We start from the raw sequence: 57,671 nt of genomic DNA, 5'->3' as shown, positions 1-57,671 counted from the left end.
GTCGGTGATGGTGGCTTGAAGTTCATTCATGGGTACGGCGGCTTCCAGAAACGCGCGCGCCCGAGTCAGGTGACCCGGGCGCGGCAGTCGGGCAAAGAAAGGGCGAACGGCTTACTTCTGCTTCCAGGCGCCCGAAGGGTCTTGATAATACCAGCCCGCACGGGCCCGCTCGATCCAGCCCTTGGCGAACGTGGCGCGGATCTGTGATTCCCACTCCGGATGGTTGTTGGCGTTGGCTACCTCGCGATAGAGCGCCTCGCGGTCGCGGTTCTCGTCGGCTACCGCGGCATTCACGCCGGCGCGCTGGTCCAGCGGCACCTTGGCGGCGTCACGCACGGCCACCAGGCCATCGCGGGTGAACCCGACGGCACCGCTGTTGAACAGCGGCGCGAGCGTGCTGCGGAAGCGCTCCTGCATGCGACCGTGGATCGCCTCGGTGGTGGCCGTCTGGATGCGGATGTTGGGCGTATCCGCCGCATAGGCCGCCGGGATCAGCAGGTCCAGCAGCATGGCGGACGGCTGGCCGTCCTTCTTCGCGGGCGGCGACGGTTCGTTGTCCTTCGAAGCGGGTGCCGGCGCGCTGTCGATCACCGTGCCGATGAACTGGTCGGCGGCCTTCTGTGCGGCTGCCTCGGGGAAATACACGTTGATGGTGACGCACCCCACCAGCGCGACCACCAGCATGGTCAGCAATCCATAGACGAGCTTGCGCATGTTCGACTCCTTGGGGTGTGGGGATGCAGGATGCTCAGTGGACTTCCGGTCCGTTGCCTTCGATGGCGCTCTTGAGGCGGCGTACCAGGGTGGGCCAGTCCACCTGGGTCTGATGCCCGATCACCTGCAGGCGCGGCAAGCCACTGCCTTCGACAATAGTGTAGCCGTCCGCTTCATTTTCCAGGCCGCTCATGTGGCACACGGAGGCCTGCAAGGTGCAGTTCAATCCGATGCGCTTGTAGCCAAAGGTCTTGAACAGCTTCAGCACCGCGCCCTGCAGGCCAGCGGCCATGCCACCGCCACCGACGGTGGTGAGGTTGTTCACCGCGCGCTGGCTGATGCGTCCACCGCTGCCGGCCAGCAGGCTGGCCTTGAAGGCCACGGGATTCCAGTTCACCAGCCGCAGCTCATCGATCGAGCCGTCCATGCGGCCCGTGATGCTGCCGAAGTCGAACACGCTGGTCATCGCCGCGAGATCCAGCTGCCTCAGCTGCACGTCGGCGGACAGCACCGGGCTCGGGCTGAACGGTCCCTGCAGCGACAAGCTCGTGATGTCGACGAAGCCATCGAACACATTGACCGAGAGGCCGCCGTCGAACTCGAAGCGGTCGTCGACCCAACGCAACGCGGGAATGGCGCCTGCCAACGTTCCCTGGAATTCGGGCCAGCCCATCGCCCGCGAGAATGCAGCCATGTCGACGCCGGTGAAGGTCATCGAGGTCGCCAAGCGACGCCCCTTGGCGGCCGCCGGGCGCCAATCGAAGTCGCCGACGCGGGCATGTCCGTTGAACACCGGCACTTCCAGCGGACGTTGCAAACTCAACGTCCCGTCGCGGCTCTGCCAACGCGACTGCGCCGCGCCGTTGGCGATGCGATAGAGCTGGAGATCCTGCCAGGCCAGCGTGGTTGCCGGGCGATCGCCATCCACGGCCCAGTCCAATCCGCCGCGCAGCCCCTTGACGGACAAATGACCCGTTCCATCGGCGATGTCCATGCCTTCGGTTGCGAACGAGAAGCTGCGCAGGCCATTGCTTCCGATGTCCATCGATCCATTGAGCTGGCCATCGATATGCATGTCGCGGATGCCGAGCGTGGCGAGCCAGGCTTGTCCGTAGCGCTGGTAGGCCGCCGGGAAATGCGACTGCAGGCGGTCCAGCTTCAGCCGCTGGAGGTCGCCTTTGGCGTTGAACGCCATGGCGCCGTCCAGCTGCAGCGCGTCGGCATCCGACACACGCAGGCGCGTCAGATCAATGGCGCCGTTCTGGGTCGCCGCGGACAGACTCAGCTGCACGGAATGCTCGGGCAGGCGGGCGAAGATCGGACCAAGCAGCAACTCGCCACCGCGCAGGCTGCTGTCCAGGTCGATGCGTGAGGGCGTACCCGTGCTGTCGATGTTCAGCCGTCCGTTGCCACTGACGCCCTGCCCGGCCAGCGTCCCGCTCGGCGTATCGAAGCCGGCACCGCTCAAGGCGAACTGGCCCGAGGCCTGGATGCCCTTGTCGGCCATGTCCAGGGCAATATCGGCGTCCAGCTTGCCGGCGGTGGCCCGGCCCGACCACACCGTGCTCAACACACCCTGCAGCCAGACCGCCGGAACGCCCTTGAGGCTGATCTGCGCGTGGGTCGGCTGATCCAAGGGCAACGCGGTGGTGGCCTGGGCCTGCCCCTGGCTGATGTTGATCTCCAGCGTATTGGCCGCCTCGTCGATGATCATGCCGACGCTGGCATTGCCCAGCGCCCCGCCGGGAGCGCCGGCCAGCTGCATGGTGCCGTTGAACAGCCAGCGCATGTGCGTGTCGCGCTGCAACGTACCCTGGAGGTCCACGCCGACCCGCTTCCAGCCCATGGCGGGAAGTTCGGTCTTCGCCGAGCGCAGGCTGAGCTTCAGCCCGCCCTGGCCATCCTCGCCCAGCTGGGCCTGCACGTCCTGCATCTTCAGGCCGGGCACGCTGAAGGCCTTGGCGCCCAGCGCCACGTCCGCGCGCGCGGACGGCGCCAGTCCAACCCCAAGCAGGACGGCGAGAATGAGCAGCAGGTGACTTGATGTGAAGCGCATGACGCGCCATTCTGCCAAAATCAGCTGAACGACACGGACTAGTCATGTTCAACACGCTTTCCAGCGATCCTTCGCGCGCGCGTCGTGCCCCGGAAACCGTCCGCGCCCTGGTGGCCGACGACGATGCCACCAGTCGCCTTTTCCTGGTCGAGGCCCTGCGCAGCCTTGGCCTGGATGCCCAGGCCTGTCACGACGGCGCCGCCGCCATCGCACTGGCGCACGACGAAGCGTTCGACCTGCTTCTGTTGGATTGCCGCATGCCCGGCGCCGGTGCCGAGGAAGTGCTTGCCGCGCTGCGGCAGGATCCCCAGGCGCGCTCCAGTGATTGCACGGCCGTGGCGACCAGCGCCGAGATGGACACCACCGAGCGCGAGCGCCTGCTTTCGGCCGAATTCAGCGAAGTGCTGCAGAAACCCTGCAACGTCGCCGACCTCAGGCGCATCCTGACCCTGGTGCAGGCGGGCACGACCAGCCAGCCTTTGCTGGATGACTCCCAGGCCATCGCCACCATGGGCGACGCCGAAGTGGTGAAAGCCATGCGCACCTTGCTGCGCGCCGAGCTGGTCGGCCTCTACCAGGACATGGACGTGCTTCGCGACGACCCGGGCTCGCTGGCCGAACGGCTGCATCGACTGCGTTCGTCCTGCGGCTTCTGCGGCGCCTCGGCGCTTGCCACCCAGGCCATGCTGCTGCAGCGCCACCTGAAGCTGGGCCACACCGGTTCGCTGGCTCCCCTGTCTCGCTTCCGCAAGGCCCTAATGGCGACCATCGAAGCACTCGGAACGGAAGTGGCCTGAGGGCCCGGCTTGTCAGCGCCGCGACATCGCGGCGCCGAGCACGTGCCAGGCATGCAATTCGGCGCCACCCAGATGAAAGCGGATGACGTCGCGCATCATCACGCGCAGCGCCGACAACCCTGCCGTATCCGGCATGCGGTCCCCGGCCAAGGCCAGCAGGTCGCGCCCACGCAGCGCATGCGCAGTGCCTGATCGGCAAGGCGAAGGCCCCATGTCGGCGTGATAGCGATAGAGCTGCGCATCCTCTACCGGCTCGCCCGATTCCGCCTCGTATTCCAGCTGCAGCGCATAACCCACCGCCTCCAGCAGGTCCCGCTCGAAACGGCGCAGCGTCCACGCCAACGGTTCGGCGTCCGCCAGCCGCCGCAAGGTCCGGGCATACGCTTCGTACAATTCGGGATGGGGATCCTGACGTCCGGTCAGCCTGACCACCAACTCGTTGAGGTACAGGCCCGCCAGACCCGCCTCGCCAGACAGGCGCTGCGGTGCGCCGATGCCTTCCACGCCGGTCAGGGTGGCCAGTTCGCCCCTCGCCATGAGATCGAGCGACAACGGCTGGAAGGGTTCAAGCTGCGCGCGCTGCAGTCGCGCCTTTTCGCCGCGCACGCCGCGCGCGACCACGCCGATGCGCCCATGGTCGCGCGTCAGGCACTCGAGCAGCAGCGATGTCTCGCGATAGGGCCGCGAGTGCAAAACGTACGAGGGTTGCTGCTCGATACGCATCGGGCGATCGGATCAAGGTGGAGAGAACGAAGGCCGGATGGCGTTCAATCGGTGTAACCGAACTTCTTCAGCATGGTTTCGTCGTCGACCCAGCCTTCGCGCACCTTCACCCACAGCCGCAGGAAGACTTTGCGTTCGAAAGCACGCTCCATGTGGCGCCGCGCCCCGCTGCCGATGGCCTTGAGTTGTGCGCCGCCATTGCCGATCACGATCGCCTTCTGCCCCTCGCGCTCGACCCAGATCACGGCGTGGATTTCCGCCACGCCGTCGGGTCGATCCTTGAACTGCTCGATCTCCACCGTGGTGGCGTACGGCAGTTCCTGGTCGAGACGCAGCATCAATTGTTCGCGCACCATTTCCGCCGCGAGAAAGCGCTCGCTGCGGTCGGTGATTTCATCCTCGCCGTAAACCGGGGGCTGCACGGGCAGGCGCTTGAGGATGCCCCGCTCCAGTTCCTTCAGCCCCTTTTCCTTGAGCGCACTGGCGTAATACACGTCGTCGAAACTGTGGCGCGTCATCAACTCGGCCACGAATGGCAGCATGGTCGACTTTTCCTTGGCCAGGTCGACCTTGTTGATGACCAGCAGGCGCGGGACCTTCTGCTCCACCAGCGCCTCGTAAAGCGCCTCGTCCTCATCCGTCCAGCGACCGGCCTCGATCACCTGCACGACCACATCGACCTCGCTGATCGCCGAGCGCGCCGCCCGGTTGAGGCTGCGATTCATCGCACGCTTGGCGCCACGGTGCAGCCCCGGAGTATCGACATACATGATCTGGCCGGCATCGCTGGTGGCGATACCCAGGATGCGATGGCGCGTGGTCTGCGGCCGCGGGCTCACGATCGACAGGCGAAAACCGATCAGCGCATTGAGCAGCGTCGACTTGCCCACGTTGGGGCGTCCGGCCAAGGCGACCGTGCCGCAGCGGAAGTCGTCATGGGGCAATTCGGCGGGCGCGCCGAGATCGAGGTCGTCGTTGTCGTTCATGCTGAAAGCCTGTATCGGATATGCGCTCGGCCGGCTCGAACCGGCGTGCCCGCGCGGGGGACGGTGGAAAGTGTAAGTCGTCGGCGGCGAAAGCGGCGTCATGCCTTCACGCCAGGCCGGAATCAGACCACGGCCAGTGTCAGTCCTGCAGGTCCTGCAACTGGCGCAGCACGGTCTCCGCGGCCTCCTGCTCGGCCGCCCGCCGACTGCTGCCGCGCCCCTCGGCGCGGATGGGCATGGGATCGGTGATCTCGCAGGTCACATCGAAGGTCTTGGCGTGATCCTCGCCATGGCTGTCGACCAGCTCATACTGGGGCAGCGGCCAGCCACGGCCCTGCAGCAGCTCCTGCAGGCGCGTCTTGGCATCCTTCGACGATCGCGGAATGGCGGCCACCAACGGCTCGAACAGCGACCGCACCACGGCCCGGCACTCGGCGAAGCCGGCATCGAGGTAGACCGCCGCCACCAACGCCTCGAACGCGTCGGCGAGAATGGAATCACGCCGGAAGCCGCCGCTCTTGAGCTCGCCCGAGCCCAACTTCAGTTCGTCGCCCAGCTCCAGCTCGCGCGCGATGACGGCGAGCGCCTGGCCGTTGACCAGCTGCGCGCGCAAGCGCGAGAGCTCGCCCTCGCTCGCATGGGGATGAGCCTCGTACAGCAACTCGGCGACGACCACGCCCAGCAAGGCATCGCCGAGGAACTCCAGCCGCTCGTTGTTCGGCTTGCCCGCGCTGCGGTGGGTCAGCGCCAACTGCGCCAGCGCGGGATCACGGAAACGGTAAGCGAGTCGGGTCAAATCCTGGGCCTGCGATCAGCCACCGACATTGCCCTGCAGCATCACGCTCTTTTCGAAATGCAGCAGGAAGTCGATGTTGTACAAGAAGGCAACGCGCTTGTCGTAGGAGATGTTCAGCTCCGCGCCATTGCCGCTACGTTTGAGGGTGATGTCCTTGGGCTTGATGGTGGCATTGTCCACATACTGGACATCCATCTTGAACAGCAGGTCGCGACGCAGGTCGTCCAGCGTCTTGCCTTCCACACCGCCGGAAGCCACTTGGCTCATGGCCTTGCTGACGCCCAGGAACTCAATATAGGAAGGCACCAGCTTCATCGCCATATAGCCGAAGAAAGCCGCAATGGCCAAGACAAACAAGAACCCGATCAGGGTGATGCCCGACTGCTTCGATTTCATAGTCCCCTCGCTATGCCGTTCTGCCGCGAAACTCTGGTTGATGCGCAACCGCCCTGACTGGCGCAGCGCCGCGCGGCCATTGTCGCCGCAACGGACTGCCGCCGTCACTCGGCTGCGGTCAACGCGCGTCACGCTTTTTCAATGTATGACCGTGCCCATGCGGTGGAAGGCCACGCCCGAACCGGTCCAGCTTAGCCAGATCAGGAAGGCCTTGCCCGCCAGGTTCTGCTCCGGCAGGCAGCCCCACCAGCGGCTGTCGGTGCTGTTGTAACGGTTGTCACCCATCGCCAGATAGCAGCCTTGCGGCACTACCAGCGGCACACGGGCGTTGGGCAGCGGAGGGGGAATGGCGTAGTTGGGCATGCGCGCGGCCAAGTGATTGACCATGCCACCCTGGCCATTCGGCAGGTGTTCGTTCCACACGGTGGCGCCCATTTCGAGCATGAGGCGCGATTCCGGTCGCTTGGGGTCGCCCTCGTACGGCCCGATCAAGTCGGCGGCCACCGGCTCGCCATTGACGATCAGCTGATCGCCACGCATTTCGACGCGGTCGCCGGGCATGCCGATGATGCGCTTGATCCAGTTCTGGCTGGGCACCGGTGCGTGCGGATCGGCACAGCTCTGGTCGCCACTGCGCACCAGCTTGCCGCCGTCCTCGCACAGGTAACCGGGGAAGCGGAACACCACCACGTCGCCGCGCTTGGGCTCGCCCAGACTCACGAACTTGTTGTTGAAGGCCGGCATGCGCAAGCCGTAGGCAAACTTGTTGACGAGGATGAAGTCGCCCACGTCGAGCGTCGGCATCATCGAGCCGGAGGGGATGCGAAACGGCTCGGCCACGAACGAACGCAGCAGCAGGACCACCAGCACGACCGGGAACAGCGAACGCGACCAATCCACGATCACCGGCTCACGCACCGCGCCACCGGCGGCGTCAGCCTTGGCCTTGCGCGATCCGTAGAAGAACAGGCGGTCGAGGCCCCACACCACGCCGAACAGCACGGTGAGGCCAAGCAGAATCGCCGAAAAATCGAAATCCATGCCCTACTCCAAAGGTTGGCCGGCGCGTCGGCACCGGATCCGCAGTTTTATTTATCCACCTTCAATACGGCAAGGAAGGCTTCCTGTGGAATTTCCACGCGGCCCACCTGCTTCATGCGCTTCTTGCCTTCCTTCTGCTTCTCGAGAAGCTTCTTCTTGCGGCTGACGTCACCGCCATAGCACTTCGCCAGCACGTTCTTTCGCAGCGCTTTCACCGTGGACCGGGCGACGATCTGCGCACCGATCGCTGCCTGGATCGCCACGTCGAACTGCTGGCGCGGGATCAGATCCTTCATGCGCTCGACCAAGTCACGGCCGCGACGCTCGGCATGGATGCGATGCACGATCAGGCTCAACGCATCGACGCGATCGCCATTGATCAGCACGTCCACGCGCACGAACGGGCCGGCTTCGAAACGCTCGAAGTGGTAGTCCATCGAAGCGTAGCCGCGCGACACCGACTTCAGGCGATCGAAGAAATCCAGCACCACTTCGGCCAGCGGCATCTCGTACGTGATCTGCACCTGCGTGGCGAGGTACTGGATCGAACGCTGCACGCCGCGCTTTTCTTCGCACAACGTGATGATGTTGCCGATGTAGTCGGCCGGCGTGAGGATGTTGGCCACGATGATGGGTTCGCGAATCTCCGAGATCAGGTTCGCCGCCGGCAGCTTGGCCGGGTTGTCCAGCATCAAGATCGAGCCGTCGCTTCTCACCACCTCGTAGACCACCGTCGGGGCCGTGGTGATCAGGTCGAGGTCGTACTCGCGTTCCAGGCGTTCCTGCACGATTTCCATGTGCAGCATGCCAAGGAAGCCGCAGCGGAAACCGAAGCCCATGGCCTCGGAGCTTTCCGGCTCGAAGAACAGCGCCGCATCGTTCAGGCGCAGCTTGTCGAGCGCTTCGCGCAGGGCCGGGTAATCGTCGGCAGACACCGGGAACAGGCCCGCGAACACGCGCGGCTGCATGGTCTGGAAGCCCGACAACGGCTTGTCGGCGGGCTTGCCGGCGAGCGTCAGCGTGTCGCCCACCGGCGCGCCGTGCACGTCCTTGATGGATGCGGTGATCCAGCCCACTTCGCCTGGCGACAGCTTGTCGAGCTTCTTGCGCTTGGGCGTGAACACGCCCACTTCGCTCACTTCGTGTGCACGGCCGGTCGACATCACCAGCAGCTTGTCGCCCGGCTTGATCTCGCCTTGCACCACGCGCACCAGCGACACCACGCCAAGGTAGTTGTCGAACCACGAATCGATGATCAGCGCCTGCAGGCGATCGGTATCGCCCACCTTCGGCGGCGGGATGCGCGCCACGATGGCTTCCAGCACCTCGATCACGTTCTGGCCGGTCTTGGCGCTTACCGCCACGGCGTCGTCCGCGTCGATACCGATGACCGCCTCGATCTCGCCTTTCACCTTTTCCGGGTCGGCGGTCGGCAGGTCGATCTTGTTGAGCACGGGCACCACTTCCAGGCCCATTTCCACGGCCGTGTAGCAGTTGGCCACCGACTGGGCTTCCACGCCCTGCGCCGCATCCACGACCAATAGTGCGCCTTCGCAGGCGGCCAGCGAACGGCTGACTTCATAGGAGAAGTCAACGTGACCCGGGGTGTCGATGAAGTTCAGCTGATAGGTCTTGCCGTCGCGCGCCTTGTACGGCAGCGACACGGATTGGGCTTTGATGGTGATGCCGCGCTCGCGCTCGATCGGATTGTTGTCGAGCACCTGCGCCTCCATCTCGCGCTCGGTCAAGCCGCCGCAGATCTGGATGATGCGATCGGCAAGTGTCGACTTGCCGTGATCGATGTGGGCGATGATGGAGAAGTTTCGGATCAGTTCCATGGAACACGCTGGCTGCGTTCACCGCCCGGCGCGGCGCGCGGGCAGCGTATCGCCGGGATGACGATACGAACCCGGCATTATCGCATGGAACGGTTGCAGGCCGGATAGACCACCCCGTGAGACGGCGCCGAAGGCCCGAATCGTGCCTCCGGCGCCGTTGAGACCGGCATGGCGCCAGGACGATGGCCCAAGCTCACGTCATCCCGACGCCATGCAACTCTCCCGCGGCGCTGCCATACGCCACGGGAGAACGTGTCACTCGTCCTTGCCGCCCGGCACCGTCAGGCCGATGAAACCACTCTGGTCGCCGTGGCGGACCAGCAGCAGCACCGTATCGCCCGGTTTGGCGTCCTTGGTGGCTTCGCGGAACGCAGCGGCACTGCCCACCTTCTTCTGGTTGACCATCAGGATCACGTCACCGGGCTGCAAACCGGCACGTGCCGCCACCGAACCCGTGATATTGCGGATGACCACGCCTTCGCCCTGCTTCAGGCTCATCTGCTGGCGGGTTTCGCTGTCCAGGTCCTGAACCGACAGGCCCAGTGCCGTGGCGCCGCTGCGCGCCGCCGGTTTCTCGGTATCGCCCGAAGCCAGCACCGCATTCTTGTCGCGAGGCATTTCACCGACCGTGACGCTCACATCCTGTTTCTTGCCATCGCGAAGGATGGTCAGCGTCGACTTGCTGCCCGGCGGGGTCTGCCCCACCAGCGGCGGCAAATCCACGCTCGAATTGATGCTCTGCCCGTTGTAGGCCGTAATCACGTCGCCCGGATGCAGTCCCGCCTTCTCCGCCGCACTGCCAGGCGTCACCTGCGTGACCGCCGCACCCGACGCGTTGTCGAGCTTCAGCGCCTTGACCATGTCATCGCTGACTGGCTGCACCATCACGCCGAGCTGGCCACGCGACACATAGCCCTTTTCCTTGATCTGCTTGACCACGTTCATGGCCACGTCGATCGGAATGGAAAACGCCACGCCCTGGTAGCCGCCGGTGTTGGAATAGATCTGCGAATTCACGCCGACCACCCGGCCCTGCAGGTCGAACAGCGGGCCGCCCGAGTTGCCGGGGTTGATCGGCACGTCGGTCTGGATGAACGAGGTATACGGCTGGTCCTGGCTACCGAGGTTGCGCCCCACCGCACTGACGATGCCCTGCGTCACGGTGTAGTCGAAGCCGAACGGCGAGCCGATCGCCAGCACCCACTGGCCGGGTTTCAGCGAGCGCGAGTCGCCGACGGTGACGGCCGGCAGGTTGCCCTTGGCGTCCACCTTCAGCAGCGCGATGTCGTACTGCGGATCGCTGCCCACGACCTTGGCCGTCAGGGTGCGGCGATCCTGCAGGCGAACGGTCACCGTATCGGCGCCATCCACCACGTGCGTATTGGTGAGGATGTAGCCATCGTTGGAGAGGATGAAGCCCGAGCCCAGCGACGTATGCTGCTGATCCTCCGGCGACGGCATCATAGGCATGCCGAAGAAACGCCGGAACATCTCCATCTGCGGATCGTCGTCATCGGGGGTGTCCGGCATGCCGCCGGGCATCCCGCCGCGCTGACCCGCACGGCCCTTGGCGGTCTTCTTGCCGTTGTATTTCGCCTCCACGTGCACCACGGCCGGAGCGTTCTTCTGCACGATACCCGTGAAGTCCGGCAGGCTCGACAACGCGGGGGCGGCGCTTTGGGCCTGTACGCCGCCGGCCAAAGCAAGACTGATCAGGACACCGCACGACAGCGTGCGCAGGGTGAATCGGTTCATCTCATCCTCCGTGTTTGCGCGCGCACCCGACCAGCCTGCTGGGCAGGCCGGGTGAAGCAGGTGATCTCGGGAAGGGGCAAGGCCGCGGCAGGCAACACACGGCTTCGCGTCATTGCGGGGTGGCTGGCGCCGGCGCCGACGGCTGCTGCGCCTGGTCGGGATGGATCAACAGCAGGTAACTGCCATCGCTGCTGCTCGCCGGATAACGCGCCACACGATACGGGGACAGGCTGTTGCGCGAATAGAGCAGCGTGCGGCTGTCGCCATCGAGCGTCGCGGATGCCTGCTGGCTGATGTGGTAAGGCACATCCGAATAGACATTGAGTCCGGGTGGCGCCACGGCCGGCGCTCCCGCACCGACATTCGCCAGCATCCCGCCATCCTGCTCGGCCGCCTTGGCGGGAGCCGACGCCATTTGCGGGGACAGATGATCCGGCTGACCGGCCGGCTGCGCGACCATCAGCGCCGCCACGGCCACGCCTGCCGCGATGGCGCCACCGGCCGACCAATGCAGCCAATGGCGGCGCGGCTTGCCGCTTGCCACGACGCGTTCCTGTTCGATCGCCTGCATCACACGACCCGCGAAGCCATCGCTGGCGAGCGGCGGCAGCCGGCGGCGCAAGCCATCACGTGCCACGTGATAGCGCGACCATGCCTGCTGCAGTGCCGCGTCATGGTCGATCCGCCGCAGGAGGAAGCGCAGCTCCTCCTGCGACAGCTCGCCATCCATGCCGGCAGACAGGTTTTCGCGTTGGTTGTCAGTCATGGTTTCTTGTCCTCGCGGTCGGACAGGAGCGGCCGCAGTTTTTCATCGATAGCTTCACGCGCCCGAAAAATACGTGAACGCACCGTACCTATCGGGCAACCCATGGCTTCGGCGATTTCCTCGTAGCTCAAACCGTCCACTTCACGCAGGGTAATCGCGGTCCGTAATTCCTCGGGCAGCGATTGGACAGTGGAAAATACGGTTTGTTCAATTTCCTGTCGCATGAGTTCGCGCTCGGGGGTCGCGCTTTCCTGCATGCGATCCGCGCCGGGCACGAAGACGGCGTCTTCGATCGCGATGTCGTCGGTCGGAGGACGACGGCCCATGGCCACCAGGTGATTCTTGGCCGTATTCACGGCAATTTTGTACAACCAAGTATAGAAAGCACTTTCGCCACGGAACGAACCGATGGCGCGCCAGGCACGGATGAACGCTTCCTGCGCGATGTCTTCGCTTTCGCTCTGGTTCTTCACATAGCGCGAAACCAGCCCGATGACCTTGTGCTGGTACTTGCGCACCAGCAGGTCAAAAGCCCGCTTGTCCCCTTGTTGGACGCGCTCGACCAGCGCACTGTCCAGTTCGTTTTCGCCCATTCGGGCCGTCTCCTTCGTCGATGCTGCCAAGCGCCTGGGATGCCCTGAGGATGGGAGCGAGTTGCTCAGACAAGCGCATCGCGTCCTAGTTCAGCATGTCGGCGTACGTTTACCAACCCCTGCGGGAGGTCGCCGTGGCGGACCTGAAAGGGAAAACGCACGGCCGCCCATGAGGCGTACCTGCAACCAGCCCATTTCCTATCAGGACATGGCCGCGAGGGCGGCGCCCGCCCTGGCTACCGATATGGGGATGTCGGCTATGCCTGCAAGTCAGGCAGCGGTGCCGCTGACACCGGCCAGCAGGGACTGGCGCTCCTGCAGGAGCTTCTCGAAGGAAGGTTGCGGCAACGGTCGGCAGAACAGGAAGCCCTGCAATTCGTCACACTGGTTGGCGCGGAGGAACTGCATGTGCTGCTCGGTTTCCACGCCCTCGGCCACGACGCCGCGCTTGAGGCGGTGGGCCATTTCGATCGTCGCTCGCACGATGGCCTCGTCATCCGGATCGACGCCGATGTTGCGCACGAAGCTCTGGTCGATCTTGATGCGATCGGCGGGCAACTTGCGCAGGTAGTCGAGCGAGGCGGCGCCGGTGCCAAAATCGTCGATCGCAATGCGGCAACCAAGCCGGTGGAGGCCTTGCAGGTTTTCCACCAGGTTCGGGGCTTCCTTGATGCTGATGCTTTCGGTGACCTCCATCTCCAGCAGTGAGGCCTCGAGCCCGCTCTCTTCGAGGGCGGAAGCCACCACCTCGAGCAGGTTCGGCTGCATCAGCTGCACCGCCGAAAGGTTCACGCCAAGACGCAGACCCAGGCCGTAGCGGCGCTCCCATTCCTGTGCATGACGGCAGGCGGTGCGCAGCACCCATTCGCCGATCGAGACGATCAGGCCGGTTTCCTCGGCCAGCGGAATGAAGAAGCCGGGGCCGATGAAACCCAGCTCGGGATGTTCCCAGCGCACCAGCGCTTCCATGCCCACGATGTCTTCGCTGTTGGCGTCGACCTGGGGTTGATAGAACACGCGCAGCTCGCCCTTGTGTTCCGCATGGCGCAGGCCCGACTTCAGGGCGAGGTTCTGCTGCTGCGATTGCTGTGCGCTGCCCTCGAAGATCTGGTAGTTGTTGCGGCCCAGGCTCTTGGCCGCGTACATCGCTTCGTCGGCGTGCTTGAGCAGGGTTTCCGCGTCGGGCGCATCGTCGGGAAAGAAACTCACGCCGATTGATGCGGTGACCTGCAGTTCCGTACCGTCATCGATGCGCAGCGGCGCACCCATCACCTGCACGATCTTCTCTGCGATACGCAACACGTCTTCGTTCTTGACGATGTGGCGCAGGATTACCACGAATTCGTCGCCCGCATAACGGGCCACGGTGTCCGATGCGCGCACGGAACCGCGCAGTCGCTGCGTGGTGGTGAGCAGCACCTGGTCGCCCACCGCGTGGCCGAGCGTGTCGTTGATGGTCTTGAAACGATCAAGGTCGACGAACAGCAGGGCGAAGGATTCGCCCGTGCGGTTGGCCTCGCGGATCACCGTGTCCAGGCGATCGTTGAACAACAGGCGGTTCGGCAAGCCCGTCAAGGCATCGAGCAGGCCTTCGGCGCGGCCCTGCTCGCGCGTGTGGCGAAGCTCGAGCGCATGGGCGAAGCGGGACGCTGCGCAACGCAGCACCGGCTGCACGATGGCGAGTGACGGCAGGGGCTGTCGTGTACCCACGAGCAAGGCACCCAGTACGGTGCGACGCTCGTCCTGCAACGGCCAACCGGCGAAGCCTGCCAACCCCAACTGCTCGAGCAAGGGATCCATCGGGGCCAAGCGCGCGGCATCGGCCTGATGCATCATCGCCTGGCCCGACAGCACCAGGCGCAACGAACTTTGCAGATGCGGGCCCGGCCATAGCTGCTCATCGCCGCGCCAGTACTGCACCAATTGCACCGGAGCGCCACCCTCGTCCTGACGCGCGGACCAGACGGCGACGTAATCGAAGCCCATTTCCTCATAGAGCAGGCGCGCCGCTTCGGCGATGCCCTCGTCGCCGCTGCCGGCGCCGAACATCCGCGCCAACAGACCGAGCGCCACCTCGGCACGTACGCCGGCCCGGTCACTGCGGAACAACAAGGCCACCACGTCACGACCTGCATGGCGGATCGGACGCGCGCTGGCTTCCCCCGAATCCGCACCACGCACGGAGCGCCGGTGACAGGGATGCCAGCGGCGCGAACCTTCAGCAAGCACCTGCTCGGCGCGGATATCGGAAAAGGCGAGCACATCTTGCAGGGGCCTTCCCCGCAGCTCGTGTTCACCGAGCCCGCTGTGGCTCGCCACCGAAGCGCTGCATTCGAGGATGCGGCCCCGGGAGGGATCCACGATCAACCATTCGCTTTCGACCTCGTCGAACGCGAAGCGATAGTCTCCATCGCTGGCCGCCATGGCCGCACCGGGAGCGGCGCCGGCGCGCAAGGCTTTCTGCATCCGTTGACAACGCGCAAGCAATTCGTGTTCGATCTGCGAGGCATACAGCCAATCCGCCACGCCAGCCGGCAACACGGTCGGCTTGAGCATGGCCGCGTCGTCCAGCACGGCGATGAGCGGCGCGTCGGCACAAGCCGGCAACTGGCGCAACGCGTCCAGCCCGATCGCCGCTTCGCGGCCGTCGCCGTCGAACACTACGACGATCAACGCGAGTGCACCCCGCCCTTCCAGCAGGATGCCCGCATGGGTTGCATCGCGGGCGGAATGCACGACGTAGTGGCCATCACGATCGAACGTGTCGAACAGCGCACGGCGCAGTTCGCGTTGCGCCGCAACGACGAGGATGCCGGCCGACCCCGTCATGCCAGCAGCCACCGACCGTCACGCAGTCGAGGACGCTGCGCCGGTTTGGGCTGGCAGCTCAGGCGCACCAACACATCGTTGAAACTGGAAATCACGGCTTCCGGTGGGTCCAGCAGCACCACGCGCCGCACATGGCCAGTATTCGCGCGCGCCAGCTGCCGCAACAGCGTGGCGTCCGCCATGGCCAGCGGCAAAGGCAACCGCTGCAGCAGGTAGATGCCGAAGTGATTGCTCTGCTGCATGTAACGCAGGGCGATATTCAGGCGCTGCGAACCAGGCAGGCCGACATGCTCTTCGCGCAGGTTGCCCAGGCCGACTTCAGGCGTCCACAGGTAGACGGTCTGACCGCTGCGCCGCACAAGGGAACGCATCTGTCCGATCAGGCCAAGGTCCTCGCCACCTTCGAGCGCGATGAGGTTGCCGCGCGCGCCCAGGATGCGCTCGAGAATTTCGGCGCCGGTCTGGCTGGGAGGGGGTGCGATGGCAGTACTCATTAGGCCTTAAATTACGTGGTCTGAAGGTCTTCGCCTAGGTGGGATGCAAGCCTTGTCGGATTCCGTGATGCATTTCATGCGTTAGCGCACAAGACGCGGTTTTACAGGATATTCATGCTTGCCTGGAGGGTGCGCCTGGGCCGTCTCGCATTCCTCGCTACGGGAAGGTATGGTGCAAGGCTTCCCGGTCACCCCAGTACCCTTTATGTTCGAAGGATTGCGCTTCAATCACTGGAAGACGAGCCTGGACGACAGCGGCATCGTCACCCTCTCCCTCGACCGCGCCGGCAGCAACGTCAATGCCTTTTCGCGCGAAGTGCTGGACGAGCTCGGCCAGATCGTGGAACGCCTGGCCATCGAGAAGCCGGCGGGCGTGCTGATCCATTCGGCCAAGCCGTTCGGCTTCGCCGTCGGTGCCGACATCAAGGAATTCGTCACCTACGCCCAGCATGGCACGGTGCTGGAAAACATCGAGAACGGCCAGCGCGTGTTCGAATCGCTGGCCCGCCTGCCCTGCCCGACGGTGGCTGCCGTGCACGGCGCCTGCATGGGCGGAGGCACCGAGCTGATCCTCGCCTGCCGCCAGCGCATCGCCGCAGACGACGAAAAGACCCGCATCGGCCTGCCCGAAGTGATGCTCGGCATCCATCCGGGCTGGGGTGGATCGGCCCGGCTGCCGAGGCTGATCGGCGCCACCGATGCCCTGCCCGTGATGCTCACCGGCAGGGCACTGTCGGCCAAGCGTGCCCTTGCCCTGGGCGTGGTCGATCGCCTGGCGCCGCCGGCCGAATTGCTGGCCGAAGCGCGCGCCCTGCTGCGCCGGCCGCATGCCCGGCCGTTCGCCCTGCGCGCCAAGGCATGGGCCACCAACACCTGGGTGGCGCGCCAGATCCTTGCGCCGATGGTGGTCAAGCAGACGGCGGCCAAGGTACGCAAGGAACACTATCCGGCACCATTCGCCCTGATCGACGTCTGGAAGCGCGGCGGCCCGAGCATCCAGCAGCGACTCAAGCTCGAGGCCCGGTCGGTGGCCAAGCTGGCCGAAACCACCACGGCGCAGAACCTCATCCGCATTTTTTTCCTGCAGGAACGCCTCAAGAGCCAGGGCAGCGGCATCGAACACAACATCAAGCACGTGCATGTGGTCGGTGCCGGCGTAATGGGTGGGGACATCGCCGCATGGGCCGCCTTCAAGGGCTTTGAGGTCACCTTGCAGGACCGCGAAATGAAGTACATCCAGCCCGCGCTGGATCGTGCGCGACAGCTCTACGAAAAGAAGCTCAAGACGGCGGACAAGGTCGAGGCAACCGCACGAAGGCTTCGTGCCGATGTCGAAGGCAAGGGCGTGGCGACGGCCGACCTGGCCATCGAGGCGATCTTCGAGAACGCCGAAGCCAAGAAGGCGTTGTACGCCAGCATCGAGCCGCAGTTCCAGTCCGATGAACTCCTCGCGACCAACACGTCCAGCATTCCGCTGGATGAACTGCGTGTCGACCTGAAGGCGCCGCAGCGCTTCCTGGGCCTGCACTTCTTCAATCCGGTGGCGCAGATGCCGCTGGTGGAAGTGGTGCGGCACGACCGGCTCGACGCGGACGCCGAGAAACGCGCGCTCGCATTCTGCAAGGCCATCGGCAAGCTGCCTGTCGCAGTCAAGGGCACGCCCGGATTCCTGGTCAACCGCATCCTGATGCCGTACCTGCTGGAATCCATGCGCCTGTACAGCGAAGGCGTGCCCGGCCCGGTGCTCGACAAGGAAGCCCGGAAATTCGGCATGCCGATGGGCCCGATCGAACTGGCGGACACGGTGGGCCTGGACGTTTGCGCCTCCGTCGGCAAGGAGCTCGCGCCTTTCCTTGGCCTCGAGCTGCCCCCGGGACTGGAGGACAAGCTCGCCGCCGGCAAGCGCGGCAAGAAGGACGGACAGGGCATCTATATCTGGCAGGACGGCAAGCCGCAGAAGCCCGAGGTCGACCCTGACTACAACGTTCCGGCCGACCTGCAGGACCGCATGATCCTGCCTATGGTGAACGAAGCAGTGGCCTGCCTGGCTGACGGCGTCGTCGACGATGCCGACCTGTTGGATGCCGGCGTGATCTTCGGCACCGGCTTTGCGCCGTTCCGTGGCGGCCCGATCCAATATGTGCGCAGCGAAGGCGCCACCGTGGTGAAAGGCAAGCTCGAAAGGCTCGCCCAGCGCTACGGCGAACGTTTCTCGCCGAAGCAGGGCTGGGATTTGCCGGCGCTCGCCCAGACCGGTTTCGAGATACCGGCAACGACGGAGCAGACCGAAGACATCGAAGCCTGATCGCCCCATCCACCAAGCAAAACGCCCGGCTTTCACCGGGCGTTTTTTATGCCTGACGGCGCGATTTGCCGGCGCGCGTCACCACATCAGGTCGTCAGGCACGCCGTCTTCGCCGAGGCCGCTTGCGCTGCCGGGTTCGACCAGCAACGCCAGCTGCTGTGGATCGATCGTCCTAACCTGCTCGGCGAGTTCACGCGTCACCAACAGGTATCGTCCCTGCTGCTGCACCACGCCGAGCTCTCCCGCGTTGATCGCCGCAAGCTGCTCCGCATCGACATGTACCCGCCGGATCTTGCCGCCGTACTCGAAATGCCGGACGTGGTCGACGTCCGGCTTGTTGAGCGTCTTGCCCGTCAGCAATTGCTGGATCTTCTGCTTGCGCTCGCGGCGCAGGCGCGCCTCCTCGGCGGCCGCCTGTTCCGCGCGCTTGCGCTCATTGGCTTCGGTCTGCGCACGAATGGCGTAGGCCTTGGCAAGGTCGATCTCGCCCTGCCCCGTGCCCTGCGGCTTGCCTGCCGCATGCGGCTTCGGATGCGGCGGTTTGCTGCCCTTGGACGAAGCTGCACCCTTTGGCGGATTCGGGCGCTTTTCGTCGCGGACCTGTTTGACGATGCCGCTCTTGAGCAGCTGATCGCGCAGGGATTCGGCCATGTTCTAACTCGCTAGCGTGATGCGGGTACGGTACGAATGATGTCAGTAATGCGGCGGCGGGGGTTCGCTGTGCGGATCGTGCCCCTGCGATGTGCGCAGCGACGACAACTCGCTGCGCAAGCCACGGATGACTTCTTCCAGCGCAGCGATGCGCATCGACAACTCTGCATCCGCCGAGGCAAGCGCACTCACCGTGTCATCGATGAAGGTGAGCCTCACTTCCAGCTCGGTGAGGCGTTGCTGCAGCGAGTCGTCCGACACGCTCAGCGCCTCAGGCTACGGCCGCGACCGATGCCGTAGTAGGCCAGGCCGGCTTCTTCCACCGCAACCGGATCGTACAGGTTGCGGCCGTCGAAAATGGCGGGGCTGCCGAGCATGCCGCGAATGCGCGCGAAATCAGGGCTTCGGAATGCCTTCCACTCCGTGATGATGGCCAGCACATCCGCGCCTTCCAGCGCCTGGTAGGCGTTGTCGCACAAGACCAGGTCTTCGCGATCGCCATAGATGCGATGGGTTTCCTCCCGAGCCTCGGGATCGAACGCGCGCACCTTGGCGCCGGCCGTCCAAAGCGCCTCCATCAGGTTGCGGCTGGAAGCTTCGCGCATATCGTCGGTGTTCGGTTTGAACGCCAGGCCCCACAACGCGATGGTCTTGCCCTTCAACTGGCCGTCCAGATGACGCGAGATCAGCTCGAACAGCTTGGTCTTCTGGTCATGGTTGACGGCTTCGACGGCCCCCAGCAGCCGGGCGTCATAGCCCACGCCACGCGCCGTGCGCTCGAGCGCCTGCACATCCTTGGGAAAGCACGAACCACCGTAACCCGCACCCGGGTAAATGAAGTGGTAGCCAATGCGCGGATCCGAGCCGATGCCCTGGCGCACCAATTCCACGTCGGCGCCCACGCGCTCGGCGATGTTGGCGATTTCGTTCATGAAGCTGATCTTGGTGGCCAGCATCGCGTTGGCCGCATACTTGGTGAGCTCGGCCGAGCGCTCATCCATCACCACCGTGCGGTCATGGTTGCGATTGAACGGCGCATACAGCTTGCGCAGCACGTTGACGGCGCGCTCGCTGGAGCTGCCGATGATGATGCGGTCAGGACGCAGGCAGTCCTCCACCGCATCGCCTTCCTTCAGGAATTCCGGATTGGAAACGACGTCGAACTCGACGGACGCGCCGCGCTTTTCCAGTTCTTCGGCAATGGCCGCACGAACGCGATCAGCGGTGCCAACCGGCACGGTCGACTTGTTGACCACGACCGTGTACTTGTCCAGGTGCTGGCCAATCGTGCGAGCCACGCTCAGCACATACTTCAGGTCGGCGCTGCCGTCCTCGTCCGGTGGCGTGCCCACAGCGATGAAGACGATCTGCCCGTGCTCGATGCTTGGCGCCGGGTGGGTAGTGAAATCGAGCTGGCCGCTGGCGTAGTTGCGCTTGACGATCGGCTCCAGGCCCGGCTCGAAGATGGGGATCTCGCCTTTCTTAAGGCGCTCGACCTTGCCCGCGTCGATGTCGACGCAGACGACGTGATTTCCCATTTCAGCCAGACAGGCACCGGTGACCAGACCTACATAACCGGTGCCGAAGATGGTGACCTTCATTGTCGCAACAACTCCCGAGTGCAAGGCCCGCAATTCTAGCAGCAGCGACTGTTACAGCATGCGAACGCATCAAGCGCAGCCGTACCAGGAATTCCAGTCCTCCTCGAAGGGGCAAGAAAGCACGGGGCGCGAATCGCTTCGCGCCCCGTGCCTGTCTCAGAGAGAGCTTTCGGCGATTACTTCGCGCCGCCAGCCTGCTCGCCGGCCGGCGTCGGGCCGGTCTTGACCAGGGTGACGTCGAAGATGATCGTCGCATTCGGCGGGAAGCCGTTCTGCGGCTGCGCACCGTAAGCGATGTTCGACGGGATGAAGAACTTGTAGTGGCCGCCGACCTGCATCAGCTGCATGCCTTCGCGGAAGCCCGGGATCACGCCGGCGAGCGGGATCGAAGCGGCGCCGCCGCCCTCGTGCTTGGACGAGTCGTCAAAGGTCTCGCCATTGACGAAGGTGCCGACGTAGTTGACCTGCACGGTGTCGTTCGGACCCGGGCGAGCGCCGGTGCCCTGGCTGATCACCTGGTACTGCAGGCCCGAAGCGGTCGTCTTCACGCCCGGAGCGGTCTTGTTCTTGGCGAGGAAGGCGTCGCCCTCGGTCTTGTTCTTGGCGGCGACCTGGGTGTACTCAGCCTTGGCCTTGGCCTGGAGGTTGGCCACGAAAGCATCACGCACCTGCTTGGCTTCGGCCTCGCTCATCGTCGGCTTCTGGCCGGAGAGGGCGGACTGCAGCGCGCGGGCCACGGTGGCCGGATCCACTTCGGCGCGGACCAGCGGCGGCAGCGAGCTCGCCAGATCCCAGCCGACCACATAGCTGGCCTTGGTCTTGTCGACCGCCGGCGGCGTGGCGGTGGCGGGAGCGGCGGCGGGGGCGGCGCTCTTCGCTGCCTGTGCGTGCACGCCAGCGGTCATGCCCAGGGCAACCGCGAGCGCGGCCGCCGTCAGCGTGGGACGCAGAAATTGCTTCATGTGGAACTCCCTCGTTTTGAGATATGCCGGCGGTACCGGACTAAGCCCCCCCGATGGAGGCAGGCCCCGCATTGTGCGGCCCCTGTCGAGTCTTGGCAACGCTGTGGGGGGTACGACCGTCAGTCGTGATTAAAAGTTCACGATTTGGCCGTTTCGCCGCGGTTTTTTACGATTTGTGCACATCCTGAGACTGGTTTGGCCGCCCTGCATCAGCGGGCTTTTTCAGGCATGCCCGTCACCGGAACGGCCCGGCTTGTCCAGGGTGTCCCGCAATGCGGCCTGCAGGCGCGCATGGACCTGCACCAGCCCCCGCCACAACAGCCATGCAAGCAGCAGCAGAACCAGCACCAGCACCAGCGCGACTTCGCGTGGAGGCAGGATGGTCGACGCCAGCGCAGCCACCAGCAATCCAAGCACCCACATGGTCATCAGCGGGATGAACCGCGCCAACACGGCCCTGATGCGCATGTTGTAGGCACCACCGATGCGCTCGGGGATGCTGAGCTCGGCGAGCAGCATGCCTAGCGCGGACGCCTTTCGATACGCGGCCACGATCATCGGCAGGGAAATCAGCGCGGCGATCGACCATGCAAGGCTGCGCTTCACCTGCGGCCTGTCGGCCAGGAAATCCCAGTGGAAGAAGCCACGGCGATACAGGTACGACATGATCAGGAACGCCGCCACCACCAGCATGATGTTGATGATCACGTGCCATACCAGGCGCCGGATCATCTTCGCCACGGTGGCACCCTGCCCGCTCAGGCTCAGGTTGCCCATCCAGTCGGTATAGGTGGCCAGCGCCCCCATGAAGGTCTTGGGCAAGTGGCGACTCAGTGCGCCCGCGAGTGGATCCGAGGAGCGGATGAGATAAGGCGTAAGGAACGTGGTGATCGCCGACACCGCAACCGCCACCGGATACAGGAAGCCGCTGGTGACCTTGAGGGTCAGGCCGAGCGAGGCGATCACGAAGGAGAACTCGCCGATCTGCGCCAATCCCATGCCGACCCGCAGCGACGTACGCCCGCCATTGCCCGCGACGAAAGTGCCGAAGCTGCACGTCAGCACCTTGCCCACGATCACCACCGCCGTCACCACCAGGATGGGCAGCCAATACTGCTTGAGCATGGCGGGATCGATCAGCATGCCGATCGCCACGAAGAAGATCGCGCTGAACATGTCGCGCACCGGACCCACGATCCGCTCGACACGCTCCACGCTCTGCGATTCGCCCACGATCGCGCCGATCATGAAGGCACCCAGCGCGACGCTGTATCCCATCTCCGTCACCAGGAGGCAGAAGCCGAAACACAGGCCCAGCACCGCCACCAGCAAGACATCGTCACGACTGACAGCTGCGATGTAGTCGACCACGCGCGGCACCAGCAGCAGGCCAACCACCAGCGACACCGCCATGAACAGCGTGAGGCGCCCGATGGCCCCCATCGCCTCGCTCGCTTCCAGACCGCCGGTGCTGGCGATGCCGGTAAGCAATGCCATCAATACGATGGCGAGCACGTCTTCCACGATCAGGATGCCGAACATCAGCTGGGCGAAGCGCTCACGCTTGAGGTTCAAGTCGTCGAGCGCCTTCATGATGATGGTGGTCGAGGACATCGACAGCATGGCGCCGAGGAACAGCGCGTCCATCGGACTCCAGCCGAAGAAGCGACCGATTTCGTAGCCGAGCCATAGCATCAGTACGATTTCGCAGACCGCCGCCACCAGCGCCGCGCCACCGACTTCGCGCAGCTTTTTCAGGCTGAATTCCAGGCCCAACGCGAACAGCAGCAGGATCATGCCCAGTTCGGACAAGGTGCGGATCGTCTGGTCGTCGTGGATGAAGACCACGGGAAACGTGTAAGGCCCGACCAGCACGCCAGCGATGATGTATCCGAGCACGACCGGCTGACGCAGCCGCTGGAAGATCACCGTGGTCAGGCCCGCGATCAGCATGACGGTCGCGAGATCCTGGATGAAGTGCAAATCGTGCATCGACGAAATCCGTGGGGACGTCACGCAAGACTAGCAATCGAACCCCGGATGCACAGCCCCACGCGACGATCTGGAGCGCATGCCCGGCGAAGTCGACATCGCCTTCGTCGAACAAGCGAACGGCGAATCGATGTAACTGCTTGTTGTGATTCGCACGTGAAAATTTTTTGAAAAAATCTGGTCGTGGGCGCTTGACGAAATCGCAATCTCAACCTATTCTTTCGGGCTTCCAGAGGCACACGGGGCCATAGCTCAGCTGGGAGAGCGCCTGCATGGCATGCAGGAGGTCGGCGGTTCGATCCCGCCTGGCTCCACCAAATTTAGATACGTCCCCTTCGTCTAGAGGCCTAGGACATCACCCTTTCACGGTGAGTACAGGGGTTCGAATCCCCTTGGGGACGCCACTCTAACGCCAAACCGGATGCCGGCGAAGCAGTAGAGTGGTCAAGGATGAAATCTGTTGGTGTGGTAATGGAAGCAGTAAAAATGTGGAGCGGTAGTTCAGTCGGTTAGAATACCGGCCTGTCACGCCGGGGGTCGCGGGTTCGAGTCCCGTCCGCTCCGCCAGATTACGAAGAGCCCGCCATTGGCGGGTTTTTTGTTGCCTGGAGAAAAGTTTTACCCTTTGCTCGCCCTTGTAGGACCGCACCTTGTGCGCGACCGCAGGCGTCGGTCGTTACCGCTCCGTCGGATTTTCGCGCACTGGGTGCGCTCCTACAGGAGAGCGGCCTCGTCGGGCGAGCGGTGGTCTTCCAGCCGCTCCAGCGTCCCCATCGAATGCCCCTGCTCCGCCAGGTATTCCAGCCAGCGCGAGAGGAATCCGTTCATGCGCAGCCGGTGCTGCAGCACTGTGTGCGCAGGAGGAAATGGCCCAAGCACCTGCCAAAGGTGACGGCCGGGATGACAATGCAGCGCCTCGGCCACATGCGCGTCGGTATACATGCGCAACTGCGCCGATGGCGAAGGTTGCCCCGTGTGCGCATCGACGAAGTTGTAGGTCAACTCCAGTTCGAGCGTATACGGGTGCTTCTCCTGTACCTGCAGGCGCACGTCGAGCCCATCGTCCACGCTGGACACATAGAACCCCGGCTGCAACTCCTGCGGCGCGAACAGCTTCGCCAGCCGATGGTAGTTTTCCGCGTACAGCCCCATCAGGAAGCCGAAGCGTCCCGGTAGTAGCGCGTTGCGGCTGTCCAGTACGACACTCATGGGCGATGGCTACTCCTCTCTAGAACATGGTCCGCTCGATGCCGAAGCGGTCGAAGATCTTGCTGGCGATCTCCTCGATGGAGACATGCGTGGTGTTGAGGTTGGGAATCCCTTCGCGGCGCATCAGCTTTTCGGCCTGCGCCAGCTCCCATTTGCATTGTTCCAGCTTGGCATAACGACTGCCGGCGCGACGCTGCTCGCGGATCTGCGCCAGCCTCATGGGATCGATGGTGAGGCCGAACAGGCGGTCCTTGTACGGACGCAGCCTCGACGGCAGCTCCAGCTTGTCCAGGTCGTCGTCGGTCAGGGGGTAATTGGCGGCGCTCACCCCGTAATGCAAGGCCATGTACAGGCAGGTCGGCGTCTTGCCCGAACGGGACACCCCGACCAGGATCAGGTCCGCCTGGGCATAGTCCACATCAATACCGTCGTCGTGTGACAGCGCGTAGTTGGTGGCATTGATGCGCGCCTCGTACTTGTCGAAATCGACCAGGCCATGCGAGCGGTTCACCGCGCCGGAACGCTTGGCACCCAGCTCATCCTCCAGCGGGCCGATGAACGGCGCGAACACGTCCAGCATCAGGGCACCGCTCTCGGCCACGATCTCGCAGAGGTCGCGCGAGGCCATGGTGTTCACCACGATCGGGCGCTCGCCGGTCTGGGCATAGCGCGTCTTGATGCGCAGCGCGGCCGCCTCCGCCTTATGCGCGTCGTCGACGAACGGCAGGCGATGCTTGTCGAACTGGACCCCCTCGAATTGGGCCAGGATGCTGTTGCCGATCGTTTCGGCGGTAATACCAGTGGAATCGGAGATGAAGAAAACGGTTCGCTGCATGGGTAACCCGAAGTCCCTGACTGTTCCTGGCCCTCACCTTAGCGCAACGCATAAAGCCTGTCTTTGCTTGACTCTCGCCTGACTGGTATGCAGCTGGCGTGGGTTTTGCGCGGAATGGTCTTCTTGTGCTGCGCACCATCGGCAGCGGACAATACCAGTTCTTTGTGGCCGGTTTCTGGATCGAACCGGCCAAGCCACTTCGAAACTAAAGAGCTCTTGAAGGAGACTCCCTTGAACGACCTGGTGCTTTGGCTCGACACGCTGCGCATGACCGACCTGGGCAAGGTCGGCGGCAAGAATGCGTCGCTCGGCGAGATGATCGGCAATCTCGCCAAACTCGGCGTGTCCGTGCCCGGTGGCTTCGCCACCACCGCCGATGCGTTCCAGCAGTACCTCGACAAGAGCGGCGTGGCCAAGCGCATCCAGGCCCGCCTGGCCTCGCTGGACGTCGACGACGTCGAAGCGTTGACCACCGCAGGCAAGGAAATCCGCGAATGGGTCACCGAGACGCCGCTGCCGGCCGAACTCGACCAAGCCATCCGCGACGCCTACATCAAGCTTTGCCAGGACGCGGGCGCCGACAACATCGCCGTCGCCGTGCGCTCCTCCGCCACCGCGGAAGACCTGCCGGACGCCTCCTTCGCCGGCCAGCAGGAAACCTTCCTCAACGTCGTCGGCATCGACGACGTGCTGCACAAGGTGAAGGAAGTCTTCGCCTCCCTCTACAACGACCGCGCCATCGCCTACCGCGTCCACCAGGGCTTCAAGCACGAGGACGTGTTCCTGTCCGCCGGCGTGCAGCTGATGGTGCGCTCGGATGTGGGCGCGTCCGGCGTGTTGTTCACGCTGGACACCGAGTCCGGCTTCCGTGACGTGGTGTTCGTCACCGGCTCCTACGGCCTGGGCGAAATGGTCGTGCAGGGTGCGGTGAACCCCGATGAGTTCTATGTATTCAAGCCCACCTTGAAGGCCGGCAAGCCCGCTGTCCTGCGTCGCAGCCTCGGCGCCAAGCAGCAGCGCATGGTCTATTCGGACAAGCCCGGCGAGCGCGTGCGCATCGAGGAAACCCCGGCCGAACTGCGCAACAAGTTCTGCATCAACGACGAAGACGTGCAGGAACTGGCCAAGCAGGCACTGGTGATCGAACAGCATTACGGCCGCCCGATGGACATCGAGTGGGCGAAGGACGGCAACACCGGCAAGCTCTACATCGTGCAGGCCCGCCCGGAGACAGTGAAGTCGCGCTCGCACGCCACCCAGCTCGAGCGCTTCCATCTCGGCGAAAAGGGCAAAGTGCTGGCCGAGGGTCGTGCCATCGGCCAGAAGATCGGTGCCGGCAAGGCGCGCGTGATCCGCTCGCTGGCCGACATGAACAAGGTGCAACAAGGCGATGTACTGATCGCTGACATGACCGACCCCGATTGGGAGCCAGTGATGAAGCGTGCCGCCGCCATCGTCACCAACCGCGGCGGTCGTACCTGTCACGCGGCGATCATTGCTCGCGAGCTGGGCGTGCCCGCGGTGGTCGGCACCGGCAACGCGCTCGACACCATTCCGGACGGCACGGAGGTCACCGTGTCCTGCGCTGAAGGCGACACCGGCATGATCTACGAGGGTCACCTCAAGTTCGATCGCGTGACCGCCGACCTGGGCGACATGCCCGAAGCGCCGCTCAAGATCATGATGAACGTGGCCAACCCCGAGCGCGCCTTCGACTTCGGCATGCTGCCGAACGCTGGCATCGGCCTGGCCCGTCTGGAGATGATCATCGCCAGCCATATCGGCGTGCATCCGAAGGCCCTGCTCGAATACGCCAAGCAGGACGCCGAGACGAAGAAGAAGATCGACGAGCGCATGGCCGGCTATGCCGATCCGGTGTCGTTCTACGTCGATCGCCTCGCCGAGGGCATCGCCACCATCGCCGCCTCGGTCTATCCGAAGCCGGTGATCGTGCGCTTGTCCGACTTCAAGTCGAACGAGTACGCCGGCCTCGTCGGCGGTTCCCGCTACGAACCGCACGAAGAAAACCCCATGATCGGCTACCGCGGCGCCAGCCGTTACGTCGACCCGGGCTTCGCCGAGTCGTTCGGCCTGGAGTGCAAGGCCGTCAAGCGCGTGCGCGAAGTGATGGGCTTGGACAACGTGTGGGTGATGATCCCGTTCGTGCGTACGCTGGGCGAAGGCCGCAAGGTCATCGACGTGCTGGGCAAGAACGGTCTGAAGCAGGGCGAGCACGGCCTCAAGGTCATCATGATGTGCGAGGTGCCATCCAACGCGCTACTCGCCGATGAGTTCCTGGACATCTTCGACGGCTTCTCAATCGGCTCCAACGACCTCACCCAGCTCACGCTCGGCCTCGACCGCGACTCCAGCATCGTGGCCAGCCTGTTCGACGAGCGCGACCCGGCGGTGAAGAAGCTGCTGGCACTGGCGATCAAGACGGCACGCGAAAAGGGCAAGTACGTCGGCATCTGCGGCCAGGGCCCGTCCGACCATCCGGATCTCGCCGAGTGGCTGATGGACCAGGGCATCGAATCGGTGTCGCTGAACCCCGATACCGTGGTCGACACCTGGTTGCGGCTCGCCAAGAAGAAAAAGGCCGCCTGAGTTCCATGCAGGCCATAAGAGGCGGCGCGAAAGCGCCGCCTTTTTTGTACCCCGACGTCAGCATTCGCAAGGACGCCCAACCGTGTCGAACCGGCTGTCGTCGGATCGGATCAGTCCTTCTTCCGCCACGAGGAACGTCGCTATCAGCAAGGCCAGCGAGCCCGCGCCCTGCCCGCTTCCCGCCACGAAACGCACGACGACGAGCACCTCCTGCACCTCGTCACGGATGTCCGGAAACCGATCGAACAACGCACGATAAGTGCGCACCACCTCTGTGGTCGACGCGCGCACTGCAGAAGTCCGATGACGCCAGCCGGGCATCTCCGGCATGCAGGCTCGCGAGCCGCGTCGCGTCATGGCTATTGAAGGCCTCGAACATCGTACGCACCACGGACTGCGGCGTTGCCTGGGTTGCAGGCGAAGCCGTAGCCAGAAGAAGCAACGGGGTCGGAACCATCGAGGTATCTCCCAGAATGGATGCGACCACAGCCTCCCGTTTCCTTCCCCCTCAATGCGGCTCAGGACTTGCTCTCAAACCGGAACCTTTACCCCCGGCCGGAGGTCCACCCAGACTGACGGGCGGACGGAGAACACCCATGCAGTGGCTGGCCAGGCTCCTCACACGGAACAAGGGCTTCATCGTCTTCATGCTCGGCATGTTGGTATTCCGCAGCGCCGTCGCCGACTGGAACGTGGTGCCGACCGGCTCCATGCAGCCGACCATCCGCATCGGCGATCGCATCCTGGTCGACAAGGCCGCCTACGACGTACGCCTGCCCTTCACCCACCTCTCCCTGGTGCACCTGTCCGATCCGCAGCGCGGCGATATCGTCGTGCTCGATTCTTCCGCTGCCGGCGAGCGACTGGTCAAGCGCGTCATCGGCGTGCCCGGTGACACGGTCGCGTTGCGCGGAAACCAGCTCTATGTGAACGGCCGGTACGCGAGCTATCAGCCCATCAAGGTGGACGGCATCCGCGACGACCGCGAAGACCCTGCTCTCTATGCCATCGAAGCCGTAGGCACCCTACACCATGCCGTGCGCTGGTCGCTTGCCGCGCGAGGTCACAGCAGCGACTTCGGCCCGGTAACCGTGCCCGCCGGCCAATACCTGCTGCTTGGCGACAATCGCGACAACAGCACCGACTCCCGCTACTTCGGGTTCTTTCCGCGCACGGAGATCACCGGGCGCGCGACTCGCGTCGTGGTCTCGCTGGATCCAGGCGACCGCCACCTGCCCCGGCGCGATCGATGGGGCGTCGCGCTGCAATGACTGGATCGGCCCCATTGCCACGCCGCCATCCGATGCGTACAATTGCCGGCTCGCGTGGACCACACGCACCGCTTCGGAGAGGTGGCAGAGTGGTCGAATGTACCTGACTCGAAATCAGGCGTACGTGTAAGCGTACCGTGGGTTCGAATCCCACCCTCTCCGCCAGAAAAGCAAAACGCCCCCCTCGTGGGGCGTTTTGCTTTTCTGATGGTGACGGCCGGGTGAGAACCCACCGGGTTCGACAAATTTGCCTGGAGCAAATTTGGACAGCCGCAGGCTGGCCCCGCAGCGCGCAAGCGCGTAGGGGTCGGGTCCATGGATGGACCCGACAATCCCACCCTGCACGATCACCGGCGTTTGCGTTTCTGACGGTGACGGCCGGGTGAGAACCCACCGGGTTCGACAAATTTGCCTGGAGCAAATTTGGACAGCCGCAGACCGGCCCCACAGCGCGCAAGTGCGGAGGGGCCATGGCTGGCCCCGACAATCCCATCTGCAAAATCGCGAGTCTCTACTTCATTCCACCAGACGCGAGATTCCGCCGCCGACCTCGAAGCGAGCACATGGCCAACGTCACCAATCTCTGCTTTCGCGAGGATGACAGGTGAACACTTCCACCTTATCGCTTCGCCTCCATCTACCCATTCTTTGCGCATTCCCCTCACATCCGTCATGCTCGCACCGCAACGCCACACCAGGCATCCCATGATCGAGTTTGGACACGGAACCCACGTCGGCCTGCGCCGTACGCGCAACGAAGACACCTACTACGCCGACGCTTCGCTCGGCCTGTTTCTCGTGGCGGACGGCATGGGCGGTCATCAGCACGGAGAGGTCGCTTCCGCACTGGTGCGCGACGCCGTGGCCGACCTGGTGACACGCGGTCATAGCCTGGTGGAAGCGGTCCGCGCCGCCGACGTGCGTTTGATCCAGCACAGCCGCGGCTTCCAGGATGCACGTCCGATGGGCACCACCATCGCGGCACTGCGCCTGCACGCGGACTCCTACGAAGTCGCCTGGGTCGGCGACAGCCGCGTCTACCTCTGGCAGAAGAGTCTGCGCCAGGTCAGCCACGATCATTCGCTGGTGCAGGAGTTGGTGGCGGCCGGCATGCTCGACGCCGCGCAGGCCACGCGTCATCCGCAGCGCAACGTCATCACGCAGGCTTTGGGTATCACCGCGCCGGAGCAGCTGCATATCGGCATGGCGCGCGGCCGGCTGGAGCCGGGCATGTGCTTCCTGCTGTGCACTGATGGCCTCACCGAGGAAGTCAGCGACTCGGTCATGGCGAGCATGGTGTCCCGTCATGATCTATCGGCGCAGGAGTGCGTGGAGCATCTGCTGCTCGCCGCGCTGGATGCCGGCGGCAGCGACAACATCACGGGCATTCTCGCGCGCTTCAACTGAAGCGCGGAACGTCAGCTGACCGCTGACAGCGGCTCGTCTTCGCGGCGCCAGATGCTGCTTCCACCTGCGCTCTTGTCCAGCGCATCGAGACGACGCTCGTGCGCCGCCACTTCCTCGTCGTTGGCGCGCAATACCCGCGGACGGCGGTGAAGCACCACCGGCGCCAACGTGACCGTCGTACCTTGCTCCTGCGCTCCTTCGAAACCCAGGTCGAGCACGACCTGGCCCGACGTCATCGAAAGATAGACCTCGGCAAGCAGCTGCGCATCGATCAGGCCGCCGTGCAGGTCACGAGCGGAGTTGTCCACGCCCAGTCGCTTGCAGAGCGCGTCCAGGCTGTTGCGCTGCCCGGGATAGCGTTCGCGCGCCATCATCAGCGTGTCGAGCACGCTGCAACGATCGGCGAGCTGCCCATAGGCCGCGCCCAGGCGGGCAAGCTCAGCGTTGATGAAGCCAACGTCGAACGCGGCGTTGTGGATGATCAGCTCCGCGCCATCGATGAAGGCCAGGAACTCATCCACCACGTCCGCGAAGCGCGGCTTGTCGAGCAGGAACTCGTCCTCGATGCCGGTGACCTGGCGCGCGCCTTCATCGATCGCACGATCGGGATTGAGATAGGTCTGATAGTGACGACCCGTGGGACGACGCTCGATCATCTCCACGCACGCGATTTCGATCAGGCGATGACCCTGACGCACTTCGAGACCCGTGGTCTCGGTATCCAGCACGATTTGTCTCATGCCTTGCTCCTGAACTGTTCGGCCTGTTCGCGTGCGGCGACATCGACCCGTTCGTTTTCTATGTGGCCGTTGTGTCCGCGCACCCAATGCCATCGCACCTGATGGCGCTCCACGGCGGTCGACAGGCGCTGCCAGAGATCCTGGTTCTTCACAGGCTTCTTGTCAGCCGTGCGCCAGCCGTTGGCACGCCATTTGGGCACCCACTCCTCGATGCCTTGCATGACATAGCGCGAGTCGGTGGTGAGCGACACCGTGCACGGACGCGTCAACGCCTCCAGCGCGCCGATGGCCGCCATCAACTCCATGCGATTATTGGTGGTGGCCGTCTCGCCACCTGAGAGCATGCGCTCCGTGCCTTTGGCGCGCAGCAGCGCAGCCCAGCCACCCGGCCCGGGATTGCCCAGGCACGCGCCATCGGTAAATGCTTCCACTTCAGTCATTGTCACCCATCAAAGCGAGAAATCAGGACGCCGCATTGCGACGTGCGCCCGGTGCCAGGCCCACGCTGACGGGGGCTGGCATGGTCTTGGGTTTGAGGCGTATCGGCGTTGCCACACGCCGACGCTTGCGGGCAAGCATCAGGTAGCCGCCGCCAAAGACGTGCGCGGAGTCCATGGCCACCCGCGGGCTGGGCCACAGATGGCCGACGCGTTCGACGTGCTCGATATCCAGTTCGATGCGGCGCACCCAGCGTTCGAGCAGGAGGGGCGAATGCATCGTCGGTGTGCGGCCTCGCGTGCGCCACATCATCCACGGCAACCAGGCGCTGAAAGGATGCAGGCCGGTGATCGCCAGCACGCCTCCTGGCACGAGTACACGCGATGCCTCTTCGAGTAGGTCCTGTGGCGTACCTGACACTTCGAGGGCATGCCTCAGCAGGACCAGTTCGAAGGCGTCGTCCACGAACGGCAGGGGCTCATCTCCACGGGCGCTCAGGTCTCCCGTGTAACGCCCGCCTTCCAGGTTCAGGCGCGTCCAGTTGCCCAGCAGGGGTAGCACCGGCGGCGCATCTTCCCGGCTGACGCTCACCAGCAGCCCGTGCAGCCCACTGCAGCGCTGCAGGCCCGGAGTCAGTGCAGCCGTCTCCTCTGCCAGCAGGCTGCGCAGAGGGGCGCTGGAGTAGATGTCTTGGTCGCGCTGAGACATGCCAGGGCGGTCCGGCCGGATCGATGGCGACAGTGTAGCCGCTGGCCCGCTCATTGCGTGCTCTGGTTTGCATGCCGCCCACCAACCGCGCCACACGGCTGAATAGGCTCCGGAACGGTTAACGTCTCACTAACGAGCGCATCGGCAAGGCGCTTTATAGTCGGGCACCTCGCGCAAGCCATGGATGCCTGCGCCAGTCGATACGAAGACCGCGGAGGAACAACTCCTTGCACGTCGTACCGTTACCGGCGCTCGCCGACAACTATATCTGGCTGCTGCATGACGACAGCGGCCACGCGATAGTCGTCGACCCGGGCGACGCAACTCCCGTCGAAAAGGCACTGACATCGCGCGGCGTGGAGCTGCGCGCCATCCTGCTCACGCACCACCACCGTGACCACATCGGTGGCGTCGATGCGTTGTTGTCGCGCCACGACGTTCCCGTCTATGCGCCGCACGACGAGCGCATCGATCGCGCCACCCATCGCGTCGGCGACGGTGATGTCGTGACGTTCGACGCACCCTGCGCGCGCTTCGACGTCATTGCGGTGCCTGGGCACACGACGACTCACATAGCTTACGCCGGCGAAGGTGTCCTGCTGTGTGGCGACACGCTTTTCAGCATGGGTTGCGGCCGCCTGTTCGAAGGGACGCCGGCGCAGATGCTCGCATCACTGGATCGCCTGGCTGCCCTGCCTGGCCATACGCTCGTCTGCTGCGCCCACGAATACACGATGGCCAACGGTCGCTTCGCGCAGACGGTCGAACCTTCCAATACTGCGTTGGCAACGAGGCAGCAGGAAGTGAGCGAACTGCGTGCGCGCCATCAGCCGACCGTGCCGGTCACGCTCTCGACCGAACGGGCAACCAATCCTTTCCTTCGCACGGACAGCGAAGACGTGATTGCATGGAGCCAACGCCAGGGCATCGACGGCGACCGCGTCGCGCGATTCGCTGCACTGCGCGCCAACAAGGATGTGTTCACCGGATGAGTGTCCGACGCCTTCGTCTCCTGCCCCTGGCCCTGTCCGTGCTGCTGTCGGCATGCGCAACCGCGCCGATGCCCAAGGCACCCGGGCCATCCGTGCAGGCCCCCGCGCCGCAGCCCGTGCGTGACATCGCACATCCCGTCGCAAGCGCGGCCAGGCCCAGCGAAGGCAACGCAGGCGTCTGGGACCAATTGCGCGGCAGTTTCGAGATGGCCGATTGCGATGCCGATCCGGGCATCACGACCTGGGCCCGGCGCTATACGCAGAATCCCGACCGCTTCGAAAGCCAGCTCGCTGCGGCGGCGCCTCGCCTCGCGTACGTGCAGCAGATCGCATCCCGCCACCATGTCGCCGGCGAGTTCGCCCTGCTGCCATGGGTCGAAAGCCAGTATCGCCCCGTCCTCGGCGGCAAGAATATGCCGGCCGGGATGTGGCAGATCATGCCGGCCACGGCCAGCGCGCTCGGCATTCGCGTCGACAAGAACTTCGATGGCCGTCTGGACGTCCCTGCGGCCACTGACGCCATCATGGCGCTGCTCAGCCGTTATCACGACGATCTGGGTGACTGGCGGCTGGTGGACTATGCCTTCAATGCCGGCGAATTCGGTGTGAAGCGGATGGTCGGCCAACACGGTACGCCGCCTGCCGAGCCGGTGATTCCGAAGATGCCGGTGAAGTCGGTGACGCGAGAGCACCTGGTGAAGCTGCTGGCCATCGCCTGCGTGATCCGCGAGCCCGACCGTTTCAACGTCAGCCTGCCTACGCTGCCTTCCAGCGAACGGCTGGTCGCCGTCGGCATCGACAGTTCGATGCCTATCGCCCATGCCGCGGACCACGCGGGCATGTCCTCCGATGAGCTCAAGGAACTCAACGCCGCTTTCCGCAATGGCGTGGTCGATTCGCGCGCCTCGCCGTACCTGCTGCTGCCCAGCAGTCACGTACAGCAGTTCCGCAATTCGCTGCTGGCTGCCAATGATGCCAACGCCAATATTCCCGGCACCGCGGTGATTCCGCCCTTGGGTGCCACACTTGCCGGGGCCTCGGACGCCGATGCGCCGACGTCGAAGCAGCGCTCCGCGACCAGCCAGACGCATACCGTGAAGTCGGGCGAGAGCCTCTGGAGCATTTCGCGACGCTACTCCGTCGACATCAAGCAGCTGCAGCAGTGGAACCACTTGCAGAACGCCGGCGTGAAACCCGGGCAGGTGCTGAAGATCAGTGCTCCCGGCTGAAGCTCGGTACCGCGATGACAGGCTGATAAGAACTGCCGACGGCATGCCGTTCGCGTCGCCCTCGAGAGGTGGCAACCGAAATCAAACGGTCTTCCGCACGGCAAGCACGTTCTGGCCGCAGGCATCGCTCATGCGATGCGTCGCAAACCGATCCAGCCGATAAGAATCGACGCTTCAAGGATGTGTCGACCAAGCCGCACGCGCCGTCGGCGCTACCTTGTGCTGGCGTGCGAGGTCACGCAGGGCAGCCGGATTGAACCATTGTTGCGCGCGAATCTCGCCTCGGGCATCACCTGCGAAATCGCCGGACTACAGCCTCGGCGTGACCCATCCGTGATGCGTGCTTCGACAAAAGCAAAGGGCGACCCGAAGGTCGCCCTTTGCGTAGATCGCTGATAAGCGTCGCTTACATCCGATCCGCAGCGATCTTGATGTCGGTCTTCGCCTTGAGCGCGTCGATGAACGCCTGCGTGGCGAGGATGCCATAGGCCTGTGCCATCTGGCTGCGCAATGCATCGCGCTGCTCGAAGGTGACCTTGGACAGATCGCCCTCCTGCACCTTGTCCACAGCCACGAGCGCGTAGCTGCCATCGGCCGCGGAGACACGGGCGAACTGCGGCTTGCCCTCCGCCGGGTGCGGCAGCAGGAACGCCTGCTCGAGCACCTCCGGAGCTACGCCCTGCTGCATGCGGATGGCGTTCGGCACCGTCTGCACGGTTGCACCCGCAGCGCCCGCGACGGCCTGCATGTCCTCGCCCTTCTGCAGCTTGGCGAGCAGTGCGTCAGCATTCTTCAGTGCTTCCGCCGCAATGCGCTCGTCCAGGATCTTCTGGCGCACCTGGTCCCGCACCTCGGCCAGCGGACGAGCGGCGGCCGGTACATGCTTGTCCACGCGCACGACGACCGCATGGTCCGGCCCCAGCTCGATGAGGCCCGAGTTGTTGCCCTGGACCAGCACATCGTCCGAGAACGCGGTCTGCACCAGCTTGGCGTTCGCGGCGATACCTTCACCGCCCTTGCGCGGGAACAGTGCCGTGGCCTGGATCGGCAGATTCAGCGCCTGCGAAGCCGGCTCCAACGACGAGGGATTCTGGTAGGTCTGGTCGGTGAGCTTGCCGGCAAGTTCACTGTACTGGCGATCGCGCTCGGTGCTCAGGTAGTCCTTGGCGATCTGGTCGCGCACTTCGGCGAACGGCTTGGCCTCGCCGCTGCGCACGTCGCGCAGGAAGAGTACGTGGTAGCCCTCGTCGGACAACACGGGCTTGGAGATCTGGCCCTTCTGCAGCGAGAACAGCGCCGAGTCGAAGGCGGCGTTGGTGACGCCTTTCTCCAGCCAACCCAGGTCGCCACCCGAACGCTTGGAACCCAGGTCGTCCGAGTCCTGCTCGGCGAGCTTCGCGAAGTTCTCGGCGTTCGCTTCGCCCGCAATCTTCTCGGCCTTGGCGAGCGCAGCCTTCTGCTGGTCCGGCGTCGCGTTCTTCGGCACGTTGACCAGGATGTGCGACACCAAGCGCTGCTCAGGCTGCACGAAGCGCTGCTTCTGCTCGTCGTAACGCTTCTTGAGCTCATCGTCGCTCGGCTGTGCATCGACCTTGAGGTCGGCGCCGTTCACTTCGATGTACTTCAGCGACACCTGCTCCGGATTCATGAAATCCGCCTGGTGCTCCTTGTAATAGGCCTCCAGTTGCGTATCGCTGACGGCGCTGTCCGCGAGCGCGGGACGGGGTACGGCAAACCAGCGCAGATCGCGGCGCTGGTACAGCAGGCCCAGGTAACGATCCATGTCCGCGTCGGTGACGATGGCGCTGTCGATGATCGCGCGCGGCACCAGGCCCGGTTCCAGCGAAGCGCGCTGACTGGCCTCGAACGTCGCCGGCGTCATGTTCTGCGCAGCAAGGATCGCGCGATACGTGGTGGGATCGAACTGGCCGTTGACCTGGAACTGCGGCGTGCCGGCAATGCGGTCGCGCAGCGCGAGGTCGGGCACCTTCATGCCCAGCGCATCATTGGCCTGCCGGAGCAGCTGCTCGTTAATGAGCTGGTCAAGGATCCGGCGCTTCATTTCCGGCTGCTCGAACTGCGCAGCGTCGAAGCTGTCGCCCATGCGCGCCATGGCGTCACGGCGGGCCTCGTTCATCCGGTCCTGGAAGTCACGCTGGGAAATCTCGTGCTTGCCCACCATTGCCACGTAGGTTTCCGTGTGCGAGGCGAAATAGGACTCGATGCCGAAGAACGAAATAGCGAAAACGCAAATGCCCAGAATGACGATGGAAGGCCATCCGTGAAGCTTGTTACGCAGTGCCTGAAGCATGGTTTGGTCCCGGCTAAATCGTTGTTCAGCGCAGCATGTGCGCGGTGCTTAAAAGGCAAGGGCGCCACTCGGGCGCCCTTGCGAACTATGGCGGAGCGGACGGGACTCGAACCCGCGACCTCCGGCGTGACAGGCCAGCATTCTAACCGACTGAACTACCGCTCCGCATATTTCTGGTGGGTGCTGTAGGGATCGAACCTACGACCCTCGCCTTGTAAGGGCGACGCTCTACCGCTGAGCTAAGCACCCGAAACTAAGCAAGTAGCCGCTTAGTTTAGGGCATCCTTCAGGGTCTTGCCAGCCTTGAACGCCGGAACCTTCGAGGCCTTGATCTTGATCGTCTCGTTGGTGCGCGGATTGCGACCGGTACGGGCGGCGCGCTTGCGCACGGTGAAGGTGCCAAAACCGACCACCGACACGTCGTCACCCTTCTTCAGCGCCTTCTGCACGGTCTCGAAGAAAGCTTCGAGAGCACGGCCGGCGTCAGCCTTGGTGAGTTCGGCCTTCTCGGCGATGGCATTGATCAGATCAGTTTTATTCATTGAGACACTCCCTTAAACGGTTATGCAGCCCGCGTGGTCATTCTGGGACCAGGCGACGTCTATGCGACAGGGCACCGGGACATCGCCAAGCAACCCCGCATCACTGCGCATCGTGCTCGGCGTCAGGCTGCGGTGCCGCCTTTATACCAGTGGCCCCTAGGGTCCGCAATGACAAGTAATTCCAAGGGTTCGCGCGATTCAGCATGCTTCGTCGACGCTTGCAAAGCGACTCCTGAAACGCTATGCGAAGCACCTGCCATTCCATGACACGCCCATGAAAAACGGGCGGTTGCCCGCCCGTTTTTCGGTGATCGCCATCACGGATCAATGCGGTCGCGCGTAGGACTCCTGCGACTCTTCCTGCGCCTCATCCCGCGGCTTTTCGACACTCGCACCGCCTTCGCCATCGCCCGCCTGCAGCGGTTGCAGCGGACGTTCCAGTGCGATATCCAGCACCTCGTCGATCCAACGCACCGCATGGATATCCAGCGACCCGGTGATGTTGGCCGGGATGTCGGCCAGGTCCTTCTTGTTCTCCTCGGGAATGATCACCGTGGTGATGCCGCCGCGATGCGCTGCGAGCAGCTTCTCCTTGAGGCCACCGATCGGCAGCACGCGGCCGCGCAGCGTGATCTCGCCCGTCATGGCTACTTCGGAACGCACCGGTACCTTGGTCAGGGCCGACACCAGCGCGGTGCACATGGCGATACCCGCGCTCGGCCCGTCCTTGGGCGTGGCGCCCTCCGGCACGTGGATGTGGATATCGAAGCGCTCATGGAAATCGCCGGGAATACCCAGGCGATCCGCACGGGCACGCACCACGGAGAGCGCGGCCTGGATCGATTCCTTCATCACGTCGCCGAGCTGGCCGGTATGCACCAGGCGGCCCTTGCCGGGCACGATCGAGGCTTCGATGCTCAGCAGGTCGCCGCCCACCTGGGTCCAGGCCAGGCCGGTGACCAGACCCACCTCGTTCTGCAGCTCCTTGCGGCCGAAGTCGAAGCGGCGAACGCCCAGGTAGTGCTCCAGGTTCTCCGAATCCACCAACACGCCGCTGGGCGCCTTGATCTTGGCTTTGGACGTCTTTACCGCCGAAGTCGCCTTCTTGGCCGGGGCCTTCTGGACCTTCTTGCCCTCGTTGAGCGCCAGCTCCTTCACCACCTTGCGGCAGATCTTGGAGATCTCGCGCTCAAGGTTGCGCACGCCCGACTCGCGCGTGTAGTACCGCACGATGTCGCGAATGGCCTCCGCGTCCACGCTGAGTTCCTCGGGCTTGAGGCCGTTGGCCTTCAGCTGCTTGGGCAGCAGGTACTTCTGCGCGATGCCGAGCTTCTCGTCCTCGGTGTAGCCCGGGATGCGAATGACCTCCATGCGATCCAGCAGCGGCCCCGGGATGTTCAGCGAATTGGCCGTGGCGATCCACATCACCTCGGACAGGTCGAGATCGACCTCGAGGTAATGGTCGTTGAAGGCATGGTTCTGCTCCGGATCGAGCACTTCGAGCAGAGCCGACGACGGGTCGCCACGGAAGTCCATGGACATCTTGTCGATTTCGTCCAGCACGAACAGCGGGTTCTTGCTGCCGACCTTGTTGAGGTTCTGCACGATGCGACCCGGCATGGAACCGATGTAGGTGCGACGATGGCCGCGAATCTCGGCCTCATCGCGCACGCCACCGAGGCTCATGCGGACGAACTTGCGGTTCGTCGCCCGGGCGATCGACTGGCCGAGCGAGGTCTTGCCGACGCCCGGCGGACCGACGAGGCACAGGATCGGGCCACGCATGGTGTTCACGCGCTGCTGCACGGCGAGGTACTCGAGGATGCGCTCCTTCACCTTCTCCAGGCCGAAGTGGTCGGCGTCGAGCACTTCCTGCGCCAGCTGAAGGTCCTTGCGTACCTTGCTGCGCTTCTTCCACGGCACGCCGACCAGCCAGTCGAGGTAGTTGCGCACCACCGTCGCCTCGGCCGACATCGGCGACATCTGGCGCAGCTTGCCGAACTCCTGGCGTGCCTTGGCCAGCACGGGCTTGGGCATGCCGGCGTTGTCGATCTTCTTCTGCAGCTCCTCGATCTCGTTCGTGCCGCCCTCTTCGCTCTCGCCGAGCTCCTTCTGGATGGCCTTCATCTGTTCGTTGAGGTAGTACTCGCGCTGGCTCTTCTCCATCTGCGACTTCACGCGGCCGCGGATGCGCTTTTCCACCTGCTGCAGGTCCATCTCGCCGTCGACCAGGCCGATCAACAATTCGAGGCGTTGGCCCACGTCCGCGGTTTCCAGCACCTTCTGCTTTTCAGCCATGCGCACGGACAGATGCGCGGCGATCGAGTCGGCGACGCGCGAAGGGTCGTCGATACCCGACAGCGTGGCCAGCACTTCCGGCGGCAACTTGCGGCTCTGTTTGACCAACTGCTCGAACAGCGAGATGAGCGTGCGCGACACGACGTCGAGTTCGCGCTCCTTGTTGCTGTAAACGGGCTCGATGACGCGCGAGGTGGCGGTCAACATGCCGCCATCTTCCTCGTACTTCTCGATCGCGACGCGCGACTGGCCTTCGACCAGCACCTTGACGGTGCCGTCGGGAAGCTTGAGCAGCTGGAGCACGCCTGCCAGCGTGCCGATCTCGTGCAGGTCATTGATCTTGGGATCGTCGATGTCGGGGCTCTTCTGTGCCACCAACAGGATCTGGCGCTCGCCCTCCATCGCACGCTCAAGCGCACGCATGGATTTGTCGCGCCCGACGAAGAGCGGAATGACCATATGGGGATAGACCACCACGTCACGCAGCGGCAGCACGGGCAGTGCATCCAGCGTGGCTCCGGTGGCCTGGGGATTGGGGGCGTTCTTTGCCATCAAAGAGAATCTCTCAGGGATGAATAGCGTCTTTCGCCCCGACACTGCGCCGGGGGCATCTGTACGTCAAGTGGTGGCAAACCGGCTTTCGTACAAGTGCACGACATGGCACGCAAACAAAATGGCCCCGGCATTATCCGCCGGGGCCATCGCATGCTTGCTGTCGCGTTAAGACCGCGATCAGGCGGCGTCGCCACCTTCTGCACGCGGCTGCTTGAGATTGCCGCGATAGATGAGATACGGCTCGGCCTGGCCTTCGATCACCGCGTCATCCACCACGACCTTGCTGACATGCTCCAGCGACGGCAGCTCGTACATGGTGTCCAGCAGTACCTGCTCGAGGATCGTACGCAGGCCGCGGGCGCCGGTCTTGCGCTTGAGCGCCTTGCGGGCGATCGCCTGCAGCGCCTCCGGACGGAACTCCAGCTCGACGCCTTCCATCTCGAACAGCTTCTTGAACTGCTTGGTGACGGCGTTCTTCGGCTCGGTGAGGATCTTCACCAGCGCGGCTTCGTCCAGCTCGTCGAGCGTGGCGACCACCGGCAGGCGGCCGACGAACTCGGGAATCAGGCCGTAGCGCACCAGATCGGACGGCTCGACATCGGCGAGCAGCTTGCCCAGGTTTTCCTTCCGCTCCTTGCTGCGCACTTCGGCCGAGAAGCCGATGCCCACGGTTTCGGAACGCTGCTGGATCACCTTCTCCAGGCCGGCGAACGCGCCGCCGCAGATGAACAGGATGTTCGTGGTGTCGACCTGGATGAATTCCTGGTTCGGGTGCTTGCGGCCGCCCTGCGGCGGCACCGAGGCCATCGTGCCTTCGATGAGCTTCAGCAGCGCCTGCTGCACGCCTTCGCCCGACACGTCGCGCGTGATCGACGGGTTGTCGGACTTGCGGCTGATCTTGTCGATTTCGTCGATGTAGACGATGCCCGACTGCGCCTTGTCGACGTCGTAGTTGCACTTCTGCAGCAGCTTCTGGATGATGTTTTCGACGTCCTCGCCGACATAGCCGGCTTCGGTCAGCGTGGTGGCATCGGCGATGGTGAACGGCACGTTGAGCAGGCGCGCCAGCGTCTCGGCCAGCAACGTCTTGCCCGAACCGGTCGGACCGATCAGGAGGATGTTGGACTTGCCCAGCTCGACTTCGTCGCTCTTCTGGCGCGATTCCATGCGCTTGTAGTGGTTGTACACGGCCACCGCCAGCGCCTTCTTGGCGCGGGTCTGGCCGACCACGTACTGGTCGAGCGTCTCCATGATTTCACGGGGCTTGGGAAGCTGGCTGCGCCCGGAGGCGGCCTTCTCTTCCAGCTCCTCGCGAATGATGTCGTTGCACAGCTCGACGCACTCGTCGCAAATGAACACGGACGGGCCCGCGATCAGCTTGCGCACTTCGTGCTGGCTCTTGCCGCAGAAGGAGCAGTAAAGAATCTTGCCGCTGTCGTTGGAACGGCCCTGCCGATCGTCGCTCATGCCTGGATCCTGCTAGTAAATCGATTGCGGTTTGAGAATAGCACAGGGTTCCGCGTCTGCAGCGAGACGCGGAACCACTTGCAAACCAGGGACCAAATGCCTGAAATCAGGCCGATTTCACCGTATCCACGGCACGGCGGTCGAGGACCTGGTCGATCAGGCCATATTCCTTGGCCGCCTCGGCGCTCATGAAGCGGTCGCGCTCCATGTCCCGCTCGATCTTGTCGAGCGGCTGGCCGGTGTGCTGGACGTAGATGTCATTCAGGCGACGACGCAGGTACAGGATTTCCTGGGCCTGGATCTCGATGTCCGTCGCCTGGCCGCGGGCGCCGCCCGACGGCTGGTGGATCATCACGCGCGAGTTGGGCAGCGAGTAGCGCTTGCCCTTGGCGCCAGCCATGAGCAGCAGCGAGGCCGCACTGCAGGCCTGGCCGATGCACATGGTGCTGACGTCGGGCTTGATGAACTGCATGGTGTCGTAGATCGCCAGCCCGGCGGTAACGGCGCCGCCCGGGCTGTTGATATAGAGATGAATGTCCTTGTCCGGGTTTTCCGACTCAAGGAACAGCATCTGCGCGACCAGCAGGTTGGCGACCTGATCGTTCACCTCGCCCACGAGGAAGATCACGCGCTCCTTCAGGAGGCGCGAGTAGATGTCGTACGAACGTTCGCCGCGGGCGGTCTGCTCGACGACGATCGGTACCAGGTTGAGGTTCTGGATCGGGTCCATGGCCATGCTTTATCGCTCTCCGGTTGATTCGCCTGAAGAATGCCTCAGGCACTGACCGGGCGCATCACCTCGTCGAAGCTCAGGTTCTGGACAGTGGTCGTGGCGTGATCCGCCACCCATTCCGCGACCTGGTCTTCCATCACGCGATTCTGCAGCCCGGACATCAATTGGGGGTCGCGGTTGTAAAGTTCAACGACCTTCTCCGGCTCCTCGTAGGTCGAGGCGATCGCGGCGAGCTGTTCGGCCACGCGGCTGCGGTCGATGACCAGCGACTGCTTGCGGGCGATCTCACCCATCAGCAGACCGGCGATGACGCGCTTGCGGGCGATCGGCGCAGCGGCCTCGACCAGCTGCGGCGGCACCTGCTGGCCGCGCGGCACGCTGCCCTGGGCCAGGCCGTGGGCCTCGGACTGCACCATCACGTTCGGCACGTCGAGTTCCGGGTGGGCGTCGGCCAGCTTCTCGGCCACTTCGGACTTCAGGCGGGCCATCAGCGTGGCCTTCAGCTCGCGCTCGAGGTTGGCGCGCACTTCCTTGCGGAAATGCTCCAGGTCGCCATCGGCGATACCGAACAGCTTGGCGAACTCGGCGTCCACTTCCGGCAGCTTGGGCTCCTGCACCTTGATGATCTTGAAGTGGCACTGGGCGGTCTTGCCGGCCAGGTTCTCGTTGCGGAAATCGGCCGGGAACTCGACGTCGGCGTCGAATTCGTCGTCGGCCTTGCGACCGGTCAGCACGTCGTCCAGCGCCTTGAACAGGTTGCCCGAGCCCAGCACGCTGCCCGCGCGCTCCAGGCCTTCGGCCGGGAAGCGGTAATCGCCGGCCTGCGCCGAGTATTCGAACATCACGAAGTCGCCCTCGGCCGAGGCGCGTTCGACCTCGTCGAAGCTGCGGCGCTGCAGGCGCAGGGTTTCGATCATCTTTTCGATATCGGCGTCGCCCACTTCGGCCACCGGTCGGCTGATTTCCAGCTTGGCGACGTCGACTTCGGGGAACTCCGGCATGATCTCGAAGGTGGCGGTGTAGGCGATTTCGCCGTCTTCCGGGCGACCCGTGGTGTTGATCGACGGGTTGGCCACCGGGCGCAGGTTTTCCTGGGCGACGGCATCGCGGAGCGTGCTGCCGATCAGGTCGGAAAGCACTTCGCCACGGACCTGGTCACCGAAACGCTGCTGGATCACCGCCGTCGGCACCTTGCCCGGACGGAAGCCCTTCAGTCGCACCGTGCGGCCCATCTCGGCGATGCGCGCACTGACCTGCGACTCGAAGCGATCCGCGGGAAACTTCACGGTGAGCTTGCGCTCGAGCTTGCCGACGTTTTCAACCGAAACCTGCATGACGTCTCCTGGAATACCGATTCTGAGCGCCCGTCAAAGGCGCTTGGCGACCTCTTAGGCCGCCTGCTTATGAAAAACCAAAGGGATGGTGCGAAAGGAGGGACTCGAACCCTCACGGGGTTACCCGCTGGAACCTAAATCCAGTGCGTCTACCAATTCCGCCACTTTCGCATCAGAACAACTCTGAGGAAATTACCGCAAGCACCGGATTTACAAAGGAATAGCGAAAGAAAACATCCTCGCACCCCACCCCGCCAGCCTCCGGACACTCCGCCCTAAGTCGATGATTCCCTTACACGAAAGCGGGTCATTTTACGGTTCGCGCGGGCGCCAGCACAAGCGGGTGGACGGCCGGCGTGACGCGGTCTCGCAAGGGTTGCGACCGGATCATCCGTGAAGACCAGCCAGGCCCGCGGCGCGAACCCGGCAGCCAGTGGCTGGAGCGCTCCCGTGGAAGCGGAGAAGCCCCGAGGCTCAAAGCTCGCGGAGCACGCGGAAGCCAACACGCCCGCTGCGCACGCTGGCATCGGCGCCCTGGCGGTAGGACGAGCGCACCTGGTCGGGCGAACTGCCCCAGGAGCCGCCGCGCACCACGCGCACGCTGCAGCCGGGATTGATCCATGCGCTGCCGTCGCGAGGCGCCCGCAGGTAGCTGTCGTGCCAGCAGTCCTGCACCCACTCCGATACGTTGCCGCCCATGTCGTAGAGACCAAACGGGTTCGGCGAGAAGCTCATGACGGGCGCGGGTCCCCAGTAACCGTCCCGATAGCCGGCAAAGGCATTGCTCCAGCGACGCCCGCTCGAGGAGCGGTCGCTGCCGCCGGTGAGGTTTTCCACCTTGTGTGTCGGGGTGCCGTCGCCCCACCAGTAGCGGGTGGTGGTGCCGGCACGGAGGGCGTATTCGAACTCGGCCTCGCTGGGCAATCGATAGGTCTTGCCCGTGCGCTGGCTCAACCAATCCGCATAGGCCTTGGCGTCCGCCCAGGAGATATTGACGACCGGCAGTCGGCTGTCGGCCGATTTGCCCACATAGTCGTCCTGCCAACCCGCGTTCGGGTCGTCGCGCATGGCGCCGGTGCCCTCGTCGTAGACACTGGCCCCGCCCAGTTTCACGGAATCGGGCTGGTAGCCACTGGCTTTCACGAACTCCCTGAATTGCCCCACGGTGATCGCGGTGCGCGCCATGGCGAAGCCCTTGGCGATCGTCACGTCGTGTTGCGGTGTCTCGGCATCCTGGCGTCCGTCCTCGTTGTCGGGTGCCCCCATGCGGAAACTGCCGGTGGGCACGACCACCATTGAAGGCGCCTGCCCCGGGATATCGAGGAAACGGTCGGTGAACACCTGGCCGGGCTTGTAGCTCGCATACAGGCGTGCGTTGATCAGGCGCTCGCCGAATTCAGACAGCCCCGCGAGATCCGGACTGATCGCCTTGGCCTGGTCGGCCAGTTGCTGGGCCAGCGCGAGGTTGCCCCCGTCCAGGGCCGATCGCGCCTGGCCGAGCAATCCGCTGGCGCGCGCCTGCCGCATGTTGTCCACGCGCGTGCGCACATCGCTGAGCGCCGGCGAATCGGGCGCCACCTGCGCAGCCTCGGTGAGCGCCTGGTCTGCCGACTTGAAGTCGTTCTGCGCGACTGCCGCCAAGGCGCGATCGAGCACGGCGCGCTGCACCTGCAAGACGCCCTGCGACGCGACCGCGTTTTCCGGATCGAGCTGCTGGACCTGGCGATAGAGTTCGAGCGCGTTGTCGCCCGCTGGCTTGTCGGCGTGTCCTTGCTGGAGGAGCGTCGCCGCCTTGGCAAGCAGCGGGCGCACCTGTGCCAGGGTCTTCAGCTTGGCCTGGACCTGGCTGACCTCGTCAGCGGAGTCGGGGATCTTCTTGAGCGTATCGAGCAGATCACTCACCGAATCGGCATCGCCGACCGCCAGATCCTGGTTGATCTCCGCGGCGAGGCGCGCCCTTACCTCGAACAGGCCCTGCGCGGCGCGACGGCTGTCCGCTTTGAGCTTGAGCGCCTGTTCGAACAGCGCGGCCGCACTGCCGTCGTCACCGGCGAGCTTGCCTGCATGCAGCGCCTTGTCGGCACGCGCCAGCAGCGCCTCGACCTCGGGCGTATCCGCGCTCAGCTGCTGCGGCAGGTTGGTGTTCTTGTTGCTCATCCTCGCGACGATGACTTCGGTGGGCGCGAAGGTCACCGGCGGCCCCGCATCGAGCTCGCCCACGCCTGGCGCCGGAGTGATGGCGGCCGGCGTCGCCGAAGGCGCAGGGCCTAGGTTCATGGCACGGTGCGCGGCCGTCGAGGAAGGTTCGACATGGAACACGCGGGGAAAGAAGTGATAAACCAGCGCCAGGCCAAGCACGACCACGCCGACGCCCCCACCGAGTGCGCGTTGTCGTCGTACGGTTTCCTTGCTCGGCATGGCTTGGTTCCGGGGCGGCCTGTTATCGTGCAGCGCTTAAGGCAACACTGACTAAGTATCGCCGTCGCCACCCGTCCTGTCTGTTCGCAGGCCACAGGGCCGTTGGCGAAGGCAGACTGGCGGTCTGTCGAGCCAGCGGACCGAAGGCGTGCGGACAGACAGGGCGGGCCCAATCGGTTGAATTTTCAATGATGGGTGATGTCTGGAAGGCCCGCCGGCTGCGCCGCGCGGCTTGGCAAGACGGCCAGTCTTCCCGGTGCCACGCGGCGCAGCCGGCGAGCCTTCCAGACATCATGACGACGGCGATACTTAGTCAGTGTTGCCTTAACCATAGGCACAAACCGATGTCAGGACAATGCGCGGGTGCGCGTCCTGTGTCGCCAGGAAGACGCATGCAGCCTGACTCCATCCCTACTCCCGATGCCGCCTGGATCGATACGCCCGATGCGTTGCACGCATGGCTGGCCACCGTGCCCCATGACGCCTCGCTCGGCTTCGATACGGAGTTCATGCGGCGCAATACGTTCTATCCGCAGCTGGCCCTGATCCAGCTCGGCTGGAGCGGCCGCTATGCGCTGGTTGATCCGCTCGCCTTCGAGATAGGCCAAGCGCTGCGGCCGCTGGTCGGCGACAGCGATGTGGTTACCGTGATGCACAGCGCGAGCGAAGACCTCGAGGCGCTTTCGCCCCTGCTGCCACAGGGTCCGGGTCGCCTGTTCGACACGCAGATCGCGGCGGCGTTCGTGGGCATGGGCCTGGGCATCAGCTATCGCGCGCTGGTGGCAGAGCTGGCAGGCGCCGAACTGGACAAGGGAGAAACCCGTTCCGACTGGCTGCAGCGCCCGCTGACCGAATCACAGCGCAGCTACGCCACGCTCGATGTCGTCTACCTGAAACCGGTTCACGAACAACTTGCCGAGCGCCTCGCGCAGCGCGATCGCGCAGCCTGGCATGCCGAGGATTGCGAACGACTGAAGCTGCGCTCGTGCAACCGGGGAGGCGACCCCCAGCCTCAACGCGTGTTCCGCAGCGCGGCCGAATGGCGACCTGAGCAGAGGGCCCTGCTGCGCCGCATCCTGCTGTGGCGCGATCAGACTGCACGCACGCTGGATCGCCCGCGTCCGTGGCTGCTGGAGGACGCACTGGTGATGAACCTGGTGCAGCAGCGCCCGACCAGCGCCGGCGACCTCGAGCAGCGCACGCGGGGCCAGCGGGCGCTCCGTTCACCGCAGCAGAGAGAGCTGCTCGAGACCTTGCTTCGTCCTATCGAAGCGGAAGAAGTGACCGCCACCGCGGACATTCCCGAATCGCCGCAGGGCGATGCCAAGCGCGCGCTGTCGGCCATGAAGGACTGCGTCGACAAGCGTGCCGCGAACCTCGACCTCCCTGCGGGCCTCCTGTGCCCGCGCAAGGTGTTGGAAGAATACGTGGTCACCGCGCAATGGCCCGATTTCCTGGAAGGCTGGCGACGCGACGTGCTCCACGATGAACTGACGCGCCTGCTGCCTTGAGCCCCATCGGGGGCTTGGCGAAAGCCAAAACAGCCTGCTAACATGACGCGCTCTTGTGGGGCCATAGCTCAGCTGGGAGAGCGCGTCGTTCGCAATGACGAGGTCGGGAGTTCGATCCTCCCTGGCTCCACCACTTGATTCCAGACAGCGCTTGTTGCCTCAGGCATCAGGCGCTGTTTTGTTATGGGCCCTCGCCCGCTTCGGCACGCCTGGCACGAAAGACTGCATCGCGGTCACGGCACGACTGTTCGCCGACGCCACGCGTCCAGAAAATACAGAAGGTGCTGCAACGCGTGCATGGCGCCGGCGTTCGCGTTGGCGTCCGTTACATCGCAAGCTCGATCGCCGTGCGATTCGTGCGAAGACGCAGCAAGACATCCCTGCCATCGCATCGCCCGGCGGCTTCTCTTTGCTGCTGATCGATGTCGACGAGTTCAAGAGGATCGACGACACCTCGGGACATGACGCCGGTGACCCGGTGTTGATCGGAGCGACATCCATCATGGGTCGACATGCGGCGGGTTGCCCGCCTGGATGGCTCGACGAATCCGGCACGGCATTCCACGGCCGTCGACGCGGCGCAAGCATTTGCGAACACTGACTGCCAGGCAAACGGAAAAGGCTGAGCCCTTGATGTCACCGAGCGCGGGCACACTTCCGGCACTGCAGCCCTCGCCTTTGGCACGCGAAGGTGGGCACCTCATCCATGCCGGAGATTTCGCAAGTCATGACACCGCAGGAACAACAATTACTCGAAGATTTTCTCCAGCGGCTGGTCAGCGCCGGTGGCGTGGCGAAGGATCCGCAGGCCGACGCACTGATCCGCCAGCGGCTTGCCGGCCAGCCCGATGCGCTTTATCTACTGGTGCAACGCAGCCTGTTGCAGCAGCAGGCGCTGGAAAACGCCAAGGCACAGATCGCGCAACTGCAATCGCAACTGGGATCGCAGCAGGGCGGCGGCAGCTTCCTGGGCGGCCAGTCCCCCGCCTGGGGAGCCGCGCCACCGCCGTATCCGCCTCAGGCGTCCGCTTCGGCGCCCAGTTGGCGTGAACGCCTGTTCGGCGGCGCACCGGCGCAGCCGCCTGCCGCCCCGAGCTTTCTGTCGCAAGCCGCAACGACCGCTGCAGGCGTGGCGGGTGGCATGTTCCTGTTCGAAGGCATCGAAAGCCTGATCGGCGGCCATCACGGCGGCGGCTTCCTCGGTGGCGGCCAACCGGCGGTGATCGAAAACATTACCGAGAACAACAACTACTACGACGACAACAACGATCGATCGCTGGACCACGATGGCCGCGACTTCGCATCGACGGACGATTTCAACGACAGCAGCGACGGCGGTTTCGACGACAGCGACTGGTCCTGACACACCGCCATCAGGCCATCGACGAAACCGAGCGCACCCGGTCACGCACCGGGTGCGCTTTTTTTACGGCACCGCATGCTCCGCCAGCTCACGCAGCTGCGGATGCCGCGACTGGCGCAGGTCGTTGCGCAGGGCTTCGACGAAGTAAGCGGGCGCGGCATCCATGGCGGATCGCAACAGTGCGCACGCCTGCTCGATCTGGCCACGCTCGGTCAGCACCGAGGCCCAGCTGCATTTGCCGCGGTAATCGCCCTTCTCCGCCGACAGGCGATAAAGCGCATACGCCCGCTCGGCATCCGGCGCGGTTTCCCAGCCATATTCGTAGTACTGCCCGAGAAAATGCATGGCTCGCGCATGGCCGGCGTCGACCGCCCGCTCGAACCAGTGAAATGCCGCGGCGCGATCGGCTTTCACGCCACGTCCGTTGGCCAGCACGTGAGCATAGTTGTACATGCCCCAATCCGAGCCGTGTTCGGCGGCTTCGCGGTACCACACGGCGGCCAGTTCGTAGCTGACCGGCACGCCCCAGCCGTTCTCATGGATGCGGCCCAGCATGTTCATCGACATCGCGTCGCCCTGATGCGCCGCGTGCTGGAACCAGTACAGCGCCTCGCCCGTATTTCGTTCGCAGCCGATGCCTTCGAGATACATCTGCGCCACGCCCAGCTGCGATCCCGCATCGCCGGCGAGCGCCTGCGCCAGCAAGGTCGCATGCACGCGCGACGGATTCGTCCTCAACAGGTGCAGGAATTCGTCGGCGCGAGCGGCCGCCTGCGCGCAACTCATGTCTCGGACCACGTCCGCAGCAGGTTGTGATACACGCCGGTCAGCCGAAGCACGTCCGCGTGCGATGCCTGGGCCTGGGTAAGACTCTGGATGGAGACGTCCATTTCCAGCAGCAGGCGACGCTGGTGCTCGTCGCGAACCAGGCTCTGGATCCAGAAGAAGGACGCCGTGCGCTCGCCACGCGTCACCGGCTCGACGCGGTGCAGGCTGCTGGAGGGATACAACACCATGTCGCCGGCCGGCAGCTTGATCGAATGCGTGCCGTAGGTGTCTTCGATCACCAGATCGCCGCCGTCGTATTCGTCGGGATCGTTGAAGAACAGCGTGGCCGAGAGATCGGTGCGTATCGGCGTGCCTGCCCCGTGGCGACGGTCGTAGCGGATCGCGTTGTCGACATGGAAGCCGAACGACTGGCCACCGCGGTAGCAATTGAACAGCGGCGGGAAGATGTGCCGCGGCAGCGCGCCAGCGAAGAAGGTCGTGTTGCGACCGAGCGCATCGAGCACCAACTGGCCGAGTTCCTTCGCTTCCGCGGAATCTTCCGGAAGCTGCAGGTTGTCCTTGGCGAGCGCCGACTGGTGACCCGCCGTGACCCGTCCGTCCGCCCATGGCGCCTGCTTGAGGCGCTGCCGGCAGATCGCCAGTTCATCGGCGGTGAGGACTTCGGGAATGTGCAGAAGCATGGTGTTTCCTTGGCCCGGCGGCTGGCCGCTATCCCGCGGCCAGCCCGGGGACACTATCAGAAGCTGAAGTTCGCGGTCAGGATGCCGGCCCGGCCCGGCGCCACCGAGGCGTAGTGCGAGGCATAGGCCTTGTCGAAGTAGTACTTGTTGGTGAGGTTCTGCACGTTGAGCTGCAGCGTCAGGCGCGGGTTCACCTGGTAGGAAGCCATCGCATCGAAGCGCGTGTACGAAGGGACCCACTTCCGGTTGGCGGTATCGCCATACACCTTGTCCTGGTAGTACGCGCCGCCACCCACTGACCACTTCGAGGTGATCGCCACCGTGGTCCACAGCGTGAAGCTGTTCTTGGGCGTGTTGGGAAACTCATTGCCCTTGTTCGCCTGTTCGCCCGGACCGACCTTGACCAGCTCGCTGTCGAGATACGTGTAGCCGCCGTACACGCTCCAGCGCTCGGTGATGGCGCCGCTGAAGCCCAGTTCGATGCCATCGACGCGCTGATCGCCGGCATTGATCTGCGCACTGCCGCGGCCACCCGTGGCGACGCGGGCATTGGTCTTTTCGCTGCGGAAGATCGCCGCGGTGAGCGAGAGGCGCTGGTCGAGCACGTCCCACTTGGTGCCGAGCTCAAGGTTGCGGCTGCTTTCGGGCTTGAGGTCCGCATTGGTGACGGCAATGCCGTCCGCGCCGTCGCCGGCATCCACCCCCGGCGGATTCGACGAGGTACCCCAGGACAGGTAGATGCTGCCGTTCTGCGCAGGCTTGTAGACCACGCCGAGCTGGTAGTTCCAGAAATGGGAGTCGTTGCCGAGGCGCGTGACCACGCCGGTGGTGGTCGTGGTGGCCGTCGAATGCGTGCTGAAACTGTCGAAACGCACGCCGCCGTTCACCGACCACTGCGGATTGAACTCCACCGTGTCGAAAGCCCAGGCCGAGCGCGTGTCGGTGACGATGCGCGTCGGGTTCTGGCCGCCGATGACCGCGCCGTTGAACGGGTCGTTCGGCGTCGGGTGCTGCGCATCGGTGCACCAGTAATTGGACGCGGCACCGATACCGTATTTCGGAGTGCAGGCCCCGTTGACGATGGAACCGGTGTTATGGGTGTCGGCGGCGTTGATCGCCGGATCGACCAGGTAGCTGGTGCGCTGGGTCTTCTCGCTGCTGATTTCCAGGCCGGCGGCGAAGCTGTGCTTGAGCGAGCCCGTCTCGAACTCGCCGGTGAGATCGGTCTGGTTGGTGAGGTTGGTGGTGCTGCTGTCGCGGTTGTTGTTGCGGCGCCAGACGCCGCCGTTCAACAGGAAATTGCCCTGGCTGTCGTCCGGCTGCGTCCAGATGTAGTTGTTGGTGGAACGGCCGTACAGCGTGGTGTTGCGCAGCAGCCAGCCGTTGCCGAAGTCGTGCTTCACCAGCACGGAACCGACGTCGTCGTTCTGCTTCTGGAAGTCGCGGTCCAGCCAGCCGTAATAGGTGCCGCGCGGTACCGAATACGGCCGGCCATCGCCGTTGAGGTAGGCGTAGGGGCTCGTCGCCGCGAACGGGTTGTTGTACGGGATGCCGCTGTCCGGCGTGTCATCACTCTGCAGGTGGTAATAGCTCAGCGTGACGCTGGTAGCCGAATGCAGGCCGAACGTCACCGACGGCGCGATGCCCCAGCGGGAGAAGTCGGGCCCGTCGCGGCCTGGAATATCGTTGCTGTGCCCCATCACGTTGAGCCGAATGGCGGAGTCGCTGCCGACCTGCTGGTTCCAGTCCACCGTGCCGCGGTAGTAATTGTCGGTACCGATGCCGGCCGTACCGCGCACGAAATCCTCGGCCTTGGGCGCCTTGGTCACCAGGTTGATGCTGCCACCCACGCCACCACGCCCCGTGTAGGCCGAACTCGGTCCCTTGAGCACTTCAACCTGGTCGACGTCGAAGATTTCGCGGCTCTGCGAACCGGAGCTGCGGATGCCATCGATGAAGATCGAGCTCTCCGAATTGAAGCCGCGGATGATCGGGCGATCGCCGTTGGGATTGCCGCCTTCGCCCGCGCCGAAGGTGATGCCCGGAACCTGGCGCAGCACGTCGAGCAAGGACGTCGCCGCCGTCTGCTGGATGATCTCCTGAGGAATGACGGTGACCGAGCGTGGCGTATCCAGCAAGGGCGCGGTGAATTTCGGCGAGGTGGTGTTGACCACCGTCGAGCGCACCTTCACCCCTTCCAGGTTCTGTGCGTCCTGCGGGTCCGGCGTTGTGCCGTGGTCGTCGGTTGCCGCGCCGGCCGCCAGGGCCGAGGTCGACGCCATGGCCAGTCCCAGCGCACTCATGGCAAGGCGGATGGGTGGGTTCGCCGCAGAAGACACAAACGCTTTGCAAGTCATGCTCGATCGATCCTTCGCGCAAGCAAACGCCGGCCCTGTTCCGGGGCCGCTGCCTGCTGATTGGGTGGGAGGGTTGCGTTCGCCATGGCGAGGTGACGTCTCGAGCCCGGCTGCGTGACAAGAAGATAACGTGATTGAGAATGATTCGCAATATCTTGGCTTCAAGGACGGCCCGGGAGGCAACGTCCTCATGCTCCTGTCCGTCCATCAAGCAAGCTGATCCGATCGGCGATGCGCGCCGGCAGCCATCACATGCAGGCGGCGTTCATCCCAACAGGCCTTTTGACCGGCATCCTCCATTGGGTAAGCAACCTCTGGCCTAGCTGAAAAGGAAGACGACCCTGCTAGCCTTGCGTCGCCCGCGCGCATCACTCGCGCGGGCTGTTTCGACAGGCACTGAAGCCTGTGAAGCGCAAGGGCACGGAGTTCTCGTCATCCAAATCGGGCAATCCAACGGATAGCCTGCTGGCCGGCTCTGTGCCTCTTCACACCAGACAGCAGGAACCCCGCATGCAGAATCTGGAAGACACCAAGCTCGCCATCATCGGTCTCGGCTACGTCGGCCTTCCCCTGGCCGTCGAGTTTGGCAAGCGCTACGACACCGTCGGTTTCGACATCAACCGTGCCCGCATCGAGGAACTGCGCGGGGGGCGCGACAGCACCCTGGAAGTCAACAGCGAGGAGCTGGCCGAGGCCGGCCGCCTGCGCTTCAGCAGCGAGTTGGCCGATCTTGCCGACCGGAATGTTTACATCGTCACGGTGCCCACGCCGATCGATTCGGCCAAGCGCCCTGACCTCACGCCGCTCGTGCGCGCCAGCGAAGCGCTGTCGAAGGTGCTCAAGCGCGGCGACACCGTGGTATACGAATCCACGGTGTATCCCGGCTGCACGGAAGAAGTGTGCGTGCCCATCCTCGAGAAGGGTTCGGGCCTGGTGTTCAACCGCGACTTCTTCGCCGGTTACAGCCCGGAACGCATCAACCCGGGCGACAAGCAGCATCGCGTCACCAGCATCCTCAAGGTCACTTCCGGCTCCACGCCCGAGGCCGCCGATTTCGTCGACCGCCTCTACAGCTCGATCATCACGGCCGGCACGCACAAGGCCAGCTCGCTGAAGGTGGCCGAAGCCGCCAAGGTCATCGAGAACACGCAGCGCGACCTCAACATCGCCCTGGTCAACGATCTCTCCATCCTGTTCAACAAGCTCGGCATCGATACGCTGGAAGTGCTGCAGGCCGCCGGCACCAAGTGGAACTTCCTGCCCTTTCGTCCGGGCCTGGTCGGCGGCCACTGCATCGGCGTGGACCCCTACTACCTGACCCACAAGGCACAGGAGGTCGGGCATCACCCCGACGTGATCCTGGCCGGCCGACGCACGAATGACGGCATGGGCGTGTATGTCGCCAACGAAGTCATCCGCCTGATGGTGTGCAAGGGCATCAACCCGGTGCGTGCACGCGTGCTGGTGCTGGGCCTCGCCTTCAAGGAGAACTGCCCCGACCTGCGCAACACCCGCGTGGTGGACATCGTGCATGCCTTGCACGCGTACAAGGCCCAGGTGGACGTACACGATCCCTGGATCAATGCCGATGAGGCCGAACATGAGTACGCGCTGTCGCCAGTCGCCACGCCGGTGCCCGGCGACTACGATGCCGTCATCGTGGCGGTCGGGCACCGTCAGTTCATCGAACTGGGCGTCGATGGCATCCGCGGCTACGGCAAGCCGGATTCGGTGGTGTATGACGTGAAATACGTATTGCCGCGCGACGCCGTCGACGGTCGACTTTGAAGCTCGGGGACACGCCATGAAAGTGTTGGTTACCGGCACGGCCGGATTCATCGGTTCCCATGTGGCCGAGCGCCTGCTGGCGCGCGGCGACGAGGTGGTCGGCATCGACAACCTCAACGACTACTACGACGTCAACCTGAAGAAGGCGCGCCTCGCGCGCTTCTCCGATCGCCCCGGTTATACGCACATTACCGCGGATCTTTCCGATCGGGTGGCCATGGAACGCGCCTTCGCCGAGCACCGCCCGCAACGCGTGGTGAATCTCGCTGCGCAGGCGGGTGTCCGCTATGCCGCGGAGAATCCGCACGTCTACACCAGCAGCAACGTGACAGGCTTCCTGCACGTGCTCGAAGGCTGCCGCCACCACGGCGTCGAGCACCTGGTGTTCGCGTCCACCAGCTCGGTGTACGGCGCGAACACGGCAATGCCGTTCTCCGAACACAAGTCGGCGGAACACCCGCTCACGCTCTATGCGGCCACGAAGAAAGCCAACGAGCAGATGGCGCACAGCTATGCGCACCTGTACGGCATTCCCTGCACGGGCCTGCGCTTTTTCACCGTGTACGGCCCGTGGGGACGACCGGACATGGCGTTGTTCCTGTTCACTAAGGCGATACTCGCGGGCGAACCGATCCGCGTGTTCAATCACGGCAAGCACAAGCGCAGCTTCACCTACGTGGACGACATCGTCGAAGGCGTGATCCGCACGCTGGACAAAGTGCCGTCGATCGATGCGGCATGGGACAGCAACATGCCCGACCCGGCCGTCAGCGGCGTCGCGCCATTCCGGCTTTTCAACATCGGCAATGAGCGGCCGGTGGAACTGCTGCAGTACATCGAAGTGCTGGAGCAATGCCTGGGATGCAAGGCGACCATGGAGCTGCTTCCGTTGCAGGCCGGCGACGTGCCGGACACCGAAGCGGATGTAACCGACCTGATACAGGCCGTTGGGTATAGGCCGCAGGTGTCGGTAGAAACAGGCGTGGCCAACTTTGTACGCTGGTACCGAGATTACTACCGCGTGTGATTGGCGAAGGCCCATGGTCGGTCCGGACTGACTGACCGAAACGCCACCGACCCGATCCACGTTGCGACAGGACGTTGACCTGCGTGGATGGCTAGGGGAGTGGCGTGATCATCGATTACCTGCGCGGGGGACATCCCGCCGAAGTGGACGCGGACTTGTGCATCGTCGGCGGCGGCGCCGCCGGCATTGCCATCGCGCGCTCTTTTCTCGGTACGCCCTTCAACGTCTGCCTCATCGAGAGCGGCGGCCTGGCCGGCGAAGACCGCAGCCAGGCGTTGTACGAGGGCAGTTCCGCCGGCGATATCGAATTCGATCCGGGCACGTCGCGCATGCGTGTGTTCGGCGGCAGCTGCAACCTGTGGGGCGGCGGCTGCATTCCGCTCGGCCGACAGGACATGGAGCAGCGCGAATGGGTGCCGCACAGCGGATGGCCCATCGACTACGCGGAGCTGGAACCGTTCTACCAGCGGGCACGCGACTTCTGCCAGATCGGCGCACTCGACTTCAGCGACGGCTCCTTCGCCGAACCGCCGTTCCAGTCCACGCTACCGTTCGACCGGGACACGCTGGTCAACCAGTTCTTCGCGCGCAGTCCGATCCTGTTCGGCGATGCCTATCGGGCGGAGCTCGAACGTGCGGGCAACATCACCGTACTGCTGCACGGCAACCTGCTGGAGCTGAAGACCGGCCACGATGGCAGGCACGTGCGCGAGGCGCATATCGGCGCGCTCAACGGCGCGCGTAGCGTGGTGCGCGCAAGGCACTACGTGCTGGCCTGCGGCGGCATCGAGAATGCGCGACTGTTGTTGCTGTCCAATTCCGTGGTACCCGAAGGGCTGGGCAACCAGCACGGCGTGGTCGGCCGCTATTTCATGGATCATCCCAGCGGCAAGCTGGGCACGCTGACCGCGAAGGCCCCGCATCGCATTACGCGTCCCTACGAGCGTCGGCGTGCGAAAGGCGCACCGGCGGCGTTTCCCGAGATCGCCCTGTCGCCGCAGTTCCAGCGCAGGCATCGCGTACTCAACGGGCGCGTGCATCCGTTTGGCGTGGAAGGGCCGCTGCCGCGCGGCATCCGCGCGTTGCGCGAGCTGAAGACGGCCTTGCGCAACAGCGTACCCGACGAAAGCGCCCTGCTGGAGGCGCGCCTGTCGGATGCGCTGCGCAATGCGCCGCTGGGCCACGTCATCGCTGCGCCTGACAACCTTGGCCTTACCGCGCTGAAACTCGGCCTCGGTATCGGCGACCTTGCGCGCGCCTGCGTGCATAAGCTCGCCGATCGCCCCACGGTGCCCAATAGTCACATCGACCTGGTCGGTTACTTCGAGCAGGCACCCAACCCCGACAGCCGCATCACGCTGGGCCGCGAGCTGGATGCGTTCGGCCAGCGGCAGGTGAAGGTCGATTGGCGGCTTACCTCGCTCGATCACGAAACCTATCGCTCGTCGGCACGCGTGTTCGGCGAACAGATCGCCACCGCGGGCAACGGGCATTTCCAGCTTGAACCCTGGCTGGCGGAAGGCGGCAACGCCAAGCCGGAGGTACACGGCACGGCGCACCACATGGGCACGACGCGCATGTCCGACAATCCGCAGACGGGCGTGGTGGATGCGCGATGCAAGGTGCATGGCATGGACAACCTGCATATCGCGGGAAGCTCGGTCTTTCCCACCGGTGGCTGGGCGTTTCCCACCTTCACCATCGTGGCGTTGAGCATGCGGCTGGCCGACGAGCTCCGCGACCTGCTCGCCACCTGCGCGAGCTCCG

General features: G+C 64.4%; 48 protein-coding genes and 8 tRNA genes (2 of these 56 running past the window's edge). 18 read left to right on the top strand and 38 right to left on the bottom strand.

The annotated features are described in order from the left end of the window. The 3 genes from rlmD to CA260_RS09240 all read right to left on the bottom strand — a co-directional run. Positions 1–30, bottom strand: the beginning of a protein-coding gene (rlmD, locus tag CA260_RS09250) for a 23S rRNA (uracil(1939)-C(5))-methyltransferase RlmD (protein WP_111982412.1). It extends 1,284 nt beyond the left edge of the window; the window shows 30 of its 1,314 coding nt (coding positions 1–30); it begins with the start codon at positions 28–30; its stop codon lies beyond the left edge, outside the window. Positions 31–111: 81 nt separating this feature from the next. After that, entirely contained in the window at positions 112–714 is a 603-nt protein-coding gene (locus tag CA260_RS09245; RefSeq protein WP_111982411.1) for a YdbL family protein, read from the bottom strand. A 34-nt stretch (positions 715–748) separates the two neighbouring features. Next, positions 749–2,770, bottom strand: a complete 2,022-nt coding sequence (locus CA260_RS09240; protein WP_111982410.1) for a hypothetical protein — start codon at positions 2,768–2,770, stop codon at positions 749–751. Positions 2,771–2,814: 44 nt separating this feature from the next. Between CA260_RS09240 and CA260_RS09235 the strand changes: the two genes are divergently transcribed. After that, entirely contained in the window at positions 2,815–3,567 is a 753-nt protein-coding gene (locus CA260_RS09235; protein WP_111982409.1) for a response regulator, read from the top strand. A 12-nt stretch (positions 3,568–3,579) separates the two neighbouring features. Here CA260_RS09235 and recO read toward each other — a convergent pair whose 3' ends face one another. The 11 genes from recO to CA260_RS09180 all read right to left on the bottom strand — a co-directional run bounded on the left by recO (position 3,580) and on the right by CA260_RS09180 (position 15,784). Further along, entirely contained in the window at positions 3,580–4,290 is a 711-nt protein-coding gene (gene recO / locus CA260_RS09230; RefSeq protein ID WP_111982408.1) for a DNA repair protein RecO, read from the bottom strand. A gap of 44 nt (positions 4,291–4,334) precedes the next feature. After that, complete coding sequence (era, locus tag CA260_RS09225; protein WP_111982407.1) at positions 4,335–5,276, bottom strand: GTPase Era; 942 nt, start codon at positions 5,274–5,276, stop codon at positions 4,335–4,337. 139 nt (positions 5,277–5,415) lie between these two features. Further along, the gene (gene rnc / locus CA260_RS09220; RefSeq protein WP_111982406.1) at positions 5,416–6,072 is read right to left on the bottom strand and encodes a ribonuclease III; all 657 of its coding nucleotides are present in this window, start codon (positions 6,070–6,072) and stop codon (positions 5,416–5,418) included. Positions 6,073–6,087: 15 nt separating this feature from the next. Next, positions 6,088–6,600: a DUF4845 domain-containing protein gene (locus tag CA260_RS09215; RefSeq protein ID WP_238149660.1), complete on the bottom strand. Its 513-nt coding sequence runs from the start codon at positions 6,598–6,600 to the stop codon at positions 6,088–6,090. A 6-nt stretch (positions 6,601–6,606) separates the two neighbouring features. Further along, on the bottom strand, positions 6,607–7,509 hold the full coding sequence (gene lepB / locus CA260_RS09210) for a signal peptidase I (protein ID WP_111982404.1): 903 nt from the start codon (positions 7,507–7,509) through the stop codon (positions 6,607–6,609). A gap of 47 nt (positions 7,510–7,556) precedes the next feature. Continuing rightward, positions 7,557–9,347 (bottom strand): translation elongation factor 4, encoded by a 1,791-nt coding sequence (lepA, locus tag CA260_RS09205; RefSeq protein WP_111982403.1) that lies wholly within the window; start codon positions 9,345–9,347, stop codon positions 7,557–7,559. A gap of 255 nt (positions 9,348–9,602) precedes the next feature. Next, complete coding sequence (locus CA260_RS09200) at positions 9,603–11,102, bottom strand: DegQ family serine endoprotease (protein WP_111982402.1); 1,500 nt, start codon at positions 11,100–11,102, stop codon at positions 9,603–9,605. A 109-nt stretch (positions 11,103–11,211) separates the two neighbouring features. Continuing rightward, complete coding sequence (locus CA260_RS09195) at positions 11,212–11,868, bottom strand: sigma-E factor negative regulatory protein (RefSeq protein WP_111982401.1); 657 nt, start codon at positions 11,866–11,868, stop codon at positions 11,212–11,214. Continuing rightward, positions 11,865–12,461, bottom strand: a complete 597-nt coding sequence (gene rpoE / locus CA260_RS09190; RefSeq protein WP_111982400.1) for an RNA polymerase sigma factor RpoE — start codon at positions 12,459–12,461, stop codon at positions 11,865–11,867. Before rpoE ends, CA260_RS09195 begins: the two co-directional genes overlap by 4 nt. Before the next feature lie 270 nt (positions 12,462–12,731). Next, positions 12,732–15,290, bottom strand: coding sequence for a putative bifunctional diguanylate cyclase/phosphodiesterase (locus tag CA260_RS09185; protein ID WP_111982399.1), 2,559 nt, complete (start codon positions 15,288–15,290; stop codon positions 12,732–12,734). Continuing rightward, a complete protein-coding gene (locus CA260_RS09180) occupies positions 15,287–15,784 on the bottom strand; it encodes a hypothetical protein (protein ID WP_111982398.1) in 498 nt (165 codons plus the stop codon). Before CA260_RS09180 ends, CA260_RS09185 begins: the two co-directional genes overlap by 4 nt. A gap of 205 nt (positions 15,785–15,989) precedes the next feature. Here CA260_RS09180 and CA260_RS09175 point away from each other — a divergent pair, with 205 nt between their 5' ends. Further along, positions 15,990–18,089, top strand: a complete 2,100-nt coding sequence (locus CA260_RS09175; protein ID WP_111982397.1) for a 3-hydroxyacyl-CoA dehydrogenase NAD-binding domain-containing protein — start codon at positions 15,990–15,992, stop codon at positions 18,087–18,089. A gap of 78 nt (positions 18,090–18,167) precedes the next feature. On the opposite strand, the gene CA260_RS09170 is transcribed toward CA260_RS09175, so the two are convergent. The 5 genes from CA260_RS09170 to CA260_RS09150 form a co-directional block, all read right to left on the bottom strand. After that, on the bottom strand, positions 18,168–18,740 hold the full coding sequence (locus tag CA260_RS09170) for a DUF2058 domain-containing protein (protein ID WP_111982396.1): 573 nt from the start codon (positions 18,738–18,740) through the stop codon (positions 18,168–18,170). Between the two features lie 42 nt (positions 18,741–18,782). Next, entirely contained in the window at positions 18,783–19,001 is a 219-nt protein-coding gene (locus CA260_RS09165) for a SlyX family protein (RefSeq protein WP_425479713.1), read from the bottom strand. Positions 19,002–19,003: 2 nt separating this feature from the next. Then, positions 19,004–20,341 carry a UDP-glucose dehydrogenase family protein gene (locus CA260_RS09160; RefSeq protein ID WP_111982394.1) on the bottom strand — a complete coding sequence of 446 codons (1,338 nt, stop codon included), beginning with the start codon at positions 20,339–20,341 and terminating at the stop codon, positions 19,004–19,006. A gap of 176 nt (positions 20,342–20,517) precedes the next feature. Beyond that, on the bottom strand, positions 20,518–21,303 hold the full coding sequence (locus CA260_RS09155) for an FKBP-type peptidyl-prolyl cis-trans isomerase N-terminal domain-containing protein (RefSeq protein WP_111982393.1): 786 nt from the start codon (positions 21,301–21,303) through the stop codon (positions 20,518–20,520). Between the two features lie 222 nt (positions 21,304–21,525). After that, complete coding sequence (locus CA260_RS09150; protein ID WP_111982392.1) at positions 21,526–23,295, bottom strand: cation:proton antiporter; 1,770 nt, start codon at positions 23,293–23,295, stop codon at positions 21,526–21,528. Between the two features lie 241 nt (positions 23,296–23,536). On the opposite strand from CA260_RS09150, the gene CA260_RS09145 reads away from it, so the two are divergent. The 3 genes from CA260_RS09145 (at position 23,537) to CA260_RS09135 (ending at position 23,862) form a co-directional block, all read left to right on the top strand. Then, positions 23,537–23,612, top strand: a tRNA-Ala gene (locus tag CA260_RS09145). 11 nt (positions 23,613–23,623) lie between these two features. Next, positions 23,624–23,699: transfer RNA gene (locus CA260_RS09140), tRNA-Glu, on the top strand. 86 nt (positions 23,700–23,785) lie between these two features. Then, a tRNA-Asp gene (locus CA260_RS09135) sits at positions 23,786–23,862 on the top strand. Between the two features lie 147 nt (positions 23,863–24,009). Here the strand turns inward: CA260_RS09135 and CA260_RS09130 are convergent. Together CA260_RS09130 and ppsR are read right to left on the bottom strand one after the other, a co-directional pair. Then, on the bottom strand, positions 24,010–24,504 hold the full coding sequence (locus CA260_RS09130) for a DUF1249 domain-containing protein (RefSeq protein ID WP_111982391.1): 495 nt from the start codon (positions 24,502–24,504) through the stop codon (positions 24,010–24,012). Positions 24,505–24,523: 19 nt separating this feature from the next. Beyond that, positions 24,524–25,339: a posphoenolpyruvate synthetase regulatory kinase/phosphorylase PpsR gene (gene ppsR, locus CA260_RS09125; RefSeq protein ID WP_111982390.1), complete on the bottom strand. Its 816-nt coding sequence runs from the start codon at positions 25,337–25,339 to the stop codon at positions 24,524–24,526. Positions 25,340–25,570: 231 nt separating this feature from the next. Here ppsR and ppsA point away from each other — a divergent pair, with 231 nt between their 5' ends. Next, positions 25,571–27,946, top strand: coding sequence for a phosphoenolpyruvate synthase (ppsA, locus tag CA260_RS09120; protein ID WP_111982389.1), 2,376 nt, complete (start codon positions 25,571–25,573; stop codon positions 27,944–27,946). Positions 27,947–28,003: 57 nt separating this feature from the next. Here the strand turns inward: ppsA and CA260_RS09115 are convergent, their stop codons facing one another. Further along, the gene (locus CA260_RS09115) at positions 28,004–28,276 is read right to left on the bottom strand and encodes a hypothetical protein (protein ID WP_146745301.1); all 273 of its coding nucleotides are present in this window, start codon (positions 28,274–28,276) and stop codon (positions 28,004–28,006) included. A gap of 266 nt (positions 28,277–28,542) precedes the next feature. Here CA260_RS09115 and lepB (CA260_RS09110) point away from each other — a divergent pair, with 266 nt between their 5' ends. The 3 genes from lepB (CA260_RS09110) to CA260_RS09100 all read left to right on the top strand — a co-directional run bounded on the left by lepB (CA260_RS09110) (position 28,543) and on the right by CA260_RS09100 (position 30,624). Then, complete coding sequence (gene lepB, locus CA260_RS09110; RefSeq protein ID WP_111982387.1) at positions 28,543–29,217, top strand: signal peptidase I; 675 nt, start codon at positions 28,543–28,545, stop codon at positions 29,215–29,217. 75 nt (positions 29,218–29,292) lie between these two features. Beyond that, positions 29,293–29,382: transfer RNA gene (locus tag CA260_RS09105), tRNA-Ser, on the top strand. Positions 29,383–29,922: 540 nt separating this feature from the next. Further along, positions 29,923–30,624, top strand: coding sequence for a PP2C family protein-serine/threonine phosphatase (locus CA260_RS09100; RefSeq protein ID WP_111982386.1), 702 nt, complete (start codon positions 29,923–29,925; stop codon positions 30,622–30,624). 11 nt (positions 30,625–30,635) lie between these two features. On the opposite strand, the gene dnaQ is transcribed toward CA260_RS09100, so the two are convergent. Genes dnaQ through CA260_RS09085 form a run of 3 tightly spaced genes read right to left on the bottom strand, consistent with a single transcriptional unit; the run spans position 30,636 to position 32,510 of the window. Continuing rightward, positions 30,636–31,364, bottom strand: coding sequence for a DNA polymerase III subunit epsilon (dnaQ, locus tag CA260_RS09095; RefSeq protein WP_111982385.1), 729 nt, complete (start codon positions 31,362–31,364; stop codon positions 30,636–30,638). Continuing rightward, positions 31,361–31,804, bottom strand: a complete 444-nt coding sequence (gene rnhA / locus CA260_RS09090; protein WP_111982384.1) for a ribonuclease HI — start codon at positions 31,802–31,804, stop codon at positions 31,361–31,363. The genes dnaQ and rnhA overlap by 4 nt, the downstream gene beginning before the upstream one ends. A gap of 22 nt (positions 31,805–31,826) precedes the next feature. Then, positions 31,827–32,510: a methyltransferase domain-containing protein gene (locus tag CA260_RS09085; protein WP_111982383.1), complete on the bottom strand. Its 684-nt coding sequence runs from the start codon at positions 32,508–32,510 to the stop codon at positions 31,827–31,829. A gap of 227 nt (positions 32,511–32,737) precedes the next feature. On the opposite strand from CA260_RS09085, the gene gloB reads away from it, so the two are divergent. Both gloB and CA260_RS09075 read left to right on the top strand, forming a co-directional pair. Then, a complete protein-coding gene (gloB, locus tag CA260_RS09080) occupies positions 32,738–33,502 on the top strand; it encodes a hydroxyacylglutathione hydrolase (RefSeq protein WP_111982382.1) in 765 nt (254 codons plus the stop codon). Then, a complete protein-coding gene (locus CA260_RS09075; RefSeq protein WP_338065726.1) occupies positions 33,499–34,731 on the top strand; it encodes a LysM peptidoglycan-binding domain-containing protein in 1,233 nt (410 codons plus the stop codon). The genes gloB and CA260_RS09075 overlap by 4 nt, the downstream gene beginning before the upstream one ends. 406 nt (positions 34,732–35,137) lie before the next feature. On the opposite strand, the gene CA260_RS09070 is transcribed toward CA260_RS09075, so the two are convergent. The 10 genes from CA260_RS09070 to CA260_RS09025 form a co-directional block, all read right to left on the bottom strand. Then, positions 35,138–37,042, bottom strand: coding sequence for a SurA N-terminal domain-containing protein (locus tag CA260_RS09070; protein ID WP_111982381.1), 1,905 nt, complete (start codon positions 37,040–37,042; stop codon positions 35,138–35,140). 88 nt (positions 37,043–37,130) lie between these two features. Continuing rightward, positions 37,131–37,207 (bottom strand) — tRNA-Asp (locus CA260_RS09065). Positions 37,208–37,216: 9 nt separating this feature from the next. Continuing rightward, positions 37,217–37,291, bottom strand: a tRNA-Val gene (locus tag CA260_RS09060). Positions 37,292–37,311: 20 nt separating this feature from the next. Then, a complete protein-coding gene (locus tag CA260_RS09055; RefSeq protein WP_019465590.1) occupies positions 37,312–37,584 on the bottom strand; it encodes an HU family DNA-binding protein in 273 nt (90 codons plus the stop codon). Between the two features lie 324 nt (positions 37,585–37,908). Then, positions 37,909–40,434: an endopeptidase La gene (lon, locus tag CA260_RS09050; protein WP_111982380.1), complete on the bottom strand. Its 2,526-nt coding sequence runs from the start codon at positions 40,432–40,434 to the stop codon at positions 37,909–37,911. Positions 40,435–40,614: 180 nt separating this feature from the next. After that, positions 40,615–41,904, bottom strand: a complete 1,290-nt coding sequence (clpX, locus tag CA260_RS09045; RefSeq protein ID WP_111982379.1) for an ATP-dependent Clp protease ATP-binding subunit ClpX — start codon at positions 41,902–41,904, stop codon at positions 40,615–40,617. 106 nt (positions 41,905–42,010) lie between these two features. Continuing rightward, entirely contained in the window at positions 42,011–42,640 is a 630-nt protein-coding gene (gene clpP, locus CA260_RS09040) for an ATP-dependent Clp endopeptidase proteolytic subunit ClpP (protein WP_026033981.1), read from the bottom strand. Positions 42,641–42,678: 38 nt separating this feature from the next. After that, on the bottom strand, positions 42,679–43,971 hold the full coding sequence (gene tig, locus CA260_RS09035; protein WP_111982378.1) for a trigger factor: 1,293 nt from the start codon (positions 43,969–43,971) through the stop codon (positions 42,679–42,681). Between the two features lie 86 nt (positions 43,972–44,057). Beyond that, positions 44,058–44,142: transfer RNA gene (locus CA260_RS09030), tRNA-Leu, on the bottom strand. A 303-nt stretch (positions 44,143–44,445) separates the two neighbouring features. Then, positions 44,446–46,389 (bottom strand): SUMF1/EgtB/PvdO family nonheme iron enzyme, encoded by a 1,944-nt coding sequence (locus CA260_RS09025; protein WP_111982377.1) that lies wholly within the window; start codon positions 46,387–46,389, stop codon positions 44,446–44,448. A gap of 392 nt (positions 46,390–46,781) precedes the next feature. On the opposite strand from CA260_RS09025, the gene rnd reads away from it, so the two are divergent. From rnd to CA260_RS09005, 4 genes are all read left to right on the top strand, one after another. Continuing rightward, positions 46,782–47,900 carry a ribonuclease D gene (rnd, locus tag CA260_RS09020; RefSeq protein WP_111982376.1) on the top strand — a complete coding sequence of 373 codons (1,119 nt, stop codon included), beginning with the start codon at positions 46,782–46,784 and terminating at the stop codon, positions 47,898–47,900. 57 nt (positions 47,901–47,957) lie between these two features. Next, a tRNA-Ala gene (locus tag CA260_RS09015) sits at positions 47,958–48,033 on the top strand. Between the two features lie 18 nt (positions 48,034–48,051). Beyond that, on the top strand, positions 48,052–48,501 hold the full coding sequence (locus CA260_RS09010; protein ID WP_172461764.1) for a diguanylate cyclase domain-containing protein: 450 nt from the start codon (positions 48,052–48,054) through the stop codon (positions 48,499–48,501). A 126-nt stretch (positions 48,502–48,627) separates the two neighbouring features. Next, the gene (locus tag CA260_RS09005) at positions 48,628–49,263 is read left to right on the top strand and encodes a DUF2076 family protein (RefSeq protein ID WP_111982374.1); all 636 of its coding nucleotides are present in this window, start codon (positions 48,628–48,630) and stop codon (positions 49,261–49,263) included. 63 nt (positions 49,264–49,326) lie between these two features. Here the strand turns inward: CA260_RS09005 and CA260_RS09000 are convergent, their stop codons facing one another. The 3 genes from CA260_RS09000 to CA260_RS08990 are packed head-to-tail and all read right to left on the bottom strand — an operon-like array spanning position 49,327 to position 53,035. Next, on the bottom strand, positions 49,327–50,049 hold the full coding sequence (locus tag CA260_RS09000) for a tetratricopeptide repeat protein (RefSeq protein ID WP_111982373.1): 723 nt from the start codon (positions 50,047–50,049) through the stop codon (positions 49,327–49,329). After that, positions 50,046–50,732 carry a Fe2+-dependent dioxygenase gene (locus CA260_RS08995; RefSeq protein ID WP_111982372.1) on the bottom strand — a complete coding sequence of 229 codons (687 nt, stop codon included), beginning with the start codon at positions 50,730–50,732 and terminating at the stop codon, positions 50,046–50,048. Before CA260_RS08995 ends, CA260_RS09000 begins: the two co-directional genes overlap by 4 nt. 56 nt (positions 50,733–50,788) lie before the next feature. Further along, positions 50,789–53,035 (bottom strand): TonB-dependent receptor, encoded by a 2,247-nt coding sequence (locus CA260_RS08990; protein ID WP_238149659.1) that lies wholly within the window; start codon positions 53,033–53,035, stop codon positions 50,789–50,791. A gap of 564 nt (positions 53,036–53,599) precedes the next feature. On the opposite strand from CA260_RS08990, the gene tviB reads away from it, so the two are divergent. From tviB to CA260_RS08975, 3 genes are all read left to right on the top strand, one after another. Then, positions 53,600–54,877 carry a Vi polysaccharide biosynthesis UDP-N-acetylglucosamine C-6 dehydrogenase TviB gene (tviB, locus tag CA260_RS08985; protein ID WP_111982370.1) on the top strand — a complete coding sequence of 426 codons (1,278 nt, stop codon included), beginning with the start codon at positions 53,600–53,602 and terminating at the stop codon, positions 54,875–54,877. 16 nt (positions 54,878–54,893) lie between these two features. After that, positions 54,894–55,904 (top strand): NAD-dependent epimerase, encoded by a 1,011-nt coding sequence (locus CA260_RS08980; protein ID WP_111982369.1) that lies wholly within the window; start codon positions 54,894–54,896, stop codon positions 55,902–55,904. Positions 55,905–56,008: 104 nt separating this feature from the next. After that, positions 56,009–57,671 carry the 5' portion of a GMC oxidoreductase gene (locus tag CA260_RS08975; protein ID WP_111982368.1) on the top strand. The gene runs 11 nt beyond the window's last position, so the window shows 1,663 of its 1,674 coding nt (coding positions 1–1,663); the start codon lies at positions 56,009–56,011; its stop codon lies beyond the right edge, outside the window.

The sequence above is a fragment of the Dyella jiangningensis genome, assembly GCF_003264855.1.
GTDB classification, from domain to species: domain Bacteria; phylum Pseudomonadota; class Gammaproteobacteria; order Xanthomonadales; family Rhodanobacteraceae; genus Dyella; species Dyella jiangningensis_C.
This window is presented reverse-complemented; position numbering and strand designations above follow the sequence as displayed.

Excerpts from the sequence above, each read along its gene's own strand:
- CA260_RS09245 (WP_111982411.1), bottom strand. The coding sequence starts at position 714 with ATGCGCAAGCTCGTCTATGGATTGCTGACCATGCTGGTGGTCGCGCTG.
- CA260_RS09240 (WP_111982410.1), bottom strand. The coding sequence starts at position 2,770 with ATGCGCTTCACATCAAGTCACCTGCTGCTCATTCTCGCCGTCCTGCTT.
- CA260_RS09235 (WP_111982409.1), top strand. The coding sequence starts at position 2,815 with ATGTTCAACACGCTTTCCAGCGATCCTTCGCGCGCGCGTCGTGCCCCG.
- recO (WP_111982408.1), bottom strand. The coding sequence starts at position 4,290 with ATGCGTATCGAGCAGCAACCCTCGTACGTTTTGCACTCGCGGCCCTAT.
- era (WP_111982407.1), bottom strand. The coding sequence starts at position 5,276 with ATGAACGACAACGACGACCTCGATCTCGGCGCGCCCGCCGAATTGCCC.
- lepB (WP_111982404.1), bottom strand. The coding sequence starts at position 7,509 with ATGGATTTCGATTTTTCGGCGATTCTGCTTGGCCTCACCGTGCTGTTC.
- lepA (WP_111982403.1), bottom strand. The coding sequence starts at position 9,347 with ATGGAACTGATCCGAAACTTCTCCATCATCGCCCACATCGATCACGGC.
- CA260_RS09200 (WP_111982402.1), bottom strand. The coding sequence starts at position 11,102 with ATGAACCGATTCACCCTGCGCACGCTGTCGTGCGGTGTCCTGATCAGT.
- CA260_RS09195 (WP_111982401.1), bottom strand. The coding sequence starts at position 11,868 with ATGACTGACAACCAACGCGAAAACCTGTCTGCCGGCATGGATGGCGAG.
- rpoE (WP_111982400.1), bottom strand. The coding sequence starts at position 12,461 with ATGGGCGAAAACGAACTGGACAGTGCGCTGGTCGAGCGCGTCCAACAA.
- CA260_RS09185 (WP_111982399.1), bottom strand. The coding sequence starts at position 15,290 with ATGACGGGGTCGGCCGGCATCCTCGTCGTTGCGGCGCAACGCGAACTG.
- CA260_RS09180 (WP_111982398.1), bottom strand. The coding sequence starts at position 15,784 with ATGAGTACTGCCATCGCACCCCCTCCCAGCCAGACCGGCGCCGAAATT.
- CA260_RS09175 (WP_111982397.1), top strand. The coding sequence starts at position 15,990 with ATGTTCGAAGGATTGCGCTTCAATCACTGGAAGACGAGCCTGGACGAC.
- CA260_RS09170 (WP_111982396.1), bottom strand. The coding sequence starts at position 18,740 with ATGGCCGAATCCCTGCGCGATCAGCTGCTCAAGAGCGGCATCGTCAAA.
- CA260_RS09160 (WP_111982394.1), bottom strand. The coding sequence starts at position 20,341 with ATGAAGGTCACCATCTTCGGCACCGGTTATGTAGGTCTGGTCACCGGT.
- CA260_RS09155 (WP_111982393.1), bottom strand. The coding sequence starts at position 21,303 with ATGAAGCAATTTCTGCGTCCCACGCTGACGGCGGCCGCGCTCGCGGTT.
- CA260_RS09150 (WP_111982392.1), bottom strand. The coding sequence starts at position 23,295 with ATGCACGATTTGCACTTCATCCAGGATCTCGCGACCGTCATGCTGATC.
- CA260_RS09130 (WP_111982391.1), bottom strand. The coding sequence starts at position 24,504 with ATGAGTGTCGTACTGGACAGCCGCAACGCGCTACTACCGGGACGCTTC.
- ppsR (WP_111982390.1), bottom strand. The coding sequence starts at position 25,339 with ATGCAGCGAACCGTTTTCTTCATCTCCGATTCCACTGGTATTACCGCC.
- CA260_RS09115 (WP_146745301.1), bottom strand. The coding sequence starts at position 28,276 with ATGCCGGAGATGCCCGGCTGGCGTCATCGGACTTCTGCAGTGCGCGCG.
- lepB (WP_111982387.1), top strand. The coding sequence starts at position 28,543 with ATGCAGTGGCTGGCCAGGCTCCTCACACGGAACAAGGGCTTCATCGTC.
- CA260_RS09100 (WP_111982386.1), top strand. The coding sequence starts at position 29,923 with ATGATCGAGTTTGGACACGGAACCCACGTCGGCCTGCGCCGTACGCGC.
- dnaQ (WP_111982385.1), bottom strand. The coding sequence starts at position 31,364 with ATGAGACAAATCGTGCTGGATACCGAGACCACGGGTCTCGAAGTGCGT.
- rnhA (WP_111982384.1), bottom strand. The coding sequence starts at position 31,804 with ATGACTGAAGTGGAAGCATTTACCGATGGCGCGTGCCTGGGCAATCCC.
- CA260_RS09085 (WP_111982383.1), bottom strand. The coding sequence starts at position 32,510 with ATGTCTCAGCGCGACCAAGACATCTACTCCAGCGCCCCTCTGCGCAGC.
- CA260_RS09075 (WP_338065726.1), top strand. The coding sequence starts at position 33,499 with ATGAGTGTCCGACGCCTTCGTCTCCTGCCCCTGGCCCTGTCCGTGCTG.
- CA260_RS09070 (WP_111982381.1), bottom strand. The coding sequence starts at position 37,042 with ATGCTTCAGGCACTGCGTAACAAGCTTCACGGATGGCCTTCCATCGTC.
- CA260_RS09055 (WP_019465590.1), bottom strand. The coding sequence starts at position 37,584 with ATGAATAAAACTGATCTGATCAATGCCATCGCCGAGAAGGCCGAACTC.
- lon (WP_111982380.1), bottom strand. The coding sequence starts at position 40,434 with ATGGCAAAGAACGCCCCCAATCCCCAGGCCACCGGAGCCACGCTGGAT.
- clpX (WP_111982379.1), bottom strand. The coding sequence starts at position 41,904 with ATGAGCGACGATCGGCAGGGCCGTTCCAACGACAGCGGCAAGATTCTT.
- clpP (WP_026033981.1), bottom strand. The coding sequence starts at position 42,640 with ATGGCCATGGACCCGATCCAGAACCTCAACCTGGTACCGATCGTCGTC.
- tig (WP_111982378.1), bottom strand. The coding sequence starts at position 43,971 with ATGCAGGTTTCGGTTGAAAACGTCGGCAAGCTCGAGCGCAAGCTCACC.
- CA260_RS09025 (WP_111982377.1), bottom strand. The coding sequence starts at position 46,389 with ATGCCGAGCAAGGAAACCGTACGACGACAACGCGCACTCGGTGGGGGC.
- rnd (WP_111982376.1), top strand. The coding sequence starts at position 46,782 with ATGCAGCCTGACTCCATCCCTACTCCCGATGCCGCCTGGATCGATACG.
- CA260_RS09005 (WP_111982374.1), top strand. The coding sequence starts at position 48,628 with ATGACACCGCAGGAACAACAATTACTCGAAGATTTTCTCCAGCGGCTG.
- CA260_RS09000 (WP_111982373.1), bottom strand. The coding sequence starts at position 50,049 with ATGAGTTGCGCGCAGGCGGCCGCTCGCGCCGACGAATTCCTGCACCTG.
- CA260_RS08995 (WP_111982372.1), bottom strand. The coding sequence starts at position 50,732 with ATGCTTCTGCACATTCCCGAAGTCCTCACCGCCGATGAACTGGCGATC.
- CA260_RS08990 (WP_238149659.1), bottom strand. The coding sequence starts at position 53,035 with ATGAGTGCGCTGGGACTGGCCATGGCGTCGACCTCGGCCCTGGCGGCC.
- tviB (WP_111982370.1), top strand. The coding sequence starts at position 53,600 with ATGCAGAATCTGGAAGACACCAAGCTCGCCATCATCGGTCTCGGCTAC.
- CA260_RS08980 (WP_111982369.1), top strand. The coding sequence starts at position 54,894 with ATGAAAGTGTTGGTTACCGGCACGGCCGGATTCATCGGTTCCCATGTG.